52 protein-coding genes, 3 tRNA genes and 1 riboswitch (1 of these 56 running past the window's edge) are annotated in these 57,149 nt (G+C 63.9%); of the genes, 28 read left to right on the top strand and 27 right to left on the bottom strand.

The genetic code is table 11. The features are described 5' to 3' along the window. Positions 1-191 (bottom strand): hypothetical protein (locus RN01_RS34690; RefSeq protein ID WP_231582288.1); only part of this gene is annotated, 191 nt, incomplete at its 3' end. A 30-nt stretch (positions 192-221) separates the two neighbouring features. Between RN01_RS34690 and RN01_RS20260 the strand changes: the two genes are divergently transcribed. The 5 genes from RN01_RS20260 to RN01_RS20280 all read left to right on the top strand — a co-directional run bounded on the left by RN01_RS20260 (position 222) and on the right by RN01_RS20280 (position 4,550). Continuing rightward, positions 222-767: an RDD family protein gene (locus RN01_RS20260; RefSeq protein WP_024569112.1), complete on the top strand. Its 546-nt coding sequence runs from the start codon at positions 222-224 to the stop codon at positions 765-767. Continuing rightward, a complete protein-coding gene (locus RN01_RS20265) occupies positions 764-1,798 on the top strand; it encodes a triacylglycerol lipase (RefSeq protein ID WP_024569111.1) in 1,035 nt (344 codons plus the stop codon). Before RN01_RS20260 ends, RN01_RS20265 begins: the two co-directional genes overlap by 4 nt. Before the next feature lie 72 nt (positions 1,799-1,870). After that, positions 1,871-2,908, top strand: a complete 1,038-nt coding sequence (locus RN01_RS20270) for a UDP-2,3-diacylglucosamine diphosphatase (RefSeq protein ID WP_035834676.1) — start codon at positions 1,871-1,873, stop codon at positions 2,906-2,908. Between the two features lie 99 nt (positions 2,909-3,007). Then, complete coding sequence (locus tag RN01_RS20275) at positions 3,008-4,126, top strand: glycosyltransferase family 1 protein (RefSeq protein ID WP_011515730.1); 1,119 nt, start codon at positions 3,008-3,010, stop codon at positions 4,124-4,126. Next, the gene (locus tag RN01_RS20280) at positions 4,053-4,550 is read left to right on the top strand and encodes a diacylglycerol kinase (RefSeq protein WP_080672710.1); all 498 of its coding nucleotides are present in this window, start codon (positions 4,053-4,055) and stop codon (positions 4,548-4,550) included. The genes RN01_RS20275 and RN01_RS20280 overlap by 74 nt, the downstream gene beginning before the upstream one ends. Positions 4,551-4,602: 52 nt before the next feature. Here RN01_RS20280 and RN01_RS20285 read toward each other — a convergent pair whose 3' ends face one another. The 7 genes from RN01_RS20285 to RN01_RS20315 form a co-directional block, all read right to left on the bottom strand. Next, entirely contained in the window at positions 4,603-5,187 is a 585-nt protein-coding gene (locus RN01_RS20285; RefSeq protein WP_024569109.1) for a TIGR00730 family Rossman fold protein, read from the bottom strand. After that, entirely contained in the window at positions 5,184-5,894 is a 711-nt protein-coding gene (locus RN01_RS20290) for a TetR/AcrR family transcriptional regulator (RefSeq protein ID WP_008649790.1), read from the bottom strand. The genes RN01_RS20285 and RN01_RS20290 overlap by 4 nt, the downstream gene beginning before the upstream one ends. 101 nt (positions 5,895-5,995) lie before the next feature. Further along, on the bottom strand, positions 5,996-6,598 hold the full coding sequence (locus tag RN01_RS20295; protein WP_111733280.1) for a DUF924 family protein: 603 nt from the start codon (positions 6,596-6,598) through the stop codon (positions 5,996-5,998). After that, entirely contained in the window at positions 6,585-7,028 is a 444-nt protein-coding gene (locus tag RN01_RS20300; RefSeq protein ID WP_017514476.1) for a group II truncated hemoglobin, read from the bottom strand. The genes RN01_RS20295 and RN01_RS20300 overlap by 14 nt, the downstream gene beginning before the upstream one ends. A gap of 15 nt (positions 7,029-7,043) precedes the next feature. Then, positions 7,044-9,599: an ABC transporter permease gene (locus RN01_RS20305; protein ID WP_024569107.1), complete on the bottom strand. Its 2,556-nt coding sequence runs from the start codon at positions 9,597-9,599 to the stop codon at positions 7,044-7,046. 57 nt (positions 9,600-9,656) lie between these two features. Further along, positions 9,657-10,253: a DUF4126 domain-containing protein gene (locus RN01_RS20310; RefSeq protein WP_011515723.1), complete on the bottom strand. Its 597-nt coding sequence runs from the start codon at positions 10,251-10,253 to the stop codon at positions 9,657-9,659. Positions 10,254-10,349: 96 nt separating this feature from the next. Continuing rightward, complete coding sequence (locus RN01_RS20315) at positions 10,350-11,447, bottom strand: substrate-binding domain-containing protein (protein WP_024569106.1); 1,098 nt, start codon at positions 11,445-11,447, stop codon at positions 10,350-10,352. Positions 11,448-11,589: 142 nt separating this feature from the next. On the opposite strand from RN01_RS20315, the gene RN01_RS20320 reads away from it, so the two are divergent. After that, positions 11,590-12,444: an extracellular solute-binding protein gene (locus tag RN01_RS20320; protein WP_024569105.1), complete on the top strand. Its 855-nt coding sequence runs from the start codon at positions 11,590-11,592 to the stop codon at positions 12,442-12,444. 64 nt (positions 12,445-12,508) lie between these two features. Here the strand turns inward: RN01_RS20320 and RN01_RS20325 are convergent, their stop codons facing one another. Then, positions 12,509-13,459, bottom strand: coding sequence for a LysR substrate-binding domain-containing protein (locus RN01_RS20325; RefSeq protein ID WP_008649783.1), 951 nt, complete (start codon positions 13,457-13,459; stop codon positions 12,509-12,511). A gap of 277 nt (positions 13,460-13,736) precedes the next feature. Here RN01_RS20325 and xdhA point away from each other — a divergent pair, with 277 nt between their 5' ends. The 7 genes from xdhA (at position 13,737) to RN01_RS20360 (ending at position 23,451) form a co-directional block, all read left to right on the top strand. Then, a complete protein-coding gene (xdhA, locus tag RN01_RS20330; RefSeq protein WP_024569104.1) occupies positions 13,737-15,233 on the top strand; it encodes a xanthine dehydrogenase small subunit in 1,497 nt (498 codons plus the stop codon). Between the two features lie 11 nt (positions 15,234-15,244). Continuing rightward, a complete protein-coding gene (gene xdhB, locus RN01_RS20335; protein ID WP_024569103.1) occupies positions 15,245-17,596 on the top strand; it encodes a xanthine dehydrogenase molybdopterin binding subunit in 2,352 nt (783 codons plus the stop codon). A gap of 19 nt (positions 17,597-17,615) precedes the next feature. After that, entirely contained in the window at positions 17,616-18,614 is a 999-nt protein-coding gene (gene xdhC, locus RN01_RS20340) for a xanthine dehydrogenase accessory protein XdhC (protein ID WP_024569102.1), read from the top strand. Between the two features lie 44 nt (positions 18,615-18,658). After that, positions 18,659-19,723, top strand: coding sequence for an adenosine deaminase (locus RN01_RS20345; protein ID WP_017512371.1), 1,065 nt, complete (start codon positions 18,659-18,661; stop codon positions 19,721-19,723). Positions 19,724-19,806: 83 nt separating this feature from the next. Further along, positions 19,807-21,141, top strand: coding sequence for a guanine deaminase (gene guaD / locus RN01_RS20350; RefSeq protein ID WP_024569101.1), 1,335 nt, complete (start codon positions 19,807-19,809; stop codon positions 21,139-21,141). 210 nt (positions 21,142-21,351) lie between these two features. Then, positions 21,352-22,533, top strand: coding sequence for a fatty acid desaturase (locus tag RN01_RS20355; protein ID WP_017512373.1), 1,182 nt, complete (start codon positions 21,352-21,354; stop codon positions 22,531-22,533). A gap of 91 nt (positions 22,534-22,624) precedes the next feature. Further along, positions 22,625-22,814: riboswitch (yybP-ykoY riboswitch) on the top strand. A gap of 61 nt (positions 22,815-22,875) precedes the next feature. Continuing rightward, positions 22,876-23,451 (top strand): TMEM165/GDT1 family protein, encoded by a 576-nt coding sequence (locus RN01_RS20360; protein WP_017512374.1) that lies wholly within the window; start codon positions 22,876-22,878, stop codon positions 23,449-23,451. Positions 23,452-23,617: 166 nt separating this feature from the next. Here the strand turns inward: RN01_RS20360 and RN01_RS20365 are convergent, their stop codons facing one another. Both RN01_RS20365 and uraH read right to left on the bottom strand, forming a co-directional pair. After that, positions 23,618-24,826 (bottom strand): urate hydroxylase PuuD, encoded by a 1,209-nt coding sequence (locus RN01_RS20365; RefSeq protein ID WP_011515712.1) that lies wholly within the window; start codon positions 24,824-24,826, stop codon positions 23,618-23,620. A 31-nt stretch (positions 24,827-24,857) separates the two neighbouring features. After that, positions 24,858-25,211, bottom strand: coding sequence for a hydroxyisourate hydrolase (gene uraH / locus RN01_RS20370; RefSeq protein ID WP_011515711.1), 354 nt, complete (start codon positions 25,209-25,211; stop codon positions 24,858-24,860). A gap of 343 nt (positions 25,212-25,554) precedes the next feature. Between uraH and RN01_RS20375 the strand changes: the two genes are divergently transcribed. The 6 genes from RN01_RS20375 to RN01_RS20400 all read left to right on the top strand — a co-directional run bounded on the left by RN01_RS20375 (position 25,555) and on the right by RN01_RS20400 (position 31,329). After that, the gene (locus RN01_RS20375) at positions 25,555-26,298 is read left to right on the top strand and encodes a GntR family transcriptional regulator (RefSeq protein WP_011515710.1); all 744 of its coding nucleotides are present in this window, start codon (positions 25,555-25,557) and stop codon (positions 26,296-26,298) included. Positions 26,299-26,509: 211 nt separating this feature from the next. Continuing rightward, the gene (locus RN01_RS20380) at positions 26,510-27,916 is read left to right on the top strand and encodes a nucleobase:cation symporter-2 family protein (RefSeq protein WP_024569100.1); all 1,407 of its coding nucleotides are present in this window, start codon (positions 26,510-26,512) and stop codon (positions 27,914-27,916) included. A gap of 181 nt (positions 27,917-28,097) precedes the next feature. Next, positions 28,098-29,042: an allantoinase PuuE gene (gene puuE / locus RN01_RS20385; protein ID WP_008649761.1), complete on the top strand. Its 945-nt coding sequence runs from the start codon at positions 28,098-28,100 to the stop codon at positions 29,040-29,042. After that, entirely contained in the window at positions 29,039-29,560 is a 522-nt protein-coding gene (gene uraD, locus RN01_RS20390; RefSeq protein ID WP_024569099.1) for a 2-oxo-4-hydroxy-4-carboxy-5-ureidoimidazoline decarboxylase, read from the top strand. The genes puuE and uraD overlap by 4 nt, the downstream gene beginning before the upstream one ends. A 196-nt stretch (positions 29,561-29,756) precedes the next feature. Then, on the top strand, positions 29,757-30,842 hold the full coding sequence (locus tag RN01_RS20395) for a porin (RefSeq protein WP_011515707.1): 1,086 nt from the start codon (positions 29,757-29,759) through the stop codon (positions 30,840-30,842). A gap of 241 nt (positions 30,843-31,083) precedes the next feature. After that, positions 31,084-31,329, top strand: coding sequence for a hypothetical protein (locus tag RN01_RS20400; protein WP_008649756.1), 246 nt, complete (start codon positions 31,084-31,086; stop codon positions 31,327-31,329). A gap of 152 nt (positions 31,330-31,481) precedes the next feature. Here the strand turns inward: RN01_RS20400 and RN01_RS20405 are convergent, their stop codons facing one another. Both RN01_RS20405 and RN01_RS20410 read right to left on the bottom strand, forming a co-directional pair. Then, entirely contained in the window at positions 31,482-33,803 is a 2,322-nt protein-coding gene (locus RN01_RS20405; RefSeq protein ID WP_017513029.1) for an NADP-dependent malic enzyme, read from the bottom strand. A gap of 187 nt (positions 33,804-33,990) precedes the next feature. Beyond that, a complete protein-coding gene (locus RN01_RS20410; RefSeq protein WP_008649752.1) occupies positions 33,991-34,602 on the bottom strand; it encodes a DUF4136 domain-containing protein in 612 nt (203 codons plus the stop codon). 246 nt (positions 34,603-34,848) lie between these two features. On the opposite strand from RN01_RS20410, the gene pepN reads away from it, so the two are divergent. The 3 genes from pepN (at position 34,849) to RN01_RS20425 (ending at position 39,051) form a co-directional block, all read left to right on the top strand. Next, a complete protein-coding gene (gene pepN / locus RN01_RS20415; RefSeq protein ID WP_017513028.1) occupies positions 34,849-37,542 on the top strand; it encodes an aminopeptidase N in 2,694 nt (897 codons plus the stop codon). Between the two features lie 66 nt (positions 37,543-37,608). Then, positions 37,609-38,625, top strand: a complete 1,017-nt coding sequence (locus tag RN01_RS20420; RefSeq protein WP_008649749.1) for a class 1 fructose-bisphosphatase — start codon at positions 37,609-37,611, stop codon at positions 38,623-38,625. Between the two features lie 350 nt (positions 38,626-38,975). Continuing rightward, positions 38,976-39,051: transfer RNA gene (locus RN01_RS20425), tRNA-Thr, on the top strand. A gap of 467 nt (positions 39,052-39,518) precedes the next feature. Here RN01_RS20425 and RN01_RS20430 read toward each other — a convergent pair. Both RN01_RS20430 and RN01_RS20435 read right to left on the bottom strand, forming a co-directional pair. After that, complete coding sequence (locus tag RN01_RS20430; RefSeq protein ID WP_017515806.1) at positions 39,519-39,932, bottom strand: response regulator transcription factor; 414 nt, start codon at positions 39,930-39,932, stop codon at positions 39,519-39,521. A 238-nt stretch (positions 39,933-40,170) separates the two neighbouring features. Further along, positions 40,171-41,796, bottom strand: coding sequence for a DUF342 domain-containing protein (locus RN01_RS20435; protein ID WP_024569098.1), 1,626 nt, complete (start codon positions 41,794-41,796; stop codon positions 40,171-40,173). 216 nt (positions 41,797-42,012) lie between these two features. Between RN01_RS20435 and RN01_RS20440 the strand changes: the two genes are divergently transcribed. Further along, complete coding sequence (locus tag RN01_RS20440) at positions 42,013-42,843, top strand: SAM-dependent methyltransferase (RefSeq protein ID WP_008649744.1); 831 nt, start codon at positions 42,013-42,015, stop codon at positions 42,841-42,843. A gap of 48 nt (positions 42,844-42,891) precedes the next feature. Here the strand turns inward: RN01_RS20440 and RN01_RS20445 are convergent, their stop codons facing one another. Genes RN01_RS20445 through RN01_RS20455 form a run of 3 tightly spaced genes read right to left on the bottom strand, consistent with a single transcriptional unit; the run spans position 42,892 to position 45,504 of the window. After that, a complete protein-coding gene (locus RN01_RS20445) occupies positions 42,892-43,485 on the bottom strand; it encodes a DUF1415 domain-containing protein (protein WP_017515321.1) in 594 nt (197 codons plus the stop codon). Continuing rightward, on the bottom strand, positions 43,482-45,101 hold the full coding sequence (locus RN01_RS20450; protein WP_024569096.1) for an NAD(P)/FAD-dependent oxidoreductase: 1,620 nt from the start codon (positions 45,099-45,101) through the stop codon (positions 43,482-43,484). The genes RN01_RS20445 and RN01_RS20450 overlap by 4 nt, the downstream gene beginning before the upstream one ends. Beyond that, positions 45,085-45,504 (bottom strand): hypothetical protein, encoded by a 420-nt coding sequence (locus RN01_RS20455; protein ID WP_017513104.1) that lies wholly within the window; start codon positions 45,502-45,504, stop codon positions 45,085-45,087. The genes RN01_RS20450 and RN01_RS20455 overlap by 17 nt, the downstream gene beginning before the upstream one ends. Before the next feature lie 178 nt (positions 45,505-45,682). Between RN01_RS20455 and RN01_RS20460 the strand changes: the two genes are divergently transcribed. Together RN01_RS20460 and RN01_RS20465 are read left to right on the top strand one after the other, a co-directional pair. Further along, positions 45,683-47,158, top strand: a complete 1,476-nt coding sequence (locus RN01_RS20460) for a PLP-dependent aminotransferase family protein (protein ID WP_024569095.1) — start codon at positions 45,683-45,685, stop codon at positions 47,156-47,158. A gap of 114 nt (positions 47,159-47,272) precedes the next feature. Continuing rightward, entirely contained in the window at positions 47,273-48,751 is a 1,479-nt protein-coding gene (locus tag RN01_RS20465; RefSeq protein WP_017513105.1) for a GGDEF domain-containing protein, read from the top strand. A gap of 59 nt (positions 48,752-48,810) precedes the next feature. Here RN01_RS20465 and lpxO read toward each other — a convergent pair whose 3' ends face one another. The 3 genes from lpxO to RN01_RS20480 form a co-directional block, all read right to left on the bottom strand. Then, a complete protein-coding gene (gene lpxO / locus RN01_RS20470; protein ID WP_011515693.1) occupies positions 48,811-49,713 on the bottom strand; it encodes a lipid A hydroxylase LpxO in 903 nt (300 codons plus the stop codon). Positions 49,714-49,833: 120 nt separating this feature from the next. Further along, complete coding sequence (locus RN01_RS20475) at positions 49,834-50,145, bottom strand: hypothetical protein (protein ID WP_008649737.1); 312 nt, start codon at positions 50,143-50,145, stop codon at positions 49,834-49,836. Between the two features lie 26 nt (positions 50,146-50,171). After that, on the bottom strand, positions 50,172-51,584 hold the full coding sequence (locus RN01_RS20480; RefSeq protein ID WP_017513106.1) for a DUF2252 domain-containing protein: 1,413 nt from the start codon (positions 51,582-51,584) through the stop codon (positions 50,172-50,174). A 244-nt stretch (positions 51,585-51,828) separates the two neighbouring features. Between RN01_RS20480 and RN01_RS20485 the strand changes: the two genes are divergently transcribed. Both RN01_RS20485 and RN01_RS20490 read left to right on the top strand, forming a co-directional pair. Then, complete coding sequence (locus tag RN01_RS20485; protein ID WP_017513107.1) at positions 51,829-52,119, top strand: hypothetical protein; 291 nt, start codon at positions 51,829-51,831, stop codon at positions 52,117-52,119. Positions 52,120-52,169: 50 nt separating this feature from the next. Further along, positions 52,170-52,430 carry a hypothetical protein gene (locus tag RN01_RS20490; RefSeq protein WP_017513108.1) on the top strand — a complete coding sequence of 87 codons (261 nt, stop codon included), beginning with the start codon at positions 52,170-52,172 and terminating at the stop codon, positions 52,428-52,430. 179 nt (positions 52,431-52,609) lie between these two features. Here RN01_RS20490 and RN01_RS20495 read toward each other — a convergent pair. From RN01_RS20495 to RN01_RS20510, 4 genes are all read right to left on the bottom strand, one after another. Beyond that, a tRNA-Met gene (locus RN01_RS20495) sits at positions 52,610-52,686 on the bottom strand. A gap of 107 nt (positions 52,687-52,793) precedes the next feature. Then, positions 52,794-53,033: a hypothetical protein gene (locus RN01_RS20500; RefSeq protein ID WP_017512806.1), complete on the bottom strand. Its 240-nt coding sequence runs from the start codon at positions 53,031-53,033 to the stop codon at positions 52,794-52,796. Between the two features lie 163 nt (positions 53,034-53,196). Continuing rightward, positions 53,197-53,463: a hypothetical protein gene (locus RN01_RS20505; RefSeq protein WP_017512805.1), complete on the bottom strand. Its 267-nt coding sequence runs from the start codon at positions 53,461-53,463 to the stop codon at positions 53,197-53,199. 197 nt (positions 53,464-53,660) lie between these two features. Then, positions 53,661-53,737 (bottom strand) — tRNA-Arg (locus tag RN01_RS20510). Between the two features lie 124 nt (positions 53,738-53,861). Between RN01_RS20510 and greB the strand changes: the two genes are divergently transcribed. Beyond that, positions 53,862-54,422, top strand: a complete 561-nt coding sequence (gene greB / locus RN01_RS20515) for a transcription elongation factor GreB (RefSeq protein WP_017512804.1) — start codon at positions 53,862-53,864, stop codon at positions 54,420-54,422. Here greB and RN01_RS20520 read toward each other — a convergent pair. Together RN01_RS20520 and rpoZ are read right to left on the bottom strand one after the other, a co-directional pair. Then, complete coding sequence (locus tag RN01_RS20520) at positions 54,419-56,839, bottom strand: bifunctional (p)ppGpp synthetase/guanosine-3',5'-bis(diphosphate) 3'-pyrophosphohydrolase (protein ID WP_017512803.1); 2,421 nt, start codon at positions 56,837-56,839, stop codon at positions 54,419-54,421. The genes greB and RN01_RS20520 overlap by 4 nt on opposite strands. Before the next feature lie 289 nt (positions 56,840-57,128). Further along, a protein-coding gene (gene rpoZ, locus RN01_RS20525) for a DNA-directed RNA polymerase subunit omega (protein WP_006578656.1) crosses the window boundary here: on the bottom strand, positions 57,129-57,149 show its 3' portion. Its footprint extends 183 nt past the window's final position; the window shows 21 of its 204 coding nt (coding positions 184-204); its start codon lies off the right edge, out of view; its stop codon occupies positions 57,129-57,131.

Consider the following 57,149-nt stretch of genomic DNA (forward strand, 5'->3'; position numbering starts at 1 on the left):
GCAGCTTCCGCTCCTACCGCACCCGCCGCCACGGCACCCGCGCCGGCGACCCCGCCCGCGCTTTCGCCTCCCGTGACCGGGGAAGCGGCCACCACCTTCGACACCACCGACACCCCGCGCCAGTAACGGCCAGCCGTCTCGCGCTGACCGCCAGACCGCGCCTGAGCCGTCGCGCTCGACGTGTTTGGCATAATGGCCGCTTATCGCTCACGCCTTGCGCCATGCCAGCTGCCACGCCTGCCGTTTCCCCCCAGCCTGCTTCCAATTCGATGCCGCGCACACCGCCGCTGCGCCGCCGCCTGCTTTGCATGCTCTACGAAGGCGTATTGCTGTTCGGCGTGCTGATGGCCGCCAGCGCGGTGTACATCCTTGCACGGCCGTTGCTGCAACAGGTCGGGCTCGACCGCCCCTACGTCGATCAGGCCTGGATGTTCCTCGTCCTGGCCTTCTATTTCTCCTGGTTCTGGCAACGGAACGGCCAGACCCTGGCCATGCAGACCTGGCGCATCCGGCTCGAAACAGCGGCCGGTACCCCGCCCCGGTGGCCGCAAAGCCTGTTTCGCTTCGCGCTGGCATGGCTGTGGCTGCCTCCGGCCGCTACGGTCGGCCATGCGCTCGGGCTGACCAAGGGCCCGTTCATTGGCGTACTGGCGATTGGCCTGCTGATCTGGATCTCGCTGGCCTGGCTCGACCCGCGCCGGCAGTTTCTTCATGACCGTCTGGCCGGCACCCGGCTAGTCGACCTGCGGCCTGCATCGAAACCATGAGCCTGACGGCCGCCGCGCTGCGCCGCATCGCTGTCGTCGTGCAGGCGGCGGCAGTCGGCGGACTCGCAGCGGCACTTGCCGCCGGGGCGGATTGGTCCTGGCCTGCAGCGCTTCTGGCCAGCATTTCGGGCGCATTAGTCGCCTTCGGCATCGGCGTCGCGGTCGCCTTTCTAGTGACCCGGGCAGGGCTCGCCATTCCCGATTCGGCCCGGCCGCAGCGGCCTGACGGCATTCCTGCCCCAAAGCCGCTGAGCTGGCGCCACGCGATGTCGTGCTACCTGGCCGAGTGCCGCGCGATCCTGCGGATGTTCGACTGGTTGCAGCCATTCCGTTCGCGGCTGACATTCGCGCAGCCAACCGATCCGCTACCTGATACCCCCACTGTGTTACTGGTCCACGGCTATGGCTGCAATCACGCGGTCTGGCTCGACCTGGCTCCCGCGTTGGCCGACGCCGGCTACCGTTGCGAAGGCATCGACCTGACGCCGGTGCTCGGCGATATCGACGACTACGCCGCCGCCCTGCTCGTACGAATGCGCGACCTCCGCGCGCGTACCGGCCAGCCCCCGCTGCTGGTCTGCCACAGCATGGGCGGGCTGGCAGCCCGCGCGGCACAGGTAATGGCCGATGCAGCAGGAGAATCCGTGCCATGCGCCGGCATCGTGACGCTTGGCAGCCCGCATCGCGGCTGCCCGCTAGCCACCTTCGGCGCGGGAACGAACGCCCGTCAGATGCGTTGGGCCAGCCCATGGCTGACGACCCTGGCCGAGGCGGAGAGCCCCGCGATGCGCGGTCGCATGATCTCGGTCTTCAGCTGGCACGACTCGATCGCAGGCCCCGCCGACACGGCCTGGCTCGAGGGCGCGCGCCATATCCCATTGAGCGGGATCGGACACGTCTCGCTGCTACGCGATCCACGCGCGGTGCAGGCCACGCTGGATGGCCTCGCGACACTGCGAAAACAAGCCGCCTCGACATCGGACTCAGCCCTACCGTTGCCCCACGGAAACGCCTCGGCAAGGTTCATGTGACATTCATGTTTCCGTCACGGCTCCGTCATGGCGCACTGGCTCAATGCAGCCATCGCCGATACCGGGGCCGCCATGATTCCATCAATCCGATTCGCCCGCGGACGTCTGACGAATGTCGCGCTGCGACTGCGCGGCAAGCCTGACGCCACGCTACCGCTCTCAGCCGCGTTCGCGGCATTCATGCCGACACCGGCCGACCTGACCGCCGCCTCTTCCCGCAACACTAGCAACACCGGCGACATCAGCGATCCGTCCCGCGACACCCAGCGCGCCCCCGACGAACCCAGTTCCACACCCACGCCGCCTGTGGAACACCCCACGCACCGCTACCGCGCGATCTGGCTGTCCGACATCCATTTGGGCACGCCGGGTTGCCAGGCCACATACCTGCTCGACTTCCTCAAACACAACGAATCTGACGTGCTCTATCTCGTCGGCGACATCATCGACGGCTGGCAGCTTCGTCGTGGCTGGTACTGGCCGCGGAGCCACAACGACGTCGTGCAGAAGCTGCTGCGCAAGGCACGCAAGGGCACCGACGTCATCTACGTGCCGGGTAATCACGACGAAGTGGCGCGTCAGTTCGACGGCATGGCATTCGGTGACATCACGGTGCGAGAGGACGCGGTCCACGTGACCGCCACCGGCAAACGCCTGTGGGTCGTGCATGGCGACCTGTTCGACGGCGTGGTGCAACACGCGAAGTGGCTGGCCTACCTGGGCGATTCGGCGTACACGATGATCCTCGCGCTGAACCGCCACTTCAACCGCGTGCGTGCGCGGCTCGGGTTCGATTACTGGTCGATCTCGCAATACCTGAAGCATCAGGTCAAGAACGCGGTGAGCTACATCAACTCGTTCGAGCACGCGATGGTCGACGAAGCCCGCCGGCGCGGTTGCGACGGCGTGGTCTGCGGCCACATCCACAAGGCCGAGATCCGCGATGTCGATGGCCAGCTCTACTGCAACGACGGTGATTGGGTGGAAAGCCTGTCCGCCCTCGTGGAAACCATGGAAGGCGAACTGAAAATCGTCTACTGGACCACGTTGCTCGATCCGCCGATGCCCGCAGGCCGCCGCCGCCGTCGCACGGCCGAATTGACTGCCTGATCCTTGCCGTACCACCCGCCCCCGGCAGTCGCGCCATTGCATGAATGGCGCGCGATGCCCGCTCGTCACAACAACAACGCACCTGAGCAAGGAGATTCGATGAGAGTCCTGATTGTCACCGACGCCTGGGAACCACAGGTCAACGGCGTGGTGCGCACGCTGAAATCCACCCGGCGCGAGCTCGAAGCCATGGGTCACACCGTGGACCTGATCACGCCGCTCGAATTCCAGACGATCCCCTGCCCGACCTATCCCGAGATCCGGCTGTCGCTGCTGCCCTCGGGCAAGGTGCGCCGGCGCATCGACACGTTCCGTCCCGACGCGCTCCATATCGCCACCGAAGGGCCCCTTGGCCTGGCCGCGCGCCGCTACGCGATGCAGCACGATCTGCCGTTCACCACGGCCTATCACACGCGCTTTCCGGAGTACGTGCAGGCGCGCTTCGGCATTCCGCTGGCGTGGACCTACCGCTTTCTGCGCTGGTTCCATGGCTCCGCGCGCGCGGTGATGGCGCCGACGCCCGTGGTGCTCAAGGATCTGCAGGATTACGGCATCACGAACGGCGTGCTGTGGACGCGCGGCGTCGATCTCGACGTCTTCACCGCGCAACGGGCGAACGTCCTGAACACCGCGCATCCGATCTTCCTCTACGTGGGCCGCGTGGCGGTGGAAAAGAACGTCGAGGCATTCCTGCAGCTCGACCTGCCGGGTTCGAAGTGGGTGGTGGGCGATGGCCCCGCGCTGGCCGGCCTTAAGGCGCGCTATCCGTCGGCGAACTACCTCGGCGTGCTCAAGCAGCCCGAGTTGGCAAAGGTGTATGCTTCAGCAGATGTCTTCGTGTTTCCGAGCCGCACCGACACGTTCGGACTGGTCCTGCTCGAAGCATTGGCAAGCGGGCTGCCGGTGGCGGCCTACCCTGTCACCGGGCCGATCGACGTGCTCGGCAACAGCCCGGCCGGCGTGATGCACGAAGACTTGAGAGAGGCCTGCCTGGAAGCCCTGCGCATCGACCGCGCAACGGCACGCGCCCACGCGGAGAAGTTCTCGTGGCGCGCCGCATCCGAACAGTTCCTCACCCATTTGCGTCCGCTGCCAACAGGCACGGGCGGAACCGACAATTCAGCGCCCCCAGTCGCCCCAGATCATGGCCAAGCCTCATCACACGCTACCGCCCGATCCGTCGCTGCACCGGCCGACGGCCGCTCACATGGCGGCTGAAGTCGAGTCCGAGTATTCGATCGCCAGCAATCCACACAAAGGAAATCGGGGGCTGACGCGCGCCTGGCACGCAGCGATCAACTCGGCGTCGGGGTTGCGCTACGCGATTCTGGAAGAAAGCGCGTTCCGTCAGGAACTGACGCTGGTGGTGATCCTCACGCCGTGCGCGTTCATCATTCCGGCAACGGTCGTCGAGCGCGTGATGCTGCTGGGCACGCTGCTGCTGGTGCTGATCGTGGAACTGCTCAACTCGAGCGTGGAAGCCGCGATCGACCGGATCTCGCTGGAACGGCATAGCCTGTCCAAACGCGCCAAGGACTTCGGCAGCGCGGCGGTGATGCTGGCGTTGATCCTGTGTGGCGGCACGTGGGCCGCCATCGCGGGACCGCACGTGGTGCGGTGGGTGGGGATGCTGTTCAACTGATCAGCCAAATCAGCCTGATCGGCCAGTCGGCCAGCATCCCGGGAGCGGAGGGTCAGGCCTTCTCGCGGCCTTCCTGCCACTTGTCGACGTGCACGCGCGGCGCCGCCGCCAGGCGGGCGAGCATATCCTCCGGCTCGGTGGACACGTGCAGCATGTCCGCATGAACCTGCTTCAGGAAGCCCTCGCTTACGGCGTGATTCAGGAACCCGAGCATACCGTTGTAGAACCCCGCCACGTTGAGCAGGCCAACAGGCTTGTCGTGGTAGCCGAGCTGCGCCCACGTGAACGTTTCAAACAGCTCTTCGAACGTGCCCACGCCGCCGGGCATGGCGATGAACGCATCGGCGCGGTCCGCCATCATCTGCTTGCGCTCGTGCATGTTGCGCACGATGTGAAGCTCGGTCAGGCCTCGATGGCCAACCTCCTTCTGCATCAGCGCCTCTGGAATGATGCCGATGGCGGCACCGCCGTGCGCCATGACGCTATCGGCCACGATGCCCATCAGGCCCACATTGCCCCCGCCATAGACCAGGGCCAGACCCCGCTCCGCCATGGCTTGCCCAAGCGCTCGCGCTGCTTCCGCGTACTCGGGTCGAAAACCTGGGCTCGACCCGCAATAAACACAAACCGACTTCACTTTCTGTCCTTTTCAAGCTTTGCGGCATCCGCTGCGGCCTTCTGCGCCGCGTACTCGCGCGCAAGCTGGTCGAATGCCTCGCGCGCCTTGCCACGCAGGTACGGCGCGAGAATCGAGAAGATGTGATAGCTCGACCCATGCAGATAGCCGCGAATCTGTTCGGGGTCGTTGTACTGGCGCGGGTGCTGCACGAACTGGAACGACAGCCAGTACGTGGCGATCACGACGATGTTGGTGCAGATCGCGTCCACCTGTTCCGGCGTGGCGTCCATGTCGCCATCCTCCTGAAACTGGCGGCAGATCTCGAGCGCGAAGCGCTTCTTCTGATCGACGATGCGCTTGAAGTTGGTCTCCAGCATCCGGTTGCGCGCCAGCAGGTCGTTGATGTCGCGATACAGGAAACGATAGTTCCACAGAAACTCGGACATGTACTGCAGATAGCCCCAGCTCTCCCCCAACGTGGCCTTGTGGTCTTCCGGCATTTTCAGGCGACGCTCCATCTCCTGCTCGAAGCGCACGAAGATGGAATTGATGATGTCGTCCTTGTTGCGGAAGTGGTAATAGAGATTGCCAGGACTGATTTCCATGGCTTCCGCAATCGTCGTCGTGGTGACGTTGGGCTCGCCGAGTTCATTGAACAGGCGCAGCGAGACGTCGAGAATGCGATCCCGGGTACGACGGGGACCGGCTTGCGGTTTGGCTTCCATGGGCGTTGGAACGACTTTGTATCGGCAGAGTTGCGATTATAAGCATAGCGTCCGAGGCCTCCCCCGGGCGTGCGGCGAGAACCGCACCTACGCGTCGATGCTCAGAATGACGAGCCCGGCTGTTTCAGATACGCGGCTTCCGCATCCGAATTCACCCGGCCCAGCACGGCGTTGCGGTGGGGGTAGCGGCCGAAGCGCGCGATGACGTCGCGATGCTTCTCGGCCCACTCCACCACATCGGCTTTCCCGCCGCCGTCGTCGCGCAGGGCCATCATTTCCCGCACCGCGATGTCCTGCGCATCCAGCGATTCCGCATGCTCGAACGGCAAGTAGCAGAACATGCGGTGCCACGACGTGGGCAACTGGCGGTCCCAACCAAGATCCAGCATCCGGCGCGCCGCCGCGAGTGCCTTGCCATCGGTGGCGAAGCTGCGTGGATCGCCGCGAAACATGTTGCGCGGGAACTGGTCGAGTAGCACGATCCGGGCGCAAGCGCCCTCCGGCGTCACGGACCAGTCGTCCTCGGCGCCGTCATGCGCGGCCTGCCAGCACGACAGGAAGCGCGCCCGGACCGTGGTATCGAAGTTCACGCATTTGGTGAACCATTCGCGCCGCGAAATGTTCCATTCCGGCGCACCCGGCAAGCCGAACCAGAAATCGAGCACGGCCTGCGCGGCCGCCGGCATCCGGTTATCGCTGGACATTGCGCATCCAGTCCGCAGTCTGGAACAACGCCTGCATCAGGCGCATCTGCAGATCTTCCGACAGCCCCACGTCCTGCATCGCCAGTGCCATGCAACGCATCCACTGGTCACGCTCGCTGGTGCCGATCTCGAACGGCAGGTGGCGCGCACGCAGGCGGGGATGGCCGAAGCGCTCGATAAAGTAGTTCGGCCCGCCCAGCCAACCGCACAGGAACCAGAACAGCTTGTCGCGCGAACCCTCCAGCGAGTGCGGATGCAGCGCGCGCAGGCCGGCGAACTCCGTCTCCAGGTCCATCAGGTCGTAGAAACGATCGACCAGTTCGCGCACGCGCGCCTCGCCGCCGATCAGTTCGTACGCGGTAATCTGTTCCCGCTGCTCCTCGGGCTGGTTGGACTGCCCGTCGGGCGGGTTGGTGGATTCGGTGCTCATGGCGATACAGGGAAATCAGACGTCGCGCAGCGTCGCCAGCGCCGGTTGCCGCAGTACCTCGCGCAAACCGAGCCAGCCGCCCGCAAAAGCGCAGATCATGCCAGAAACCACGCCGACCGGTACGATCCAGACGTTGAATCGGTACGGGAAATCGAACACGTACTGCGACAAGCCCCAACCCACCCCGATCGCGCCGACGCTGGCCAGCAGCCCCGCCAGTCCGCCGACCACGAGGAATTCCGCGTACTGGGTCTGGCGTACCAGCGCCGCCGACGCACCCAGCGCCTTGAGTAGCCCGGCATCGCGCTTGCGCTCGTCACGCGCGCCGGATAGCGCCGCATAGAGCACGGTCACGCCGGCCAGCAGCGTGAAGACGAACAGAAACTCCACGGCGGCGATTACCTGGTCCAGGACCTGCTGGATCTGCCGCAGGATCAAGTCGGTATTCACGACTGTGATGTTCGGAAACGCGGCGGCAAGCTGATTGCCAAGCGCGGCCTTGGCGGGCGGCAGATGGAACGCGGTGATGTAGGTCTCGGGCAAGCCCTGCATCTTGGCCGTCGGCAGAATCACGAAGAAATTCACGCGCATCGAGCCCCAGTCGAGCTTACGCAGCGACGTAACGGGTGCCTCGACGGTCTGCCCGGCCACGTCGAACCTCAGCGTATCGCCAAGCTGGATATGTAGCGTCTTGGCGATGCCCTCTTCCACCGACGCGCCACCTTCGTCCCAGCGGCCCGAGGTGACTTGATTGCCTTCGGGAAGCTGGTCCATGTACGACAGGTTGAACTCGCGCTCCACCAGATTGCGCGCGCGTCCCTCCGGGTAGCTCTCGGCCTGGATCGGCCGGCTGCCGATCTGCGTCAGGCGGCCGCGCACCATCGGATAAAGCAGATCTTCCACGCCATCCTTTGCCAGCATCGCCTGCAACGGATCGCGCTGATCTGGCTGGATATTGATGATGAAGCGATTCGGCGCATTGGCCGGCGTGGCGTTGCGCCAGGAATCGATCAGGTCGTTGCGCGTCATCCCCAGCAACAACAGCGCCATCAGCCCGACGGCAAGCGCAACGGTCTGCAGCACGGTGACGCCACGGCGGCGTTCGAGCACGGCCAGCGCAAAGCGCCAGCCGACATTGCCACGTGCGCGGCCACGCATCACACGCGATAGCAGGAGCAGCAGACCCAGCGCCAGCACCGCAAACGCGATACCCGCGCCCACAAACCCACCAGCCGTGGTCACCCCGAGCTTCAGGTCACGCGCCGCCACCAGCAGCAGTGCCACGAAAGCACCGAGCCCGAGCGCATAGGCCACCCAGACGGACACGGGTGGCACGCCGATATCGCGTCGCAGAACACGCAGCGGCGCCACACGCGTCAGCGCCAGCAGCGGCGGCAATGCAAAGCCCACCAGCAATACCAGCCCCGCGGCCACGCCGATCAGCGCGGGCACCGCCGACGGATGCGGCAACGACACCTGCAGCAGCCCACCGAGCGACATCAGCAATCCATAGTGCGCCAGGTAGCCCAGCACTACGCCCACCACCGCGCCACCGAGGCCGAGCAGCGCGAATTCGATCGCGAAAGCGGTCAGGATCTGCCGGCGTGACAGGCCCAGGCACTTGTAGACCGCGCAGGCATCGGTGTGGCGCTGCATGTAGCGGCGGGCGGACATCGCGATGGCCACTGCCGCGATCATCGCCGACAGCACCGCCACCAGCGACAGGAAGCGCTCGGCGCGATCGAGCGTGGCACGCATCTGCGGCTGTCCCGATTCCAGAGACTCCACGCGCGTATTGCGCAGATGCCGGCGCTGGATTTCGTCGGTTGCCCACTTCCGATACTCCTCGCCTGCCACATCGGAGCCCGCAACGAGCAAGCGGTATGTCACACGGCTGCCCCAGCCGATCAGCTTCGTCGCATCAAGGTCGGACAGCGGCAACAACACACGCGGCGCGAAGTTCATGAAGCCCGCGCCACGATCGAGTTCCTGCGTGAGAATCCGGTCGATATAAAACGTCTTGCTGCCGAGTTGCAGGCTGTCACCAACATGCAGGCCGAGCGCGATCAGCAGCGCTTCGTCGACCCACACCTTGCCCGGGGCGGGAATGCCCTCCGCCACCGCCTCGGCGCCGCCCGGGGCACTGGCCACCTTGAGCCGGCCGCGCAGCGGATAGTCGTCGGTCACCGCCTTCAGCGCCGCCAGTTGGCTCGGTGCTTCGGCATGTTCGGGCGCGCCTTTCACGCGCGCCGTGGCCATGCTCGGGAACGTGACAGTCTGCGCCACCCGGAGTCCGTCATGCTGCGCGCGCTCGGCGAAAGCCGCGTCGAATGGCTGGTCGGAGATCAACAGCACATCGGCCGCGATCATCTGCCGCGCGTCGCGCTCCAGGCCCAAACGCATCCGGTCCGCCAGAAAGCCCACGCTGGTCAGCGCCGCCACGGCCAGCACGAGCGCGAACAACAGCAGCGTCAGTTCCCCGGCCAGCCAGTCCCGGCGGGCCATGCGCAAGGCTTGCCGCCAGGCGGAAAAACGCGGCTGAGAAGCTATGACGGTCGTTTCGGCAGACATCGGCGATCGGTTCAGGTTATCTATCGGTGTATCGGCGCGCTAGGGACGCTAGGGGCGCTAGGGACGCTGGTTGTCCGCGTTGCCGCGCAGCCCGGCGTGCAGACGCCGCACGCCACGCCACAGCTTCGGCAGCAGCCATGCGGCAGTGATCAGGAACAGGACCAACAGGATCAGGAATACCACAGGCAGGAAGAACGCCAGCAGCAGCCCGCCGGCCGTGGTGATGTCTTCGGTGAATGAGGCCACCCAGTTCGAAAATGGTTCGGGCGACACATTGATCAGTGCCCGCGTGCCCGCCTTCGTCGCGTGGGCGGTGCCGGCAAGCGTGCCGCCGATCAGGCCGGCCGCCACCATCCACTGGGGATCGAGTTGGCCGAACGCGGCGGCGGCCAGGATCGCCCCGGCGGGAATGCGGATGAAGGTCTGGATGCCATCCCAGACCGTGTCGAAGCCCGGCACCTTGTCCGCGACGAACTCGGCCGCGGCCATCGCGCCGGCAATGCCGATCACCCACCAGGACTCGAGCACGTGCAGACCTGGCGGCAGGTCGAGCCAGCCAAGGCGGGCCAGCACACCTGCCGTCAGCACGGCCAGATAGAGACGAATGCCGCTGGCCCAGGACATGCCTGCGGCCAGCGCGGCGGTTTCCAGCATTGCACTCCTCGCGTTTGTCGCGGTTTATCGCTATTTGTCGCTGCGGACTTGCGAAGAGTGTAATACGCCTGCGCCCAGGCGCCCCTCAGGCCCGGCTCAAGCCCCTTCCTTGCCGTCGGGACCGTACCAGGGCAACGCCTGCTGCGGCGTCAGGATGCCAGCCGGTTCCGCCGCCGTGTATCCCGGAAGTTGCTCGATGCGTCGCGCGAAGGCCGGGTCGGCAATCAGCGACAGCAGCGCGGTCACCCACGGCGCGGTCTGGTCGTTCTTGCGCAGCGCCAGATAGTAGGCTTCGCGGGTTAGCGGGACGAATGCCAGGCCGTGCGCTTCAGCGTTCATGCGCAGGCCAAAGGCGACCTGCGCGCGGCCCGAATGCACCGCTTCGGCCACCTTCTCATTGCTGAACTCGGGATCGTCGTACCCGGTAATCTGGTCTGGATACAACCCCTGCGTGGCCAGCAATTGATCGAACAGCATCCGCGTGCCCGAACTCCGCTGGCGGTTGATGAAGCGCGCGCCGGTGCGAGCCAGATCGCGCAGGTCGCGGATCTCGCGCGCCATGTCCGGCGCCACGATCAAGCCCTGCTCGCGCCACGCCAGCCGCACCAGCCGCACCGTGGCCGGCCGCAGCCACTTGCGCAGTGTCACATGCGCCACCGAACCAGCGATCTGGATCGGCGAGACATAAAAGCCTGCCAGTTCCGACTGCCGCTCCTGCAGGCAGACCAGCCCCTCCACGCTGCCGCAGAACACGGTATCGAGTTGCAGCGGCGCCGGCGTTTCCCTGAGCGCGGCGGCCAGCGTTTCCACGGCCGGGTCGTGGCTGCCGGAGAAATGCAGCACGGTCTGAGGCCGCGCGGCCTCATCGAGATCGGTCAGGAAATCCGCCATGGCCTTCTGCACGGCCGGATCGATCGTCTCGCGCAGCCGCAGTTCGGCCCGTAGCAGCCGTTCGCCAAAGCGCGTCAGCGATGCGCCACGCCCGCGCTCCATGTCGAGCATCGAGCGGCCGAGCATCTCCTCCCAAGTGCGCATCACACCCCAGGCATGACGATAGGAAAGTCCGATTTCCTGTGCCGCCCGATGGAGCGACCCCGTTTCACGCACGGCCTTGAGTAGCTGGAACACCTTGCCGTTGGCGCGGGGGTTGTCATCGGCGGCAATGACCGGGAACAGGTCAAAGCGGAAGGTCATATGTTTCGCCTTGCATATTTACGAGGTCTACAGGCTCATCGACAATCGTGTGCCTCGGTTTCCACGACGATTCGCGCATTCTCCATGAAGCATCGTCGCTATGGCAATTGTGTTTCCGAAAACATAAGAGAAGGAATTGCACATGTCTGATCGCCGTCTTCCCGACCCATTCCGCCGGCTTCGCACCTCACCCGCCACGACGGCCGCGCTGGCATTCGTTGTGCTCTCCACAGCATATGGCACAGCGAATGCCGCCGACCTGAAAATGGCCACGACCACGAGCACCGAGAATTCCGGGCTGCTCAAGTACCTGCTGCCGAAGTTCGAGCAGAAAACCGGCATCAACATGAAGGTGATCGCCGTCGGCTCGGGCAAGGCCATGAAGATGGGCGAGATGGGCGACGTGGACGTGCTGCTGGTGCATGCACGCAAGATGGAAGACGAATTCGTCGCGGCCGGCTACGGCGTCAACCGTCGGGACGTGATGTACAACGACTTCATCGTCGTCGGCCCCGCGAACGATCCGGCCAATCTGAAGGGCGGGAAGGACGTCATCGCCGGATTCAAGAAGCTGGCTGGCAGCGGCAGCAAGTTCATCTCGCGCGGTGACAATTCCGGTACCGACGTCATGGAAAAGGACTACTGGAAGAAGGCGGGCATCGAGCCCAAGGGCCAGCCGTGGTACGTCAGCGCCGGGCTAGGCATGGGCGAAGTGCTGACGATGGCCGCCCAGCTCCCGGGCTACACGCTATCCGACCGGGCTACCTACGGCGCGTATCGCGCGAAGACGGGCCTGGCCATCGTGCTACAGGGCGACCCACAGATGTTCAATCCGTACGGCGTGATCGCCGTGAATCCGGCCAAGCACCCCGGCATCAACTACGCCGACGCGATGAAGTTCGTCGAATGGGTCACGTCGAAGGAAGGCCAGGACGCGATTGCCAGCTACAAGGTCGAGGGCGAACAACTCTTCTTCCCCGACTACCAGGCAAAGTAACCAGGCGACGCAACCGAAGCCGGGACGGCGCGGAAGTCCCGGCAAAACCACGGGGGCGCCGGGCTCACCCCGCCCCGGTGGCCTCCAGCCGTGGAAGCTGTGGCAGATCCGTCGCGACCTCGGCAATCATCCGCCGCATCCACATCACGTCCGGCGCCGCATGACAGCGCTCGTGCCAGAGCTGGTAGAAGCGCATGCGTGGGAACTGCACCGGTGACGGCACCATGCGGATCGGCAGGTACTGCGCGTAATGCGCGGCAAACTGCCGGCCCGTGGTGAACACCATGTCCGTCTTCATCAGCACGTAGGGCACCAGCCCGAAGTACGGCAGCGTGACCTGAATATTCCGCTTGTAGCCCTGCTCCGCCAGCGCCTGGTCGATCATGCTGCGCTGCATCGACGCATACGGCGCCGGCGCCAGATGCGGCATTTCCAGGTAGTGGCGCAGCGTCAGCCCGTGACGCGCCAGCGGGTGCTGCGCGCCCAGCATGCAGACAACCTCGTCATCGAACAGCGGCGAGATATGCAGATGCTCGGGCGGCGACAGCCAGTTGCCGACCACGAGATCGAGGTGGCCCTGCTCCAGCGCATCCAGAAAGTCGGTCGACTGCGTCATCGGGTGGACGAACAGCTTCGCGCCCGGCGCAAGCCGCCGCACGCGCTCGACGATATTCGGCAGGAAGAACGCGTCAAGATAGTCGGGCGCCCCAAGGTGGAACGTCCGCGTGGTGGTGGCCGGATCGAACTGCTGCGGGGGGCGGGCGATGCGATCCATCGCGGCCAGACTCTGCTCGGCCAGCAGCAGCAGTTCGCGGCCGCGCTCGGTGGGCACCATGCCGCTCTTGCCGCGCACCAGAATGGCGTCCCCGGTGATTTCGCGCAGCCGCTTGAGCGTGTTGCTGATGGCGGGCTGCGACTGGCCGAGGCGCACGGCGGTGCGCGTCACGCTCTGCTCGGTCAGCAGTGTGTGAAGCACCCGCAGTAAATATGTATCGAGATGGTCGCGTCCGTGCATGGCAGGTGCCAGCCCGCCATATGGCTTGGCGTGGGTGGCGTGGGGGATGGGAACGGCGCATAGTGTAAGACAGCCACCCCCGAAACGGTCAAATCCGGCACACCGTCCGGACGATCTACGGGAAGACCCGTAGATCGCCGCCAGACGGCCCGTGGACTGGCGCGGCTCCGGCCGGGCCGCCGCCGGATGCGCGCGTTGATGGGGCATATCACATGGGCCGAATATTGCGTCAAAGGGCCAGTGCTATGTTTCCGCCATCCCCGAAAGAGAGAAGATCATGGAGACGCAAACCATCCGCTTCTACCACCGCGGCCAGGTCCAGGAAGTATCCGACGCCCCCGTGACGCGCACCCTGCTGCAGTACCTGCGCGAAGATGTCCGCTGCACCGGCACCAAGGAAGGCTGCGCCGAAGGCGACTGCGGCGCCTGCACCGTCGTGATCGGCGAGTTGCAGGACAGCGGCGACGTCGAGTTCAAGGCCGTCAACGCCTGCATCCAGTTCCTGCCCACGCTCGACGGCAAGGCCCTGATCACGGTCGAAGACCTGCGTCAGGCAGATGGTGCGCTGCACCCCGTGCAGGAAGCCATGGTCGAGTGCCACGGTTCGCAATGCGGTTTCTGCACCCCCGGCTTCGTGATGTCGCTGTGGGCGCTGTACCAGCAGCACACCCCGGGTGGCGAGCCGCCCCCGCGCCAGACCATCTGTGACGCCCTGACCGGCAACCTTTGCCGCTGCACCGGCTATCGCCCGATCGTTGACGCCGGCCAGCGCATGATGGCCCTGCCCGCGCCGCAGGCCGACCGCATCGACCCCCGCCAGATCGCCGACACGCTGCGCAGCCTGAAGCGCGGCGAGACGTTCCACTACAACGCGCGCGGCCAGCATTTCTACGCCCCGCGCACGGCCGCCGAATTCGGCGCGATCAAGGCCGCCGAGCCGAACATCCGCATCCTGGCCGGCAGCACGGACGTCGGCCTGTGGGTAACCAAGCAGTTCCGCGAACTGGGCAACCTGCTCTACGTCGGTCAGGTGGAAGATCTGAACCAGATCGCCGAGCGCGACGGCTTCATCGAAATCGGCGCCGCCGTGACGCTGGAAAAAGCCTATGCCGCGCTGAACACCGCCCATCCGGAGCTCGAGGAACTGTGGAAGCGCTTTGCTTCCCTGCCGATCCGCAATGCCGGCACGCTGGGCGGCAACATTGCCAACGGCTCGCCGATCGGTGACTCGATGCCGGCGCTGATTGCCCTGGGCACGGAAGTCGTGCTGCAACGTGGCGACGTCCGGCGCGTGATGCCGCTCGAGGACCTGTACCTGGCCTACCAGAAGACGGCCATGGTCGAAGGCGAATTCGTCGCCGGACTGCGCGTGCCGGTGCAAGGGCCGCAGCATTTCCGCACGTACAAGCTGTCCAAGCGCTTTGACGAGGATATCTCCGCCGTGTGCGCCGCGTTTGGCATCACGGTCGAGAACGGCATCGTCACGGCAGCATGCATCGCCTTCGGCGGCATGGCCGCCACCCCAAAGCGGGCCGCGCTGGCAGAGGATGCGCTGACCGGCAAGCCCTGGAACGAGGCCACCGCGCGCGCCGGCATGGCGGCGCTGGGCCAGGACTACACGCCACTGACCGATATGCGCGCCACTGCCGACTATCGCAGCCGGGGCGCCGCCAACCTGCTCTATCGCTTCTGGCTGGAGACACGCGACAGCGCGTTGCCCGCCGCCATGGTCAATGTCCGCGCCATCGGCGCCGGTGAAACCGTGAGCGCCTGAGGAGAGCCTGCATGAACAAGCAAACCGAACCTTTCCTGCTCGACGCCAGCGTCGCCGCCGAATCGGCGCCGCAAGTGGGCATCTCGCGCCCGCATGAATCGGCCCACCTGCACGTGGCAGGCACCGCCACCTATACCGACGACATTCCCGAGCTGGCCGGCACGCTGCACGCCGCGCTCGGCATGAGCGCGCGCGCCCATGCGCGCCTGAAGTCGATCGGTCTCGAACGCGTGCGCAAGGCGCCCGGCGTAGTGTCGGTGCTGACCGTCGACGACATTCCTGGCGCCAACGAATGCGGCCCGATCATCCATGACGACCCGATCCTGGTGAAGGATATCGTCCAGTTCATCGGTCAGCCGATCTTCATCGTGGTAGCGACGTCGCATGACGCGGCACGCCGCGCCGCCCGTCTGGCCGACATTGAGTACGAAGACCTGCCCCCCGTGCTGTCGCCCGAGGCCGCGCACGCCGCAGGCAGCTATGTGCTGCCGCCGATGCATCTGAAGCGCGGCGAACCTGCCCGCCACATCGACGCGGCCATCCACCGCGACGCTGGCAAGATCCACCTGGGCGGTCAGGAGCAGTTCTATCTGGAAGGCCAGATCGCCTACGCCGTGCCGCGCGAGAACGACGGCATGCACGTCTGGTGTTCGACGCAACACCCGACCGAAATGCAGCATCACGTGGCCCACATGCTCGGCTGGCACGCGCATCAGGTGCTGGTGGAGTGCCGCCGCATGGGCGGTGGCTTCGGCGGCAAGGAATCGCAGTCGGCCATGTTCGCCTGCTGCGCGTCGCTGGCCGCGTGGAAGCTGCTGTGCCCGGTCAAGCTGCGTCCGGACCGCGACGACGACATGATGATCACCGGCAAGCGTCACGATTTCGTGTTCGACTTCGATGTCGGCCACGATGACGCCGGCCGCATCGAAGGGGTGCGCGTGGAGATGGTGTCTCGCGCGGGCTTCTCGGCCGACCTGTCGGGTCCGGTCATGACGCGCGCGATCTGTCACTTCGACAATGCCTACTGGCTGCCGAACGTGCAGATCGACGGCTACTGCGGCAAGACCAACACGCAGAGCAACACCGCGTTTCGCGGCTTCGGCGGCCCGCAAGGCGCGTTCGCCGTGGAGTACATCCTCGACAACATCGCGCGCAACGTGGGCAAGGATTCGCTCGACGTGCGCCGCGCCAACTTCTACGGCAAGACGGACAACAACGTCACGCCGTATGGCCAGACCGTCGAAGACAACGTCATCCACGAGCTGATCGACGAACTCGTGGCGTCGAGCGAATACAAGGCCCGCCGCGCCGCCACGCGCGCGTTCAATGAGACCAGCCCGATCCTCAAGAAAGGGATCGCCATCACGCCGGTCAAGTTCGGCATCTCGTTCAACGTGGCCCACTACAACCAGGCCGGCGCGCTCGTGCACGTCTACAACGACGGCTCGGTGCTCGTGAACCACGGTGGCACGGAAATGGGCCAGGGCCTGAACACCAAGGTGGCGATGGTCGTGGCGCACGAACTCGGCATCCGCATGGAACGTGTGCGCGTGACCGCTACGGACACCAGCAAGGTAGCCAACACGTCCGCAACCGCCGCATCGACCGGCGCCGACCTGAACGGCAAGGCCGCGCAGGACGCCGCCCGCCAGATCCGCGAGCGGCTGGCCGCGTTCGCCGCCCGCAAGGCCGGCGTGCCCGTCGAAGACGTGCGCTTCGGCGACGACCTCGTGGTGGCTGGCGAACTGCGCCAGTCGTTCGGTGATCTGGCCCGCGAAGCCTACGTGGCCCGCGTGCAACTGTGGTCCGATGGCTTCTACACCACGCCCAAGCTGCACTGGGACCAGAAGGCGCTGCAGGGTCGCCCGTTCTATTACTACGCCTACGGCGCAGCGTGCTCGGAAGTGCTGGTCGATACGCTCACCGGCGAATGGAAGCTGCTGCGTGCCGACGCATTGCACGACGCTGGCAAGTCGCTGAACCCGGCCATCGATATCGGCCAGGTGGAAGGCGCGTTTATCCAGGGCATGGGCTGGCTGACCACAGAGGAACTGTGGTGGAACCAGAACGGCAAGCTGATGACGCACGCGCCCTCGACCTACAAGATTCCGACGATCAACGACTGCCCTGAAGAGTTCAACGTGCGGCTGTTCCAGAACCGAAACGTCGAGGACAGCATCCATCGTTCGAAGGCCGTTGGCGAGCCACCGCTACTGCTGCCGTTCTCGGTGTTCTTCGCGATCCGGGATGCGATTGCTGCGGTGGGCGACTACAAGGTCAACCCGCCGCTGCGCGCGCCCGCCACCAGCGAAGCGATCCTCGACGCCGTGGAGGCCGTGCAGGCCGCCGTGGTTTCCGCCTGACGCAATACCAGGACCGATCATGCAGGACGCCCCCCTCAAACCGTTCCGCTTCGCCGACGCCACCCGCTGGGTGCGCGCCGGCGTGCCCGTGGCGATGGTCACCATCGTCGAAGTCAAGGGTTCCGCGCCGCGCGAGGCGGGCATCCGCATGCTGGTGACAGCCGACGACCTGGTTGGCACGATCGGCGGCGGCCACCTGGAGTGGCGCGGCATGGACATCGCCCGAGAGATGATCGCAAAGGGCGAAAACGGGGAGCAGCGCCGCATCGAGCGTATTGCGCTTGGGCCCGCATTGGGTCAATGCTGCGGCGGCGTCGTGCGCCTGGCGTTTGAAGTGCTGACCCATGACGATCTGGCCTGGCTCGACGCGGTGGAGTCTGCCTTCGCGGCCGGCAAAGCGCTGGCGCGGCATGTACCGGTGACCGGAGCGGTTCGCACGGAAGCCAGCCGCGACCTGTTGCCGTCGGTGCAGCTTGCCGACGACGACAGCTGGACCGACACGCTCGTGCCGGACGACATGCACGTCGTGCTGTTTGGCGCAGGGCATGTCGGCCACGCGCTGGTCAAAGTGCTGGCCACGCTGCCCTGTCGCGTGCACTGGGTCGACGAACGCGACACGCTCTTCCCAGCCGGCCTGCCCGAGAACGTCGAGGCCGAAGCGACCGATACGGCAGAAGCCGTGGTCGACCAGGCCCCGGCAGGCAGCTATTTCCTGGTCATGACGCACAGCCATGCGCTGGACCAGACCCTCTGCGAGCGGATCTTCCGCCGCACCGATTTCGCTTACTTCGGCCTGATCGGCTCGAAGACCAAGCGCGCGAAGTTCGAACACCGGATGGCCGAGCACGGCATCGACGCCGCGCGCTTTCCGGAAATGACATGTCCCATGGGGGTCTCCGGCATCACGGACAAGGCACCGGCTATGATTGCGGTAGCCATCGTCGCCCAACTGCTCCAGGTCCGCGACCAGCGCGCAGCCGCGCTGGCCGCCAGCCGGCGGGAGGCGGTGCATCCGTAACCGGGCAGCCGTGATCCGGCTGCCGCCATAAGACAAGAGGCCCCATGACCATCGATGCCGCGCTGGCGGACAAGATCCGCCGCACTCCCAAGGCCGAACTGCACGTGCATATCGAAGGCACGCTCGAACCCGAGCGCATCTTCAGGCTGGCCCAGCGCAACAACGTCAAGCTGGCCTATCCGGACGTGGAAGCGCTACGCGCCGCGTACGCCTTCACGGACCTGCAATCGTTTCTGGACATCTACTACGCCGGCGCCAGCGTGCTGCTGACCGAAGAAGATTTCTTCGACATGACGATGGACTACGTCAAGCGCGCCGCCGCCGACAACGTCCGCCATGCCGAGATCTTCTTCGACCCGCAGACCCATACCGCGCGTGGCGTGCCGATGGGCACGGTGATCGACGGCATCGCCGACGCACTGGCTCAGGCACGCACCGAGTACGATTTTTCGAGCAGCATGATCCTCTGCTTCCTGCGCCACCTGTCCGAGGAGGATGCGCTGGCCACGCTGGAGGCGGCGCTGCCCTACCGCGACCGCTTTGTCGGCGTGGGGCTGGATTCCTCGGAACGCGGCAACCCACCCGAGAAGTTCGCGCGTGTGTTTGCCCGCGCGAAGGAACTCGGCCTGCATCTGGTGGCGCACGCCGGCGAGGAAGGCCCGCCGCAGTACGTGACCGATGCACTGGACATCCTCAAGGTCGAGCGGATCGACCACGGCGTGCGCGCGATCGAGGACGAGGCGCTGGTGCAGCGCCTGGCACGTGAACGCGTGGCGCTGACCGTTTGCCCGCTGTCGAACCAGAAGCTGATGGTCCACCCCGACCTGCGCGATCACCCGATGAAGCGTCTGCTCGACGCCGGTGTGGCCGTGACGCTCCATTCGGACGACCCCGCCTATTTTGGCGGCTATATGAACGCGAACTGGGAGGCATCGTTCGACGCACTTCCGCTCGATGCGGCCGATGCCCACAAGCTCGCCCGCAACAGTTTTGAAGCGGCCTTCCTGCCGGACGTGCAGAAGGCCGAATTCCTGGCTGAAGTCGACCACTTCTGGTCGGCCACGCCCGCATCCCCGCCCGCGACGGCCAACGTGACAGCCACGACCTGACCGGGCGCATTCCAAGAACGCTGGATGCTTCGCCCGTTGCAATACCGAACGGGCGAGGCACCGGCCGCCCCGAAGACATGAAGATGACGACGACTTCCCCTGCATCTGGCGCCGACAACGCCGTGACCCGCGCAATCCGCGGCCGCATTCTGCACTTCCTGCGTGACCCGCAGTTTCATGACGACGCCTATCAGTATTGGGAAGACGGCGTCATGATCGTGAAGGCCGGCCGCATCGCCGCAGTCGGCAATTACGCGGACCTGTCACGCGATATCCCGCAAGGCGCCGAAGTCGTCGACCATCGCGGCAAGTTGATCGTGCCCGGGTTCATCGACACGCACATCCACTACCCGCAGACCGACATCATCGCGTCGCCGTCGCCGGGCCTGCTGCACTGGCTGGACACGTACACGTTCCCCGAGGAGCGCCGCTTCAGCGACCCCGCCTACGCGCGGGCCGTCGCCGATTTCTTCACCGACGAACTGCTGCGCAACGGCACGACCACCGCAATGGTCTGGAGCACCGTGCACGCGGCATCGGCCGACGCACTGTTCGCCGCCAGCCAGCAACGCCACATGCGCATGATCACGGGCAAGGTGCTGATGGATCGCAACTGCCCGGACTTCCTGCGCGACACGGCCGAGAGCGGCGCGCGTGAATCGGCCGACCTGATCTCGAAATGGCACAACGTCGATCGCCTGGCCTACGCGATCACGCCGCGCTTCGCACCGACTTCCACCGAGGCTCAGCTGGAAGCCTGCGGCGAGTTGGCGAAGGCCCACAGCGACGTCTTCATCCAGACCCACGTGGCGGAGAACCGCGACGAGGTGAAATGGGTGGCCGAGCTGTTCCCCGATGCGCGCAGCTACCTGGACGTGTACGACCGCTACAACCTTCTGCGCCCGGGCGCGTTCTACGGCCACGCGATCTACCTCGACCAGGATGACCGCCGCCGTCTGGCCGACAGCGGCGCGGCCGTGGCGCACTGCCCCACGTCGAACCTGTTCCTGGGCAGCGGCTTCTACGACTTCCACCAGTCGGATGCGAATCGCCTGAACGTCACGCTGGCGACTGACGTTGGCGGCGGCACGTCGTTCTCGATGTTCCGCACCATGAACGCGGCGCACAAGGTGGCGCGGATGGGCGGTTACCACCTGACCGCACTACGCATGTTCTACCTGGCCACGCGCGCTGCCGCCGAGGCGCTGGGCTGGCAGGACCGGATCGGCAGCTTCGAGGTGGGCTGCGAGGCCGACTTCGTCGTGCTGGACCCGGACGCCACGCCGCTGATTTCCCGCCGCAGCAGCCGCTCGGAAACGCTTGAAGAGCAGTTGTTCGCGTTCGCGATGCTTGGCGACGACCGGGTCATCGAGAACGTCTACATCATGGGCGAGGCCACCAGCCCGGTCGCCGCCTGATCGGACGTAGGCGGGGCATATTTGTGTGGATCGGCCGATTCCACCCAAACATGGTCCGCCGATGTGCTTTTTTGGTCTCAATGCGAATCCGCCCTCGCGGAGCATTGACCATAATCAACACAACGGTCATCAAAGCCTTCTAGCCTGTCACGCATATAAAGTCCGCCCATCCGGGCAGACGCACATGCATACCGACTCGCCAGACCTTTGATGACTGCCCCATCTGACACCCTCTCGCCGGCCGACGCCGACGCGATCTCGCAAGCGCCGAACCACGGCACGAACCGCCCCAAACGCCCGGCCAAGAACATCCCCCTGCCGGAGCCAATCGCCTTCGAGGCCCCGTTTCCGAACCGCAAGACGATCCGCAGCTGGCTGATTCCCCTCGGCGGCCGCAGCACCGCGCGCGCGCTGCTTCTGTTCGCGTTCGATTACGCGCTGTTCGCTGCCGTACTGGCCGGCGTGGTCCTGGCATCACCCTGGTGGGCCAAGGTTGGGCTCGGCGTGCTGGCCGGACTGATCATCGCGCGCCTGTTCATCATCGGCCACGACGCCTGCCACCAGAGCCTGACCGACCGTCGTGGCCTGAACAAGTGGCTGGGTCGTCTCACGTTCCTGCCTTCGCTCACGCCTTACAGCCTCTGGGAAGTCGGCCATAACGTCGTCCATCATGGATACACAAACCTGAAGGGCTTCGACTTCGTCTGGGCGCCCTACTCGCTCGAGGAATTCCGCGCGCTGCCGCGCAGCCGCCGGATTCTGGAGCGCATCTACCGCAACGGCCTTGGCGCCGGCCTTTACTACCTGATCGAGATCTGGTGGTTCAAGCTGTTCTTCCCCAGCAAGCGCCAGATGGCGACCCGTCGCCCGATCTTCATGTGGGACTGCGCGCTCGTGGCAGCTTTCGGCGCACTCTGGATCGGCGCGCTGGTATGGCTGGCCGTGGCCACCGGGCAATCCCCGCTGTTGCTGGTCGGCACCGGCTTCGTGCTGCCCTTCCTGATCTGGAACGCCACCGTTGGCTTCGTGCTGTACGTCCACCATACGCATACCAGCGTGGCGTGGTACGACACCAAGGCCATGTGGGCGAAGGCCCAGCCTTTCGTGTCGACGACCGTGCATCTGCGCTTCAACTTCGGCATCGGCGCGGCCCTGCATCACATCATGGAGCACACGGCCCACCACGTGGACATGAGCATCCCGCTGTACCAGCTCAAGCGCGCCCAGGCTCTGCTCGAGCACGCACTGCCGGGTCGCATCATCATCGAGAAGTTCTCGTGGCGCTGGTATTTCCATACAGCCCGCCGCTGCAAGCTCTACGACTTCAAGGCGCTGTGCTGGACGGATTTCCGCGGTCGCCAAACCAGCGAAAACGCTCCGACTCCGGTCTGAGCACATCGGGAATCGCAGAATTAGCGAGACTCCCTTGCATTGACAGAAACAGCGAGACGGGTGGACTTCGGTCGCCAGTCTCGCTAAAATGCGATCTTCCATTGGGGAGTAGCCGCCCTGATCTCACCGCGCCGCGCAATGCGGCACCCGGAAGACAGGGGCGTACGTCAACAGACTTGACCAAATGCCGACATGGCAGGCGGTTATGGCGTGCGCAGCCCAGGACCTTGTGTCCAGTGCCTGGCGAGACCGATGACCTCACCTTTCTGGCCGGGCCGGGAAAGGTGTGCGTCATTGGCATCTCGCGATGCATTTGCGGCCCGGTTATTCAAACGACAAAAAATGGAATCGTTCCTCGTCTCCACAGGCATCGTCGCGCTCGCTGAAATGGGCGACAAGACGCAGTTGCTGTCGCTCGTCCTGGCCGCGCGCTACCGCAAGCCAATTCCCATCATTCTGGGCATTTTGATCGCGACGCTAGTCAACCATGGCTTTGCCGGCGCGCTCGGCGGCTGGATCACGGGCATGGTCGGCGTAGACCTGCTGCGCTGGATTCTCGGCCTCGGATTTATTGCGATGGCCGGCTGGATGTTGATTCCGGACAAGCTCGACGACGCCGAGGAAGCCAAACCCGTCAAGGGTGCGCTCGGCATCCTGGGCACCACGATCATCGCGTTCTTCTTCGCCGAGATGGGCGACAAGACGCAGATCGCCACCGTGGCGCTGGCCGCACGCTTCCATGGCGAAGTGATTGCAGTGGTGGCCGGCACGACGTTCGGCATGATGCTCGCCAATGCCCCGGCCGTCCTGCTGGGCGACCGTTTCGCCAACAAGATGCCGATCGCCCTGGTGCACAAGATCGCTGCTGCGATCTTCCTGGTGCTGGGTCTGCTGGCGCTGTTCAACGTCGGCGGCTGAGAACCCTGGCTCCCCTCTCCCGCTCAGCGGGCGTGGGGAGAAGCAACTCAGATCCAGAAATAAAAAAACGGGGCCTAAGCCCCGCTCAAACCCTCGCCGGTCCGGAACAGCCAGCTGCAGACTGCACAGCCTCCGGACCGTCGATCACCGATGCTCGGTCAAAAAATCAGTTGGTGGTTTTCGCGCCGCCTTCGAACCATTGGCCAAGCAGCGCGCGCTCATCGTCCGTGATCTGCGTGACGTTGCCCAGCGGCATCGCCTTCTGCTGCACGGCCTGTTGATAGATCAGCTGAGCGTGCGCCTTGATGCCATCGGCGGAGTCCAGCTTGATCCCCTTGGCAGCGGTCGGCATCATCTTCGGCTGCTCGGCGTGGCACTGCACGCAACGCGTGTTGATGATTTCCTGAACCTTCACGAAGCTCACGGCATTGGCGGCGTCACCGGCAGCATTGCTGGCAACTTGCGGACGCGGCTGCGGCGCGATCATGAATGCCACTACGCCCAGGCAGGCCACGCCGGCGGTCGGCCATGCGAAGTTGATCTTGCCCTTGTGCTTCAGGATGAAGAACTGGCGAATCAGCACGCCGGCCAGCATCACCATGATCAGCACGAGCCAGTTGTTCTTGGCCGCGTACGTCATGCTGTAGTGGTTCGACAGCATTGCGAACAGCACCGGCAACGTGAAGTACGTGTTGTGCACGCTACGCTGCTTGCCGCGCTTGCCGTGGATCGGATCCACCGGCTGGCCGGCCTTCAGCGACGCCACCACCTTGCGCTGGCCCGGGATGATCCAGAACAGCACGTTGGCACTCATGATCGTCGCGATCATCGCACCGGTCAGCAGGAATGCCGCGCGGCCCGAGAAGATATGGCACGCCACAAACGCCGCGACCGCCACATAGACCGCCACCAGAATGCCTACGGTACGGTCGCTCTTGCCGAAGATGCGGCAGATCGAGTCGTAGACCACCCAGCCAAGCACGAGGTATGACACGGCAAAGCCAACGGCGGCGCCGGGCGACATGTCGTACACATTCTTGTCGATCAGGAACGTGCTCGCGTTGAACAGATACAGCACCACCAGCAGCGCAAAACCGCTCATCCACGTCGAATACGACTCCCAGTAGAACCAGTGCAGGTTCTCCGGCAGGCTCTTCGGCGCGGTCAAGTACTTCTGCGGGTTGTAGAAGCCACCGCCGTGCACGGCCCAAAGTTCACCGTCGACACCCTTGTCCTTGAGGTCGCTGGCCGTGGGGCGCGTCAGGCTGTTGTCCAGCCAGACGAAGTAGAACGACGAACCGATCCAGGCAATCGCCGTGATCACGTGGAGCCAACGCAAGAGCAAATTGGCCCAGTCGAGAATATAGCCTTCCATGACTTGTCTCCTTTATTCCCGTCCGCCTTGATCAGCTGCCGCGGTAGGTCGAGTACGACCACGGCGACACCAGCAGCGGCACGTGGTAGTGCGCGGCGGTATCGGCAATGCCGAAGCGCAGCGTCACCACGTCCAGGAATGCCGGTTCGGGCAGTTTGACGCCCTGGGCACGGAAATAGTCGCCGGCGCCGAACTCGAGTTCGTAGACGCCCGCCACGAGGTCGGCGCCTTCCAGCAGCGGCTGGTCGCAACGGCCATCGTGATTCGTCGTGACCTTCTTCAGGGTCTCACGACGATTGTCGACAATTTTATGGAGAGTGATCGACATTGCGGCGCCAGGCGTCCCGGCTGCCGTGTCGAGAACGTGAGTGGTCAAGCGTCCCATCCTGTTCTTCCTTTGGGGTGTGGGTTGTGAGGGGCGCCGCTGCCTTCACTAGCACCATTTTGAGGAATGGTGCCCGCTCGGTACGTGTTTCAACGCATCCCGGCGCTGGATTGGTGCGAGGCGACAATGCGCCCGCGCCATCCTGATGACAACTCGGTATATACCCGTAGTTGTCGAAAACCTGAGGCGGTTTTGTTGACAATGGTGCTTGCATATCCAAATAATTGTCAACAATTTTTAGATCTGCACGGCCGCATGATCGGTATCAAGGCGCGTGATGTCGGTTTGATAACCACTCGCTACGATCGCCAACCATCGCCACCTTGCATTGCGAGTGACCAGGATGTCCAAGAATCTCAAGCTTATTGCCGCGGCCGACGCCCTGCCGGCGCTCACCGACAACAAACCGGCCCGCAAGGGCTCCGTCGAGGAGCGCATGTATCACGAGATCTATGACGCGATCATGGAGCACCGGCTGCCTCCCCGGACCAAGCTGACCGAGCATTCGCTTTGCGAGATCTATGCCACGGCCCGTCATACGGTACGCAAGGTGCTGTCGCGCCTGGCCGCCGACGGCATGGTCGATCTGGAGCCGAATCGCGGCGCGTTCATCGCCAGCCCGTCCACGGACGAGGCGCACGACATGTTCGAACTGCGCCAGATGCTGGAGCGCGCCGTGCTCGATAAGCTCGCCTCCCTGCCCAACGTGCGCACCGTGATCGCCCCGCTGCGCAAGATGGTCAATGACGAGCGCCAGGCCTTCCTGACGCACGAGCGCCCACGCTGGATCCGCCTCTCGGCCGAGTTCCACACCGCGCTGGCCGAACTGTCCGGCAACCAGTTGCTCGTGACGATGATGCGCCGACTGGTGTCGCGCACCACGCTGATGATTGCCAGCGTGGAGTCGCCGGGCCACAACGCCTGCTCGTTCGACGAGCACGACGAAATCCTCGATGCACTGGAACAGGGCGACGCCGCCCTGGCCCAGACGCGCATGGCGCACCACCTTGGCGCCTGCGCGGAACGCGTTCAGCCGGATGAGCCCGGCAACTTCGATCTTCGCAGTGTGCTGGGCCGCTCCACCTAGCGCAATGTTCCCGCCGCCGGGCAACAGCCACCCCCTGTTGCCGATCTAGAACCAGCGGTCTCATCTGCCGAAAGACGCCCAACTAGAGGCCAGGCACGAGACCGGACAAGAGTCATCGACGGAAGTCCACCAAAAAGAGACACCGGCGAATGGCCAGGACAAAAACCCGGCGCGCGTTCCCATCCAAATCCAAAGGAGAGGAGACACACCCATGAATTCCGCAAGCACCACGGTCCCCACGGATCTCACAAACGAGCGGTTGCCCTCCGGGCGATTGCTTGCCCTGGGCCTGCAGCACGTGCTGGTGATGTATGCCGGCACGGTTGCGGTTCCGCTGATCGTCGGCGGTGCGCTCAAGCTTCCCAAGGATCAACTCGCGTTCCTGATCAACGCCGACCTGTTCGCGGCCGGCCTGGCCACGCTGATCCAGGCCTTCGGCTTCTGGAAATTCGGCATCCGCATGCCGGTGATGATGGGTGTCACGTTCGCGTCGGTGGCGCCGATGATCGCCATCGGCAACGATCCCAACGTCGGGCTGCTCGGCATCTACGGCGCGGTAATCGCGTCCGGTATCTTCGGCATATTGATCGCGCCGATGATGGGCCGGATGCTGGGACTGTTCCCGCCCGTGGTAACCGGCACGGTGATCACGCTGATTGGCGTGTCGCTGATGCGGGTGGGTATCAACTGGGCCGGTGGCGGGCAACCGACCACGCGCGCCGTGATCGACGGCGTGGTAAAGGAAGTGCCCAACCTCGCTTACGGTGACCTCAGCAACCTGGCCATCGCGGGCCTGGTGCTAGCCATCATCCTGCTGCTGAGCAAGTACGGTCGTGGCCTGGTGGCCAACTGCGCGGTGCTGCTTGGCATCATCATCGGCACGTTGGTGGCGATGGCACTGGGCAAGGTCTCGTTCGAAGGCCTCAACGAAGCCAGCTACGTCGCCGTGATCACCCCGCTGCATTTCGGCATCCCGAAGTTCGAACTCACCGCCATCCTCTCGATGTGCATCGTGATGCTGATCACGCTGGTAGAGTCGACTGGCATGTTCCTGGCCCTGTCCGACATCACCGGCCGCAAGCTTAGCCGTGACGACCTGACCGCCGGCCTGCGCGCAGACGGCCTGGGCACCGTGATCGGCGGTATCTTCAACACCTTCCCGTACACGTCGTTCTCGCAGAACGTTGGCCTGGTCACGGTGACCGGCGTGCGCTCGCGCTACGTCGCCGCGGCTGGTGGCTTGATCCTGATCGCGTTCGGCCTGTTCCCGAAGATGGCCCACGTGGTGGCCTCGGTGCCGCAGTTCGTGCTGGGTGGCGCAGGTATCGTGATGTTCGGCATGGTGGCCGCCACCGGCATCCGCATCCTCGGTTCGTGTGATTTCAATCGCAACCGCCACAACCTCTTCATCGTTGCGATCTCGATCGGCTTCGGCATGATCCCGACGCTGTCGCCGACGCTGTTCCAGTACCTGCCCAAGTGGACCGACCCGTTCACCCACAGCGGCATCGTGCTGGGCACCATCGTCGCCGTGGCGCTGAACCTGTTCTTCAACGGTATCCAGTCGGCCGAGGAAGCCATGCGCAATGCCGCCGCGAACTCGCACGGCACGGAGTGATTCCGAACAATTCAACTACAACAATCAATAGCGACAATCTGGCGCCGACAATCGATAACGGTCGACGTCAGATTGTCAAGCCCTACGGGAGCGTTTCTGGCATACGCCTTGCGTAAGTCCGGTCGCTTCGATGCATGGCTCCCGCGGGGCGAGCAGTTTCTCCTGAAGCAGAAATAAAGAGATGACACACGATAACTATCCACGCGATCTCATTGGCTACGGCGCGCAGCCACCGCACGCCCGCTGGCCGGGCGGCGCGCGCATCGCGCTGCAGTTCGTGCTCAATTACGAGGAAGGCGGTGAGAACTGCGTGCTGCACGGCGACGCGGCATCCGAGCAGTTCCTGTCCGAGATCGTTGGTGCCGCCGCCTATCCGGCGCGACACATGAGCATGGAGGGCATCTACGAATACGGCTCGCGCGCCGGCGTCTGGCGCCTGCTGCGCGAGTTCGAGCAACGCAAGCTGCCGCTGACGGTCTTCGGCGTGTCGATGGCGCTGCAGCGCCATCCGGAACTGACCCGCGCGTTCGTCGAACTCGGTCACGAGATCGCCTGCCACGGCTACCGCTGGATTCACTACCAGGGCATCGACGAAGCCATCGAGCGCGAGCACATGCGCATCGGCATGGAGATCATCAAGGAACTGACCGGCGAGATGCCGCTGGGCTGGTACACCGGCCGCGACAGCCCCAACACGCGCCGGCTGGTGGTCGAGCACGGCGGGCTGCTCTATGACGCCGACTACTACGGCGACGACCTGCCCTTCTGGACCGATGTGGAAATCACCGGCGGCCAGAAGAAGCCCCATCTGGTGGTGCCGTACACACTCGACACCAACGACATGCGCTTCGCCACGCCCCAGGGCTTCAACACGGGCGAGCAGTTCTTCCAGTATCTGAAGGATGCCTTCGACGTGCTCTACGCCGAAGGCGATCCGCAGGGCCAGGACCGCCCGAAGATGCTGTCGATCGGCATGCATTGCCGCTTGCTGGGCCGCCCGGGACGTTTCCGCGCGCTGCAGCGATTCCTGGATTACGTGCAGTCTCACGACAAGGTGTGGATCTGCAGGCGTGTCGATATCGCCCGCCACTGGATTGAAACCCACCCCTATCGGAGCCACGCATGAGCCAGACCACGTACACGATCGCCCAACTCAACACGATGCCCGAGGCCGAATTCATCGCGGTCCTCGGCGGCATCTACGAACACTCCCCCTGGTTCGCCGAAACGGCGGCGCGCAAGCGCCCGTTCGCCAATGCTGCGGAACTGGCGTCGGCCCTGCGCGGCGCCGTGGATGCCGCGGGCCAGGAAGCGCAACTCAAGCTCGTGCGCGCTCACCCGGAACTGGCAGGCAAGGCCGCGGTGCGCGGCGAACTGACGGCGGAATCCACGCGCGAGCAGGCTGGCGCCGGACTCGATCAGTGCACGCCCGAGGAATTCCAGCGCCTGCAGGGACTGAACGAAGCCTACAACCGGAAGTTCGGCTTCCCGTTCATCCTCGCGGTCCGCGGCTATGACCGGCACGGCATCATCGACGCTTTTGCAAGGCGCCTGGAAAACGCCCCGGAGGTCGAGTTGCAAACTTGCATCAACCAGATTCATCGGATTGCGCAGTTCCGTCTGAACGACTTAGTATCCGCCTGACCAAAAAAAGCACATCGAAAAAAGAGAGAGAAATCAGGAGCGTTCAGCAACAGATCGAGCATCACTGTGAGACAAGAACGTGCCAGGCGGCGCCAATTCCCGCGCGCCGCCCAGGCACGGAACTAGAGAGAACCCAGCAGGTTCCAGCACACAGGCAAGCGTTCTGAGCAGCATTACAACCACGGAGGTCTTAAACATGAAGAAGCAGTACAAGCCGGCTCTCAAGCTGGCGGCGATCGCAGCCACCCTTTTCTCCGGCGCGGCCATGGCCCAGTCCAGCGTGACGCTGTACGGCATGGCCGATGCTTTCATCGGAGGCGTCAAGAATCCGGGCTCGGGCGACCGCGCCTACGTAGTCAACTCGGGTGGCATGCAAACCTCGTACTGGGGCATCAAGGGTACCGAGGACCTGGGCATGGGCACGAAGGCCATCTTCGACCTGAACGGCTTCTTCCGCCCCGACACCGGTAGCATGGGCCGCTTCACCGGCGACTCGATGTTCAGCCGCAATGCCTTCGTCGGCCTGACGAACGAAACCTACGGCACGCTGAAGATCGGCCGCAACACGACGCCGTACTTCGTGTCGACGATCCTGTTCAACCCGTTGGTCGACTCGTACACGTTCAGCCCGATGATCTTCCACACGTACTTCCCGACGCCTCAAAACGTTGGCGGCGTGTCCGATCCGGGCATCCTGGGCGATTCGGGCTGGAACAACTCGCTGCTGTACTCGACGCCGAACTTCGGTGGCCTGACCGCGAACTTCATCTACGGCTTTGGCGAATCGCCCGGTAACAACGGCAAGAACAAGTGGGGCGGCAACCTGACCTACTTCTCCGGCAACTTCGCGGCGACGCTGGCATTCCAGCAGGTCAAGTTCGACGTTGCTCCGTTTGACCCGCAGAATGCCAATCTCGCGGGCCTCGACAAGCAGTCCGCCGTCCAGGCTGGCGTGACGTACGACTTCAAGATCGTCAAGGCCTTCCTGCAAGGCCAGTACATCAAGACCAACTTCAACACGAGCACCAATGGCGGCGACATCAAGCACATCGACGGCCAGGCCGGCGTCGCGGTGCCGGTTGGCGCAGGCAATATCCTGGCGTCGTACACCTACGGCCGCGTGCTGAACGAAGTTGCTGGCATCAAGCGCAATACGTTCGCCGTCGCTTACGACTACAACCTGTCGAAGCGCACCGACGTCTACGGTGCCTACTACTACGACAAGGTGTCGGGCGTCGAGCACGGCGACACCTTCGGTGTCGGCGTTCGCCACCGCTTCTGATCCCGGAAAATTCCGCCGGATCAATGGTTGTAAAGCCCGCCTCCGGCGGGCTTTTTTGTTGCGTGCCCCCATGACACAGGCGTCACAATGCTGCGCCGCATTGCAACAAGGCGCAATCAAAGCAGGATGGGAAGCCACTGCTCCATAGGCGGATTCAATTGGCAAGCCCTTCGTCCGCTGCCTAGATTAGTTTCCCGGCCTCTGTGCTGGGCCACGTAAACAGGAACGAATGAGGTGACGCATGCGGCGCTATGTGAAATCCCGGTCGGAACTGATGGCCATCCTGAGCCAGTGCCTGGACAACAATCCGGAGTGCGGCGAGGTTGAGTTGCACGCAATGCGCGTGCATCAGCCGGACCATACGGGTTGCAACTGGAGCGCCGAGGTGGATTTTCGCCAGGAGACTTTCCCCGATCTGGCACAGCAGATGGCCGCGGCCCGTTCGATCATCGTGGTGATGCGGGAGCAGTACAACGTGCTGCAGTAGAGAGTAGTAGGCAAGACAGGGCACGACCCGTGCGTACTGACCCGCCGACGCGCTGACACTCCGGCAGACGTGCCAGCGCACCGACAATGAAACAGGGCCGCTTTCGCGGCCCTGTTTCTTTTGGCTTCCGGCAGATATTCAGATCGTGAACATCAGCGGGTGGCGTTGCACTCCGCCACGGCCACGGCCGTCATGTTGACGATACGGCGCGTGGTCGCCTGCGGATTCAGGATGTGCACCGGCTTGGCTGCGCCCAGCAGGATCGGACCCACCGTCACGCCCTGGCCGCCCGTGATCTTCAGCAGATTGAACGCGATGTTGGCGGCGTCCAGCGTCGGCATCACCAGCAGATTGGCGCTGCCGGCCAGCTTGGTGCCCGGCAGGAAATGACGGCGCACGTCTTCGACCAGTGCCGCATCGCCCTGCATCTCGCCTTCCACTTCGAGCTGCGGTGCCACGCGGGCCAAAATCTCGGCCGCATCGCGCATCTTGCGCGCCGACGGGCGGTTCGACGAACCGAACATCGAGTGCGACATCATCGCCACCTTCGGGTGCAGGCCGAAGCGTGCGATTTCCTCGGCTGCAAGCTGCGTGATGGCAGCCAGTTCCTCGGCGCTCGGATCATCGTTGACGAACGTATCCGTGATGAACAGTGTGTACTTTTCGAGCATCAGCGCGTTCATGGCCGCGAACACCTTGGCGCCCGGTGCCAGGCCGATCACGTCGCGCACGTGCTCCAGATGCGCCTCGAACCGGCCCACCGTGCCGCACAACAGTGCATCGGCATCACCCATGTGCATCAGCATCGTGCCGATCAGCGTATTCGAGCGGCGCAGCGCCACCTTGGCCATGTCCGGCGTCACGCCATCGCGGCCGCGCAGCGCGTGGTACTCCTCGTGATAGGCGCGATAACGCGGATCGTCCTCGGGGTTGATCAGTTCGAAATCGACGCCCGGACGCAGACGCAGGCCCGCCTTGTCGATACGCATCTGGATTACGTGCGGGCGACCGATCAGGATCGGGCGGGCCAGACCTTCGTCCACCACACCCTGCACCGCACGCAGCACGCGCTCTTCTTCGCCCTCGGCGTAGGCGACGCGTTTCGGCGCGGCCTTGGCGGCCGTGAACACCGGCTTCATGATCATGCCGGTGTGGTACACGTAGCTGGTCAGTTGCTGGCGGTAGGCTTCAAGGTCCTTGATCGGGCGCGTGGCCACGCCGGATTCCTCGGCGGCCTTGGCAACGGCCGGCGCGATCTTCTCGATCAGGCGCTGGTCGAACGGCGTCGGGATGATGTAGTCCGGGCCGAACTTCAGTTCACGACCACCGTAGGCTGCGGCCACGGCATCGTTCAGTTCGGCTTCGGCCAGCTCGGCGATCGCCTTCACGCAGGCCAGCTTCATCGCTTCGGTGATCTTCGTGGCGCCGCAATCGAGCGCGCCGCGGAAGATGTACGGGAAGCAGAGCACGTTGTTGACCTGGTTCGGATAGTCCGAACGGCCCGTGGCGATGATGCAGTCCGGACGCGCGGCCTTGGCCACTTCCGGGCGAATTTCCGGCTCCGGGTTGGCCAGCGCCAGGATGATCGGACGGTCGGCCATGGTCTTGACCATGTCGGCGGTCAGCACGCCCGCGGTCGAGCAGCCCAGGAACACGTCCGCATCCTTGACGATGTCGGCCAGCGTGCGGGCCGACGTGTCCTGCGCGTAGCGAGCCTTGTTGGCCTCCATGTTCGCGTCGCGGCCCTGGAAGATCACGCCCTTCGAGTCGACCACGTAGATGTTCTCGCGGTTCACGCCCAGGCTGACCATCGTATCCAGGCACGCGATTGCGGCGGCGCCCGCGCCCGAGACGGCCAGCTTGACCTTCGCGATGTCCTTGCCCACCACCTTCAGGCCGTTCAGCAGCGCCGCGGTCGAGATGATCGCCGTGCCGTGCTGATCGTCGTGGAAGACGGGGATGTTCATGCGCTCGCGCAGCTTCTGCTCGATGTAGAAGCACTCGGGAGCCTTGATGTCCTCGAGGTTCACGCCGCCGAGCGTCGGCTCCAGCGCTGCCACGATCTCGACGATCTTGTCCGGGTCGCGTGCATCGAGTTCGATGTCGAACACGTCGATGCCGGCGAATTTCTTGAACAGGCAGCCCTTGCCTTCCATCACGGGCTTGCCGGCCAGCGGACCGATGTCGCCCAGGCCCAGCACGGCGGTACCGTTGGTCACCACGGCCACGAGGTTGGCGCGCGAGGTGTACTCGGCGGCCATCGCGGGGTCCTTGTGGATTTCTTCGCAGGCGTAGGCCACGCCCGGGGAGTAGGCCAGCGACAGGTCACGCTGATTGGACAGGGCCTTGGTGGCCGTTACCTGGATCTTGCCCTTGGTCGGGCTGCGGTGGTATTCCAGCGCAGCCAGGCGCAGTTGCGCTTCGGGACTATTGGGGGCATGTTGCGGTGCATCACCGGTGGTCTTGCTGCTCATTCTCTGCTCGTCCGGGTAAAGGCGGGAAAAAATCGAGGAGCCATTCTAGCCCAGCCGCCACGCGGCGACAGGGCTTTGGCACGCCCGATTGGAAGATTTTGCCGCCACCGGACGCAAAACTCCTTTTACCGTACGGTAGCCAATACCTTTCGCCCCCGCCGGCGAAAGGATATTGCGCGGCGCCCTGCTACTTCTTGTCCTTGTCGACCTCCAGCGTCACGCGACGCGGCCGCCCGCTCTCGGCCGGGAAGTCCGCGAACGCGCTGCGGATCATGTAGGGCATCACCGCCGCCGGATTGCCACTCTCGGTCGTATTGGTGGCAGTGACCTGGTAGACACGCTTGCCGCTGGCTGCATCCTTGAAATAGACGCGCACGCTCGAATAGGTCACGGGCACGTCGCGTATCACGGTCTGGGGCGGCCAGTAGCCGGGGCCCCATCCCCAGGGGCCATAGGGTCGATACCCGCCATAAGGGCCCCAGTACGGCCCCCAAGGTCCGTACCAGGGGTCGGGATAGACGGTCTCCGCCACCTGGGCAATCCCGGGCGCGGCGTCGTAGTCCATTGTCACCAGATAGCGTGCCTGGCCCGCCGGGCGCTGCTCGAAGCCAAGTCCGGACAAGGTGTCCGCCAGCCACTGCTCGAAGGTCTGGCGCTCGAGTTGCTCTTCCTGCTGCGACGTGTGTTCGAACGCGTAGGTCCGCGGCGCGTCGTTCTGCCATCCGGCCTGCCGGAACGCGGTGACCTCGGTGGTCACTGTGGTGGCGCATCCCGCCAGCCAGAGCGAGCCCAGCGCCATCAGCGCCCAGAAGGCGCCCCGTCTTCCCCACTTCGTCACTGCTTTCCCTGATGCACGCATTCCCTGATACCTCGTTCTTCCTGATTTGGTTGCATTTCCTCAGACAGGAACAGCCCGATTGAATTCCCACGCCGCATCTGGCATCCCGCATTGCCCGAACCCCTTGGCTACAATGAGGGCTTCGAGGGCCGTCGCAATCTTCAGCACGCCGCCCGCCCCCCGGTCACTCCGAAGACAGGATTCCCCATGCTGCGCACCGATACGCCCGTCACCGTCTATCGCAAGGACTATACTCCGCCCGCTTTCGCCATCGACCACGTGGATCTCGTGCTCGACCTCGATCCGCAGCGTACCGTCGTCACCAGCACGCTGAAGATCCAGCGCACCGGCGCGGCCGACGCGCCGCTGGTTCTGGCCGGCGAGGAACTGGAACTGGTTGGCGTGCGCCTCGATGGCCAGCCGTTCTCCGGCGTCAGGCAGGACGGCGACTCGCTGACCCTGACTGGCCTGCCGGGAGCTGGCACGCTGGAAATCACCACGGCCTGCAATCCCGCCGCCAACACCACGCTGTCCGGCCTGTACGTCTCCAACGGCAACTTCTTCACCCAGTGCGAAGCCGAGGGCTTTCGCCGCATCACGTATTTCCTGGATCGCCCGGATGTGATGACGACCTACCGCGTTACGCTGCGCGCCGATCGCGCCGCAAGCCCGGTACTGCTTTCGAACGGCAACCTGCTCTCGCAACGCGATCTGCCGGATGGCAAACACGAAGCCGTCTGGGAAGACCCGTTCCGCAAGCCGTCATACCTGTTCGCGCTCGTGGCCGGCAAGCTCGAGCGCATCGAGCAAACCATCGTTTCGGCATCGGGCAAGCAAAAGCTGCTGCAAGTCTGGGTCGAGCCGCAGGACCTGGACAAGACGCGTCACGCGATGGACTCGCTGGTTCACGCGATCCGCTGGGACGAGCAGCGCTTCGGCCTGGAACTTGACCTCGACCGTTTCATGATCGTCGCCGTGGGCGACTTCAACATGGGGGCGATGGAAAACAAGGGCCTGAACATCTTCAACACCAAGTATGTGCTGGCCAACGCCCAGACCGCGACGGATGTCGACTTCGCCAATATCGAATCGGTGGTGGCGCACGAGTACTTCCATAACTGGACCGGCAACCGCGTGACCTGCCGCGACTGGTTCCAGTTGTCGCTCAAGGAAGGCCTGACCGTGTTCCGCGACCAGGAATTCTCGGCCGACATGATGGGCTCGGAATCGGGCCGCGCGGTCAAGCGCATCGAGGATGTGCGCGTGCTGCGCCAGGTGCAGTTCCCCGAGGATGCGGGTCCGATGGCCCACCCGGTACGCCCGGACAGCTACGAGGAAATCAACAACTTCTACACGGTCACGGTCTACGAGAAAGGCGCCGAAGTCGTGCGGATGTACCAGACCCTGCTTGGCCGCGACGGCTTCCGCAAGGGCATGGACCTGTATTTCCAGCGTCATGACGGCCAGGCGGTGACATGTGACGACTTCCGCGCGGCGATGGCTGACGCGAACGGCCGCGACCTGAAGCAGTTCGGCCTCTGGTACAGCCAGGCTGGCACGCCCGTGGTCACGGTCAAGACCGCATGGGACGGTGCCTCCGGCACGCTGACGCTGACGTTGTCGCAGCGCTGCCCGAAGGTTGGCATCGAAACGCGCGCTGGCATGCCGGACAAGCAACCGTTCCACATCCCGTTCGCTCTCGGCCTGATCGACGCGGAAGGCAACGACCTGCCGCTGCAACGCGAAGGGGAACCCAAGGCAGGCGCGAGCACGCGCGTGCTCGATTTCACGCAGGCCGAGCAGACCTTCCGCTTCATCAACCTGCCCCGCGGTGGCAAGGCGCCATTGCCCTCGCTGCTGCGTAATTTCTCGGCACCAGTCGTTGTCGATTACGAATACAGCGATGCGGAACTGACCTTCCTGCTCTCGCACGACACCGACGCATTCAACCGCTGGGAAGCCGGCCAACGCCTGGCCACGCGCGCGCTGCTGCATCTGGTGGCCGACGTCCAGGCCAATCGTGAACTGAAGCTCGACCCGGCGCTGGTGTCGGCGTTCCGCAGCGTGCTGACCGATGGCTCGCTGAATCCCGCCTTCCGCGAACAGGCACTGATGCTCCCCGCGGAGGCCTATCTGGCCGAACGCATGGGCGTGGCCGACCCGACGGCGATTCACCGCGCACGTCTGTTCCTGCGCGAAGGCCTGGCGCGCACGCTCAAGGCCGAATGGCTGGCCGCATACGAGGCCAACGCGACACCGGGCGAGTACAGCCCCGATGCCGACTCGATGGCCCGACGCGCGCTGCGCAATCTGGCGCTCGGCTATCTGGCCGACAGCGGAGACGCCGACATGCAGGCACTTGCGGACCGCCACTACCAGCAGAGCGACAACATGACAGACCGCTTCGCCGCGCTGTCTGCGCTGGTCAACAGCTTCGCGCCGGGCCGCGAACACGCGCTGACCGATTTCTACGAGCGCTTCGAAGACGACGCGCTGGTCATCGACAAGTGGTTCTCGCTGCAGGGAATGCAGCGCGGCGAAGTTGGCCCGCACGCGGGCAAGCGCACCATTGATACCGTGCGCGCGCTGATGCAGCATCCGGCCTTCAATCTGCGCAACCCGAACCGCGCCCGTTCGCTGATCTTCAGCTTCTGCTCGGGCAACCCGGCGCAGTTCCACGCCGAGGACGGCTCGGGCTACGCATTCTGGGCCGACCAGGTACTGGCGCTAGATGCGATCAACCCGCAGGTGGCCGCGCGCCTGGCACGCGTCATGGACCGCTGGCAGAAGTACGAGATGCCCCTGCGCGAACGGATGCGCGCGGCGCTGGAACGCGTGGCGGCCTCGTCGACGCTGTCGCGCGATGTACGCGAGATCGTCAGCAAGGCCCTGTCGGCCTGACCCGGAAAGTGGCATGTCCGCAGCGGCACACATGTAGAATTGCGGCCATCCAAGGAGAACCCCACCATGACACGCATCAGCCTCACCCGCTATCTGGTCGAGGAGCAGCGCAAGCACAACACGATCGAGCCGGAACTCCGGCTGCTGATCGAAGTGGTCGCGCGCGCCTGCAAGGCCATTTCCAACGCCGTCAGCAAGGGCGCCCTCGCGGGTGTGCTCGGCTCGGCCGGCACCGGCAACGTTCAGGGCGAAACGCAGCAGAAGCTCGATGTGATCGCCAATGAGGTGCTGCTCGACGCCAATGAATGGGGTGGCCATCTGGCTGCCATGGCGTCCGAGGAAATGGATTCGTTCTACGAGATCCCGAACCGCTACCCGAAGGGCGAATACCTGCTGCTGTTCGATCCGCTCGACGGATCGTCGAACATCGACGTGAACGTGTCGATCGGCACGATCTTCTCGGTTCTGCACATGCACAAGCCCGGTCAGACCGTGACCGAGCATGACTTCATGCAGCCGGGCACCCAGCAGGTGGCAGCCGGCTATGCCGTGTACGGCCCGCAGACCACGCTGGTGCTGACCGTCGGCAATGGCGTGCACATGTTCACGCTGGACCGCGAAGCAGGCAGCTTCGTGCTGACCCAGTCGGACGTAATGATCCCGGAAGACACCAAGGAATTCGCGATCAACATGTCCAACATGCGCCACTGGGCTCCGCCCGTGCGCCGCTACATCGATGAGTGCCTGGCCGGCGACGAAGGTCCGCGCGGCAAGAACTTCAACATGCGCTGGATCGCCTCGATGGTGGCCGACGTGCACCGCATCCTGACGCGCGGTGGCGTCTTCATGTACCCGTGGGACAAGCGCGAGCCCGAGAAACCGGGCAAGCTGCGCCTGATGTACGAAGCCAATCCGATGGCGTTCCTGGTCGAGCAGGCAGGCGGCGCGGCCACCAATGGCCAGCAGCGCATTCTGGACGTGGAGCCGACCAAGCTCCACCAGCGCGTATCGGTCATCCTCGGTTCGAAGAATGAAGTCGAACGCGTCACCCGATATCACCAGGAAGACGCCGCCAAGGCGTAACGGGTAGGTCCGGTTTCGACAAGCACAGGGCGCCTCGGCGCCCTGTCTGCTTTCCTGAAGCCAACAGCCGCACGGCGATCCGTAAAAAAGCGGCAGGCTTTGCCCGTTTTTTCGCCCGCGACGAGAGCGCCACTCGTGCGATGATTGCCATCTGTCGCCCACGGCCGCGGCTGGCAATTCCCACCGAACAGGGACTGCCACAGCGGAACGTTGAAAAAAGTCGCACCGGGGGCTTCACAAAATAAAAAGTCGCTGATATTATTGCGGGCTCTATCCGATTCGATCGATTCGCAAGCAACAGCGCAAATCGAGACCAAGCGGTAGAACAGGTTTCGCAAGTTTAAGGTTTCGCCGGTGTAGCTCAGTTGGTAGAGCAGCGCATTCGTAATGCGAAGGTCGTAGGTTCGACTCCTATCTCCGGCACCACTTGAAAGTAGAAAGGGCAACCCTCACGGGTTGCCCTTTTTGCTTTGCAGCCGACAGATAACTTGGGCACGACGACGCCCAAATATTCCCCAGCTGCCACATCCCCCGCTTGTCCCGCCTCGATCTGCTCTGAACTTCCCCTGCCTGACTGGAACGACGTGCGCGCAACAGGAGTCGCGTCACCCCCAGATGATCGATGAGCGATAGGCCGCCTCCCCCATCGCCGCTCAACGACACGACAGGCGCCATTGCCAACATCGGACCAAACTCCACCTCGCATCGCGTGGTCCGATCGTCCAGAGTCATTGCCATCTTCACCCCCTCCCTGCCAGTGACCATCCAACATTGGATGATGGAAATTCTGGGCGCGGGGAACGGTGAAAAACCGGGGGGACCTGCAGAATGCGATTCATCTCATCCCAACGGCCGCGCACTGGCTGCCCGAAGACAGTCCGCTAGCGTGCCGACTATCGATGCGATCCGAACATGGAGTCATCCATCAGTGCATCGACCGCGACATCGGGGTCTCCGAGCATACGCATGAGCACCGCTTCCATCCGTTCGATCGACGCCGACTTCGGCAGATGCTCCTGCACACCACACGCGCGCAGCGACGACGGCACATGCATCCACATGTTGTCCGACAGCAGCAGGACGCGCGCATTGGGTAGCGCCTGGTGCAGGCGCCGCAGCAGATACCAGTTGTCGAAGGCATCCACTGTCATGCCGTAGATGACCAGTGCGTCCTCCAGACTATGCGCGAACAGCAGGATCCCCTCGGGATCGATACTCTCCACCGGGCCGATGCCTGGCATACGTTCAAGCAGGCGTTGCATACCCAGCCTGGTCAGTGGATGGCTCTCAATCACGATCGCGCCCATGGTGTGCTCCTGTGCTCCGCTGTTTGTCTGCGGAGACACATGGCGCAAACGCCGTGCCAGCGGCGGTGAGCACCGGACGACGGCACGGCGTGGCGGCGATGCGTTACCGGAGGCGGGATGGAGGGCGATCAGGCCAGCGTGGCCTGGGGAGGCGACGTTACGACTCGCGTAACGTGTCACGTTCCCCGTAACGCGCTGCGTCCGTTTGAAAACAAGACCCGGAGGTGCGCCACCCGCGTCAGTTCACGGCGATGCGGTCGTCCACTACGCGTATCTGGCCGCCCGGCTTGTCTTCCATGACTTTGAGTACCTTGTGGCCGACCTGCAGCGTCACGCCGCCGTGGATATGTCGGCCCACCGCGATCTCCGCCTGCTCGGACGGCTTCATCTGCTCGGCCAGGCGGGCGATCTCCGCGTCGAGTTCGAACAGGTCGCGATTGATCCTGTACATCGTGGCACGCGCCTTCTCGCGAATGTCCCCCGTGGCGCGCTCGGGGTGCTTGGCAAAGAACGCTACGAGTTGCTGGAGTTTGCACTGTTCCTCGACGATCTTGCCGCGCCGGACTTCCAGTTCCGCCTTCTGCTCGTCGGCAAGCGGGTTGAGTCCGACCTGCACCGTCGTGGCCGTACCCGCCGGCGCGCCCAGGGTCCCAGTGCTGACACTCTGCATCGCCCGTGTACGCCCGCCGCTGATGCTGCCTGGCGCGGTCGGCGCGCCAACCACCACCCGTTCGCCCGCGGAGACGTCGCTCTGCCGGATCCCGCTCTCCACGATTACCTCGGCCACCGCCTCGACGATCGCATTCTGGATGAAGCGCGCATGAACGGAGCCCTTGCTGCGCACGCTGGCAATCTCACTCGGGGCGCCACCGCTCGCGGTTTCTGCCTTGCCGATGATGCCGCCCTTGACGATCACATCGCCGCCGGCCTGCACGCTGGCGGCTTCGATCGTCCCCTGCACAACCACATCACCGGTGACACGTACCGACATGCCGGTGCGGATATCGCCCGACACGCGGAGCGAGCCATCGAAATTGACGTTGCCGGAATGCAGGTCGACAGCATCGACGTCGACCACCGGACTGACGATCACACCATGTGGCAACACCCGGGGCGAGCCTGCGATCACGGCGATCAACAGCAGTGGATCATTCGGATCGGTTGCCACGCCGGTCAGATCGGACGCGTAGGGCGTATCCACCACAGCGTCGGCCGGAATCGGCTTGCCAAGTACATCCATGCCGTCCTTGCCCGATCTGGCCGGCGTGCGGCGCATCAGCGCGGTACCCGGGTTGACGAGCAGGAGACTACCGAGATCGCGCAGGTCGACACGCTCGTCCTCGTTCTCCGCCAGGACAGGCCTGCGGGGCTGGACGAGGCTCTCGAAGCGTGCTGTCTCACCCTGCAGGGGCGCCACGCCGCGCGCAATCTCGCGACCCTCGCAGCTACCGGCCTCCAGCGCAACGCCGATCGCCGCGCTGTCGAGCAAGGCCACCACCCCCATCGAAGCCGCGGCGGCGGCGATCTCTTCGGCCGTGATTGGCCGGCCGCCTTCCGGGCTCACCAGCGTCAGCAACAGCCGCAGCTTGTCGGCCGTGATTTCGAGTTCGAATTCGCCATCCAGGACGCTGCCGATCACTGCGTCGATCTCGCGATCGGTCAATTGGCATTGCGTCAGGAATCCCCTCACGGCAGCGGCGTCCAGCCGCGCGCCCTGCCAGCCGTGCTCGGCCAGGCAAGCTTCCAGGGAAGCGTCCAGACTGGCGCGATCGGGCGGCAAGTGGCCCGCGTCCGGTGTAAAGCAAGCCCTGACCTGGCTCCCAGGCTGGCTGAATTCCAGGCGCAACCCCGCGTCGGCTGTCATGTGTCCCCGCCTCTATGCTGCATGTCGCAACAGCCGGCCTGGGCCCATCGCCCGGGGACTTTCCGCAAAGACCCACCGAATCCGTCGCCAACTGTGCTTGTCGTCGATCCATGTTCAACGGCGCCGGCGGTGTGAACTTGAGCCCACAAAAGTAGGGGGGGCGCAATTTCGGTAAACTAGCGCCCTCCGATGTCCCCGCCCCAAGGCACCACCCCGATGTCCAGCACCTACGAAGTCCGTCCCGGCCAGTCAATCGAACTGCTCAAGGAACTCCACATCCTGACGCGTGACGGCAAGATGAATCAGGACAGCCGCCGCAAGCTCAAGCAGGTCTATCACCTGTACCAGTTCATCGAGCCACTGCTGCGCGAGGTAAAGGACGAAAAAGGCACGGTCTCGCTGGTGGACCACGGCGCGGGCAAGTCGTATCTCGGGTTCATCCTCTTCGATCTCTTCTTCAAGGACCTGAAGGACAGCTCACACATCTACGGCATCGAGACCCGCGAGGAACTGGTGACCAGCTCGCAGGCGCTGGCCAGCCGCCTGGGCTTCGGTGGGATGTCGTTCCTGAACCTCTCCGTGGCCGATTCGATCACGTCGCCCGCATTGCCGCAGACCATCGACGTCGTGACGGCCCTCCACGCGTGCAATACGGCCACTGACGATGCGATCCACTTCGCGCTGGCCAAGCAGGCGCGGCACATCGTGCTGGTGCCCTGCTGCCAGGCCGAGGTCGCGAGCGTGCTGCGCAAGCACAAAGGCAAGTTGCTGGCCGGCAATCCGCTGACGGAAATCTGGCGCCACCCACTGCACACGCGAGAATTCGGCAGCCAGGTCACCAACGTGCTGCGCTGCCTGCAGCTTGAAGCGCACGGCTACCAGGTCAGCGTGACGGAGCTAGTGGGCTGGGAACACTCGATGAAGAACGAACTGATCATCGCCCAGTACAAGGATTTGCCGCGCCGCCGTCCGGCCGAGCGCTTGCACAATGTGCTGGAATCGCTCGGCCTGGAAGAACTGAACGAGCGATTCTTCACCGCGCCCTGATCCGGGCCGCGTCCGGAGGACGCATCGGAGACCGCGCCGGAGACCGCCTCAGAGATCGCTCTTGCCAGCCATCCATTCGAGCCAGCCTGCGTGGCCGAGCCGGCGCATCGTTTCCATATTGCGCTCGTAGATGTCCTCCGCCTCCGGGAACGCTTCGGCGGCACGCGCGATGCTGTCTTCACGCAGCAGATGCAGGATCGGATATGGCGCGCGATTCGTGAAGTTCTCGATGTCGTCGGGCTCGGTACCCTCGAACTGGTAGTGCGGATGGAAACTCGCAATCTGCAACGTACCCTCGAGCTTCAGGCTACGCAGCAGGCGATCGGCGAAATACAGGAAGTCGTTGTAGGCCAGGAAGTCGCCCAGCGCGTGCGGCATGATCAGCAGAATCGTGTCGATCTGCTCCGGATCGGACGTTTCCAGCAGGCGCAGCTCGCGCTCGAGATCGTCCAGCACGTCCTCGTCGCGCGTTGCGTCGCTGATCACGTAGCGGACCTGATCCTTGACGTACACGCTCTTGGCAAACGGGCACAGGTTCAGGCCGATCACCGCGCGCGCCAACCAGTGGCGCACGTTCTCGATGATGCCATCGTTGTCGGCAGGATTGGCCAGCCCGGCCTGATCGGTCGTGTTCACGCTCATGCGTTCGCGATGCTCAAGGCCACGGCCTCGGCGACTTCGATGCCGTCGATCGCCGCCGAGTAGATTCCCCCGGCATAACCGGCACCTTCTCCGGCGGGATAGAGCCCTTTCACGTTGATGCTCTGATAGTTCTCGCGATCACGGCGAATCCGCAGCGGAGAAGACGTGCGCGTCTCCACGCCGGTCAGCACCGCATCGTGCATCGCAAACCCTGCGATCTTCTTGTCGATCTCGGGCAGCGCCTCGCGGATCGCGTCGATGACATAGTCTGGCAGTGCCGTGCTCAGGTCGGTCGGGGTCACACCCGGCTTGTACGACGGCTCCACCGAGCCGAGCGCCGTCGAGGCACGCCCGGCGATGAAGTCGCCGACCAGTTGCCCCGGCGCGCGATAGTCGCTGCCGCCCAGCGCGAACGCGCGCTCTTCCCACTTGCGCTGGAATGCGATCCCGGCCAGCGGGCCACCCGGGAAGTCCTCGTCGGGCGTGATCCCTACGACGATACCGGCATTGGCATTGCGCTCGGCGCGGTAGTACTGGCTCATCCCGTTGGTCACGAGCCGGCCCGGCTCGGACGCGGCGGCCACCACGGTGCCGCCCGGGCACATGCAGAAGCTGTACACCGCGCGGCCATTGCTGGCGTGGTGAACCACCTTGTAGTCGGCAGCGCCCAGCAGCTTGTTGCCGGCGAACTTGCCGAAGCGGCTGCGGTTGATCAAGCCTTGCGGATGCTCGATGCGGAAGCCCAGCGAAAACGGCTTGGCCTCCATGAAGACGCCTCGGTCGTGCAGCATCTCGAACGTGTCGCGCGCGCTGTGGCCCACAGCCAGGATGACGTGGTCACAAGGCAGATAGTCGCCAGTGGACAGCTTCAGCCCGCGCACCTGGCCGTTCTCAATATCGACATCGTCCACGCGCGTCTCGAAGCGGATCTCGGCGCCCAGCGACAGCATCTCCGCGCGCATCTTCTCGACCATGCTCACCAGCCGGAACGTGCCGATGTGCGGCCGCGCCTTGTACAGGATGTCCTCCGGCGCGCCGGCACGCACGAACTCGTTGAGCACCTTGCGGCCGTAGTGCTTCGGATCCTTGATCTGGCTGTAGAGCTTGCCGTCGGAGAACGTGCCCGCTCCGCCTTCGCCGAACTGCACGTTCGACTCGGGGTTCAGCACGCTCTTGCGCCAGAGTCCGAACGTGTCCTTGGTTCGCTCGCGTACTTCCTTGCCTCGCTCGAGAATGATCGGGCGGAAGCCCATCTGCGCCAGGATCAGGCCGGCAAGCAGGCCGCATGGGCCCAGGCCAATCACCACCGGTCGCGACTTCGGCCCGCCCTCGGGTGCGCGGGCAACGAAGTGGTAGGCCATGTCCGGCGTCACGCTCCAGTTCGGTTTGCGAGCCATCCGCTTCAGGGCGGCGGCCTCGTCCTTTACCTCGATATCGATGATGTAGGTCAGCTTGATATCGTCGCGCTTACGCGCGTCATGCGCGCGGCGAAAGACGGTAAAACCGATGAGCCCGTCGCCCTTGACGCCGATCTGCGCGAGATGGCTGCGCACGGCGGCATCCAGGTCGCTTTCGGTATGGTCGAGCGGGAGTTTGACTTCACTGAGACGTAGCATGGGGTACCGATGGTTCTGTGGCCTTGGTGTCTGGTGGCCGGGAGTTACCCAGCAGGAAGCCAGAACGGCCGAAGCGGGATTTTATCAGCCGCCACCATCCTGGGCGCGGCGCCGGTACCATGATTCGACAGTGCGCGGGCCCCTTCGCGGCCAGGCAGGTCCAACCTGTGACCTGGATCACTTGCACGCCCCCGGAATGCAGCGTGTAGGCGGCCTGGCTGATATCGCTGGCCAGCCAGCGCGGCGCGGTGGTCACGACAATGCACCCGCCCTCGACGTGCACGATCGTGCCGGCTGAAAGGTGTTCAAAAAAGCACTGGCCGGCAGCCAGCCGGATGGTGCGGGAAACGGGTCCGGGAAATTCGGTTGGTTCGGTCGGTTCGGCGGGCTTGATGAATGACATGGCGTGGCTCCTGGGTCGCAAAATCATGCAAACAAGGCTACCGAGCCGCCCGCCTTGCCAACAGGCACAAGCCATCGCAAGCGCAACCAGAACAGTTGTCAAACTTGCGCCCTGTTACGATACAGAGACACCGCATCTGTATCTGTTCCACTTCGCCCCATCGCGCGAAGATGCCCCCATGAACGCCAACCTCGCCGCCAGCCCTGCCCCCGCCGCATCGCCTCAATCCTCCGCCCCGCTCTACCAGCAGGTGGCTGGCCATTATCGGCAGGCGATTTCGGTGGGCACGCTGGCGCCGGGTGACCGGATGCCGTCCGTGCGTTCGCTGATGGGGCTGCACGACGTGAGCCTGTCCACGGCGCTCCAGGCCTGCCGCGAGCTTGAGGCGGCCGGCCTGCTCGAAGCGCGGCCGCGCTCGGGCTATTTCGTGCGTGCTCCTGCGCGGCCCTCGCTGGCCCCGATCGAAGAACCGGCCACCGGATTGCCGGATCCCGCGCAGTACGTCGGCATCCACCAGCGCATCTCCGCAATCCTGGCGCGCGGCCAGCATTACCGGATCAACTTCGGCGGTGCCTGCGGGGCGCCGGAGCTGTATCCGGCGGCCGCGTTGCGCAATGCCACCACGCGGGCACTGCGGCGATACCCGATGCTCTTTGGCAGTTCGGTCGACTTCGACGGCCACCCCGCGTTTCGCGCGGCATTGGCCAGGCACGCGTTGCGCGCGCGGATCAACGTCGCGCCCGAGGACATCGTGGTCACACACGGCTGCACCGAAGCCCTGACGCTGGCCCTGCGGGCCGTGGCGAACCCGGGCGATGTCATCGCCGTGGAATCACCGACGTACTACGGCCTGCTGCAGATTCTCGAAAGCCTGGGAATGCGCGCGCTCGAGATTCCTTGCAGCCCGCAGACCGGCATGTCGCTCGAAGCGCTGGATCTGGCCGCCCAGACCTACGACAACATCAAGGCCGTCTGCGTGGTGCCGAACCTGCAGAATCCGCTCGGCTGCGTCATGCCAGACACACACAAACAGCGCCTGGTGAACTGGTGCGCCACACGCGGTCTCACGCTGATCGAAGACGACTGCTGCTCGGCCACCTTCGACGACGAAGTGCCGCTGACGGCCGCCAAGGCATGGGACACCACGGGCTCCGTGATCTACTGCGGGTCGCTCCACAAGATCCTGGCGCCCGGAATGCGGCTCGGCTGGATCACGGCGGGCAAGTGGCAGGCGCGCGTGGAGATGCTCAAGTTCGGCCTGTCGCGCCCGAACGAGATGCTGACGCAGATCGCCGTGGCCGAGTTCATGGGCACGGGGGCGTTCGAGCGTCACCTGCGTCGCCTGCGCACCCAGTTGCGAACCCAGCGTGAATGGATGGCCCAGAGAATCGCAACCACCTTCCCGTCAGGCACCCGCCTGACGCTGCCGCGCGGTGGGCTGCATCTCTGGGTGGAAATGCCCCAGTCGATCTCGTCGGAAGCGGTCTTCGAACAGGCGCTGGCCGAGGGCATCCGGGTGATGCCGGGCGCCATGTTCTCGAACTCGAATCGCTTCAATCACTACCTGCGGCTGAACTGCGGCATTCCTCGATCTCCGGAAATCGAGCGCGCGCTCGATACCGTGGCGGGCGTGGTTCGGCGCATGGCCGCCTGAACGTGGCGCCGATGCCGACGCCGGCATCGTTCTTGCGAGATTTCTTCCCCGATTCGGGCACGCTCGCCTATCCTATTGCGCGATACGCCGAACACAAAAAATGGGGAGAGAAAATTGGCGCAAGGACCCGCCGCTTCGCGGCTCGACGATGACTATCGAACGCTGTTCCAGCTAGCGCCCGTTTCGCTGTGGCTGGAGGATTTCAGCGCGGTGCGGCAGGCCTTCACGCAGTTGCGGGCCGATGGCGTCACCAATCTGCGCCGCCACCTGCGCGACAACCCCTCGGAAGTGGCACGGTGTTCTTCTCTGATTCGCGTGCTCGACGTCAACCGCCGGACGCTGGACCTCTTCCGCGCCGCCGATCTGGATACGCTGGTTGCCAACCTCCACACCGTGTTTCGGGACGACATGTTCGATCAACACGTCGAGGAACTCGGACAACTGTGGGACGGCGACAATCGTTTCTCGAGCCAGACCGTCAACTACACGCTCGACGGCGAGCGACTCGACATCCGTCTGGAGGCCCGCGTCATGCCTGGGCACGAGGACGACTGGTCGCGTGTGCTGCTGTCGATCGAGGACATCACGGCCCGCGTGCGCAATGAACGTGACCTGCGCCGGGCCCAGCAGTACGCCGTGGGCCTGTTCGAGCATTCACCGGTATCGCTCTGGGTGGAAGACTTCAGCGTGGTCAAGATGCTGCTCGACGAAGTCCGCGCGGCAGGGATCACGGATTTCCGCACGTTCCTGAACGTGCACCCCGATTTCGTCTCGCGCTGCATGCAGGAAATCCGCGTGCTCGACGTCAACCAGCAGACGCTGGCGATGTTCGGCGCACCCAGCAAGGAAATCCTGCTGTCGCGACTCGGCGACGTGTTTCGCGACGACATGCGCATCCACTTTGCCGAGCAACTGGTCGACCTCTGGCATGAAAAGCTCTGGCAGCAGCGCGAAGTCATCAACTACGCGCTGGACGGCCGCCCGGTGGACGTGTTCATGCAGTGGTCGGTGTTTCCGGGGCGAGAGGCTGACTGGGACCAGGTGCTGGTATCGCTGACCGACATCACGGCACGCAAGAAGGCCGAAGCCTACGTCGAGTTCCTCGGCAAGCACGACGTGCTGACCAAACTCTACAACCGCGCGTACTACGAGGATGAACTGGCGCGGCTGGGCCGCAAGGGGCCGTGGCCGGTCAGCGTGATCGCGGTGGACCTGAATGGACTGAAGGCCGTGAACGATCAGTTCGGCCACGGGGACGGCGATGGCCTGCTACGCCGCACTGGCGAAGTGCTTAAGAAAGCCGTGGGCGAACAGGCATGCATTGCGCGCACCGGTGGCGACGAGTTCATGGTGCTGCTTCCCGGACGCGACGAACGGGGTGCTGCGACGGTGGTGGAGCAGATCGAAGAGGTGGTCGTCCTCAACAACCAGTTCTATCCCGGGGCGCGGCTGTCATTCTCGATCGGGTCGGCCACCTGCATGCAGGGAGACCGCCTGACCGATGCCGTGAAAACTGCGGACAGACGGATGTACGACGCCAAGCGCGCCTACTACGAGGCGCTGGGCAACGAACGTGCGACGCAGAACGACTGAGTACGAAAAAAGCCGGCTAAGCCGGCTTTTTCATTTTCGTTTGCAGCGACGCACGTCACTCAGATAAACACGATCAACGCGACGCCACCGATGATCAGGCCAAACTTGGTCACGTAGTACAGGTTCTTGTTCCAGGCCTTGAAGCGGCGACGGTACTGACCGCCGAGCCAGACAAAGCGGAACAGCTTGTTGATCATGCCGGTCTGGTCGTTTTCGTCGTTCGGCGAACTCGCGGCGGTCATCACCTTGCGACCCAACCAATGGTTGACCGCAGCAGCCCAGCGGTAGCGCATCGGCCGCTCGATATCGCAGAACAGGATCAGGCGATCGGTCTCGCTCTTGTTCTCGGCCCAGTGCAGGTACGTTTCGTCGAACACCACACCCTGCCCGTCACGCCAGCTATGCCGCTCGCCATCTACCTCGATAAAGCAGCGATCGTCATTCGGCGTGGCCAGGCCCAGGTGATAACGCAGCGATCCAGCGAACGGATCACGGTGCGGATTGAGCTTGCCGCCGGGCGGCAGTTCGGCAAACATCGCGGCCTTGACCGATGGCATATCGCGCAGCAGTGCGACCGTGTTGGGGCAAAGCACTTCCGCCGACGGGTGCTGCGCTTCGTACCACTTCAGATAGAAGCGCTTCCAGCCGTACTTGAAGAACGAATTAAATCCGGCGTCATCGTTCTTGTCGGCGGCCTTGATCTTTCGCATCGCGATCAGCGCCAGGCCTTCGTCACGAATCTGCGGCCAGGCCGAACGGATCTTCTCCAGATCGGGAAACCGCTCGACCGGAATGTACGGCGTGCGCGGCACTCCGGAGAAGATGTACATGAAGCAGTTAAAAGGCGCGACCAGCGCTGAATGATCCAGCAACTGGCGCATAAAAGGCAGACGTACCTTGCCGCGGAAGTGCACATACAGGATGGCACCCAGATAGGCCGCGACGATAATCCACTTGATCACCCGAAATCCTCCAGGACAGACACCGCCCGAGTGCCGGGCGGGAAACGCGCTATTTTAGCGAATCGGCGATCCCGGTGCACTCGTGTGATTCAGGCGACTCTTTTATCTGCCCACGGGCATTCAGGACTTGCCTCGCGACTGGCGGGAGATCCTGTCGATCAGCACTCGCGCGTCATCCGACTTGCCCTGCAGGGTAAGCAACCTGGCATTAAGCACGATGTTCTCGAGCACGAGCTTGGCGGTGGACGCCCAAAGCGTGGCCAGCAGCGCCTCATGCGACATGCCGGAAGTCTCGAGTTCGGTGGAACGCTCGGCGATCAGTTTGCAGGCCATCGCCCGCAGGGCTTCATCGTCGAACGGCAGGTTTGCATAGTCGATGGGATCGGCCTTCTCCACCTCCACCATCAGTTGCAGCAGCATCTGTTCGGTCATCGGCAACCTCCTCTGACAAACGATCGTCACACGCGGAAATCTGCAGCCATATCAACATCTGTACGTGCTTCAAGGCGCCCGGAGCGACAGGCCTTCACGAACAGATCGTAATCCCGTTCCACCTGATCGGCGTATGCGTTCGAATAGGCGATCAGGGACTCGGCCATGCGGTCGCTGGCGCCGAGATACCCGCTGATCTCCGCGGCGTGGCCGCTGGCCTTGGCATGGGCGCGCGCCAGCACCCAGCCGCACACCTGGCCGTAGGTCGCCAGCAGATCGGCGTCCATGAGTTCGATATCGACCGAGAACTTCATGTCACGCAACTGGCGGATGTAGAAATGGCGCCCGAACGGCCCCTTCGACCAACCGAGAAACAGGTCACTGGCCGCCTGCATCAGACGCTGCCCGTCCACGACGCGGCGGCCTTCGTGCGACACCGCCGCCGACTTGAAGTAGCGCGCGACCACCGACTTGGTAGCCTCCTTGACCTGCAGGAACAACGGCTTGCCGTGGCCATCGATCAGCAACAGGATCAGGCAGCGCGTGCCGACGCTGCCAACGCCGACCACTTTGAAAGCCATGTCCTGCAGCTTGAAATGGTCGAGCAGCCGGCGCCGGTCGGCCGCAAGCGTCGACTTGTAGTCGCTGAAGGATTGGTCGATCAGCTTGGACGGATCGTCGATACTGAGCCAGTCATCGTCGGTCTCGAACAGCGTTTGCGCGCCATGGACATGGAACACCGCAGGCGGCGCATCGAGAATGCGCCAGCGGTCCCCATCGTGTTCGGTAAGCTTTGGCAACAGCGATTCATGGGTTCGCGCCGCGGCCCTCTCCATCGCGCGCCGGATGCGCTTCTGCACTTCCGGGTTGACTGCGGATTCGAGCAGGCGCTCGAAGGTAATGCGGTCGTACCAGGTATCGAGAATGGCCATCTCCGCATACTCGGCCATACGGTCACGGTAGCTGTTGGCGACCTGATAGACCATGTTGTCGGCGGCAGTGGCGCCGTGGCGAAGATGGCGTGCGGCAACGACAAAACTTGCGGCCAGGCGCTTCAGGTCCCACTCCCATGGTCCCGGGCTGGTTTCGTCAAAGTCATTGACGTCGAACAGTAGCGCGCGCTCGGGTGTGGCGAAGCCGCCAAAATTCATCAGGTGGCAGTCGCCGCAGATCTGCATCGTGAGCGATGAGTTCGGCGTTCCGGCCAGATCGTGTGCCTGGATGATTGCGCTACCGCGATAGAACGTGAATGGCGAAGCGATCATTCGCCCGTAACGCAGCGGGACGAGGCGAGAGACACGACCGGCGCTGCTCTCTTCCAGCAGGGAAATCGGATCGCGGTCGACGTTGCCAATCACTGCGTGATCACGTCGCTGCACTTTCTGCCGCAGGGCCTTGCCGCGCGCGCGGCGTTCTTCGACTTCTGCCACGTTTTCCACACATCCTCCATGTCTGGGCGTTACGACATTTCTGATTTGTGCAGCATATGCAACCACGCTAAGCGAACGCCGACGGCTTGTCAATTTGGCGCCCCACACTGGGTACAGCCTCCATGAAAGTGCCTTGGAGTCACATTCCCTTGATCGCCCGCAGAAAATCAGACGGGCCCCTACAAATCTGTCACAACTATCCGTGTAAGCTGTGGTCTGAGTTTCGCATTGCCAACGAGAACATCAGAATTTCATGACCAAAAGTTTTCTTGCTGCCATGCGTCAATACGTGTGGTTCAAAGGGGTCAAGCATCATGTGGTCCAAGGCGTCGAAGCGCTGTCGGACCTGCTTAAGTCCCCCTCCGCTGCGGCCCGCGCGGTCGCTGCGATCGTTGCCGAAACCGAACAAGGAGTGCAGGTATGGGTCTCCTACTTCGGCAAGCCCATGGACCCGCACACCAACTATGTACTGTGGCCGAACCGTGCGCTGAGACCCGTGCGCCGACGCGCCACGATATCGGAGCATCTGCTGCGCGACCGGTAACACGTTGACCGGCGCCCAGACGTTTCTCAATCGCTCGACAAGGAGTGGCCATGCCTGAACCGAAGCATGACGAAGCGCTGGTCAACAACTACCTCGAGCGCATCTCGGCGCTATCCGTCAGTGCGTTCGATGGAGCGGATGTTGGCCAGGAACTCACGCAGCTCATGCGCGACGCAAAGCGACATTGCTCCGGCGGCAACCTTGACGTGCTGACGTCGCGATTGAGAGATCGCATCGACGCCGCTGATCGCGAGGATCAACCTCAAGTACGCGATACCTTCGCCATGGCTGTTTCGCTGATTCAGGGCTAGGCCACTAGCTCTCTTCCGACACACAGGCACGACACAAGCTTCTATGCAGCACATGCGTACACGGCGCATGAAAAAGTGCCGCGCTTACGCGCACTCAACTTCAATTCGTATATCTGGGAAAACGTTGGCCGGACGGCCGATGAACAACTTGAGGACTTAGACCCAATACATAAAGGTCTTGGTTGCGGGGGCAGGATTTGAACCTGCGACCTTCGGGTTATGAGCCCGACGAGCTGCCAAACTGCTCCACCCCGCGTCTGAAGAAGGAGATTATGACGCAATTGCACGAGCATCGCAAGCCTTTCTTGCACCATTGTTAAGAATGGCCGCGCGACCGGCACCAGCATCACCTCCCAGATGCACCTATGCGGCGCGGCTCGCACGCGATGCGGCCTCGAATTCATCGATCGTGGCATCGACATAGCGATTCACGTTATCCAGCGCTTCCAGCCTGGTATCGAACGGCTGGCGCGGGAACGGGTTGTGCAATGCCATCAACACTTCGCCATCCTCACGGCGAATGATCTCGATCATGATGGCCCACTTGCCCTTCGGCAAGGCAACGACCTCGTAGATGATCTTGAACCCATCGTACTCGGGCATGGTGAACTCCCTTCTCTGCTGCTGACGCGCACGTACTGGCGCGCCTCACATTCAGGCTAGGAGTCATCCCCGGAAGCAAAAATGATCGCGATCAAACGATGCCGGATTCGGCTTGATATGCGCCATTGCGTGTATCGCAATGGCTGACCTGCTGCTGCCGGACTCAGCGCACCGGCCCAATCAACTTGTCGATCAGGGCATATGCCGCGCTGAATGCAGCAACCTCCGCCGCATGGCGCGTGACGAAGGATGGAGCACATGACAGGAGTTCGGTATCGCCGGCATCTGAAGGATCCATCCCTTCCTGACCTACGCGGACCTCATAGCCCCAGCAGCGCTTTCCCGCAGCACCGGCGCCTTCCGTCACCAGCACATACGCATCCATGCCGCGATAACCCTCCACTCGCCACTCTTCTGCTTGCTGCTGCATAAGCTGTCTCCCTCGAGGGTCCTGACGATATGAAACTGGAGCCGGTCCGCCGCGATGCGTTCCGATTCGAAGATCCACCACTGGAGAAAGGATAGGCGCGAGAGCCTGGGAAGTACGGGAGGAGAAGATAAAGATTGCGCCGAATGCGCAAATGAAAAAAGGGCTTCCATTTCTGGAAGCCCTTTTCTCGTATAGGTTGGCGCGGCTGGCAGGATTCGAACCCACGACCCCTTGGTTCGTAGCCAAGTACTCTATCCAACTGAGCTACAGCCGCAACCGAGAAAAGAGATTATATAGAAGTTTTCAGTTTTGTGAACCCCCTTCGTGCATTTTTTTCATGTGAAGGGTTCGGCAGTCGCAACTTCCTATAATGAGAGCCCGATGAAGTGATCCGGACCATGAACAAGGCTTTTGTCAAAGAGTCGTCGAACGATGACGACGAAGATCTTCCCGAAGGCGCCACGCCACTGCCCGCCGGCACCAAGAACTACATCACCGCCGCGGGCTACAAACGCCTGCGCGACGAATTGATGCACCTGATCGACGTGGAGCGTCCGGACATCGTGCAGATCGTGTCGTGGGCTGCATCGAACGGCGACCGCTCCGAGAATGGCGACTATCTTTACGGCAAGAAGCGCCTGCGCGAAATCGACCGCCGCATTCGCTTCCTCACCCGTCGCCTGGACAAGGCCGAAGTCGTCGATCCTTCGATGCAGGGCGACAACGATCAGATCTTCTTCGGCGCCACGGTCACCTATGCCAATCAGTCAGGCGAGGAAACGACGATCACGATCGTAGGCATGGACGAGGTCGACCTCGACAGCAATCACGTAAGCTGGATTTCGCCGATCGCCAAGGCACTGATCAAGGCGCGCGAGGGCGACACGGTGCCGCTTCGCACACCGGCCGGCATGGAACAGATCGATATTCTGGAAGTCCGCTACCCGCAGAAGTCTTAGCCGTCGTTGCGGTCGCGGAAGATTCGGATCACATCAGGGTTGCGTCGCAGCGCCCGCATGACGTTGGCCAGGTGCAGGCGGTTCTGCACCTGGATCACGAACTGCATGTAGGTAGCCTCCTGATGGCCGCCCTGCTGCGGTTCCATCGCCACGTGCGCGACGTTGGCATCCGCGGAGGTCAGGTCCGCAGCCACTCGGGCCACGATACCCTTGACGTTGCGGACCATGATCTTGATCGACACGTCGAAGGCGCGCGTCGTCTTCTTGGCCCACATCACCTCGATCCAGTGCTCCGGGTCCTTGCTGTGCAGCCGCTTGGCCACCTTGCAATCCTGCACGTGGATCTGCAGCCCTTCGCCCTTGCCGAGGTAGCCGACGATCGAATCGCCGGGGATCGGACGGCAGCAAGCCGAGAAGATCATCGACATGCCTTCGTCGCCGGTAATCGGCACGGCCGGCGCATCTTCCCCCGCGAACGTCTGGACGGCTGCCAGCAACGCGCTGTCGACATCTCCCGACAGTTCCTGCAGCAGGATTTCCATCCGGCGCGCGACCACTGCGGGCACACGGCGTCCCAGCGCGAGGTCGGCGAAGATGTCTTCCTTGAGCTTGTTGCCTGTCCACTGGATCATGCGATCCCAGACCGACTGCGGCACCGCCTTGAGCTCGATGCCGAGCTGGCGCGTCGATTGTTCCAGCAGGCGCTCGCCGAGCTGGATCGCCTCGTCGAGCTTGGTGGTCTTCAGGTAGTGGCGAATCGCCGCGCGCGCCTTGCCCGTGCGCACGAACGCCAGCCATGACGGATTCGGCTTCGAGTACGGCGCCGTCACGACCTCGACGATGTCGCCACTCTTGAGCTCCGTGCGCAACGGCAGAAGCTCGTTGTTGATCTTGACCGCCACACACTGGTTACCCAGGTCGCTGTGGACCGCGTAGGCAAAGTCGAGTGCCGTCGCGCCGCGGGGCAGCGCGCGAATGTGCCCCTTCGGCGTGAACACGTACACGGCGTCCGGGAACAGATCGATCTTGACGTGTTCGAGGAATTCCTGCGAATCGCCGGTCTGGCTCTGGATATCGAGCAGCGACTGCAGCCACTGGTGCGCCTGCTGCTGGATATCGTTGGCATGATCCGCCTGGTGCTTGTACATCCAGTGCGCAGCCACGCCGGCCTCGGCGATCTGATGCATCCCACGGGTGCGGATCTGGAACTCCACCGGCGTGCCGAACGGGCCAACCAGCGTCGTGTGCAGCGACTGGTAGCCGTTGATCTTCGGAATGGCGATGTAATCCTTGAACTTGCCCGGCATCGGCTTGTAAAGGCCGTGCAGCGCGCCCATCGCCATGTAGCAGTGCATCTGTGTTTCCACGACCACGCGGAAACCATAGACATCGAGCACCTGCGAGAACGACAACTGCTTGTCGTGCATCTTGCGGTAGATGCTGTAGAGCGTCTTCTCGCGGCCCGACAATTCCGCCACGATGCCGGCCCCGGCCAGCGCGGACTGGGCGGCTTCCAGAATCCGCTTGACCACTTCGCGCCGGTTGCCGCGCGCGGCCTTCACGGCTTTCTCGAGCGTGGCGTAGCGGAATGGCGAGCCGACCTTGAACGACAGTTCCTGCAGCTCGCGATAAATCGTATTGAGACCCAGCCGATGCGCGATCGGCGCGTAGATCTCCATGGTCTCCAGCGCAATCCGTCGCCGCTTCTCGGGCGGCACGAAATCGAGCGTACGCATGTTGTGCGTGCGATCGGCCAGCTTGACCAGAATCACCCGCACGTCGCGCGCCATCGCCAGCAGCATCTTGCGGAAGCTCTCCGCCTGCGCCTGCTCCCGGCTCTGGAATTCGAGCTTGTCCAGCTTGGTCAGACCATCTACGAGTTCGGAGACCTTCGGACCGAATTTCTCGGCCAGTTCGCTCTTCGTGATGCCCTGGTCCTCCATCACGTCGTGCAGCAGCGCCGCCATGATGGATTGCACATCGAGCTTCCAGTCGGCGCAAAGCTCGGCCACCGCCACCGGGTGCGTGATGTACGGTTCCCCGCTTTGCCGGTACTGGCCCAGGTGGGCCTCGTCGGAAAACTGGAATGCCTCGCGCACCAGGGCCTGATCGGCAGGCTTCAGGTACACGAGCTTCTCCATCAGCCGCGTGATCGAGATGACCTGTTGGCGCGGCGGCACCGCCGGCTGCGAGGTCGGCCCGAAAAAGTGCCGATAAGACTGCGCCAGCACGGCGTCGATGAACAGATCGCCACCGGGAGCCGCGGGCACCGTGCCAGCCACGGGCTCGGCATTGAGCTCGTTGGTCAACGCGGTGCGTGACTTGCCTTGCTGGATCGGCGGTACGACGGCACGCTCGCCGACGACGTTGTCGCCGAGCGGATCGGGAAGATTGGGAGCACCGGTACGGGCAGTCACAGTGGATTGTCCTGGACGCTTACGTCCGGTCGGTCCGGCTTGCGATGGTGTGGACGCCAGTGCGGAGGAAGCCGGCAGCGGCGCTCCGGAACCCACTGTCGTGGCGGAGGCGGACTGCCCGCTGGTCGCCGGCCGGCCATGCGGAGCCCGCGACGCCGGTTCGGCGGGCGGAGCAACGGCAGGATCGGGCGGCGGGAAAGTCATGGGGACGGCCCCTGTCATTCAGCGGAACGCGCGGCTGAAAGCGCATATATGCGAAGCGACGATGAACCACAGGCCGTCCCGGCAATCAGGTCGGTACCTTCTTCAG

Source organism: Cupriavidus sp. SHE (genome assembly GCF_000812445.1).
In the GTDB taxonomy this organism is placed as follows: Bacteria; Pseudomonadota; Gammaproteobacteria; order Burkholderiales; family Burkholderiaceae; genus Cupriavidus; species Cupriavidus metallidurans.

Coding starts and splice junctions, on each gene's coding strand:
- RN01_RS20260 (WP_024569112.1), top strand. CDS start 222: ATGCCAGCTGCCACGCCTGCCGTTTCCCCCCAGCCTGCTTCCAATTCG.
- RN01_RS20265 (WP_024569111.1), top strand. CDS start 764: ATGAGCCTGACGGCCGCCGCGCTGCGCCGCATCGCTGTCGTCGTGCAG.
- RN01_RS20270 (WP_035834676.1), top strand. CDS start 1,871: ATGATTCCATCAATCCGATTCGCCCGCGGACGTCTGACGAATGTCGCG.
- RN01_RS20275 (WP_011515730.1), top strand. CDS start 3,008: ATGAGAGTCCTGATTGTCACCGACGCCTGGGAACCACAGGTCAACGGC.
- RN01_RS20280 (WP_080672710.1), top strand. CDS start 4,053: ATGGCCAAGCCTCATCACACGCTACCGCCCGATCCGTCGCTGCACCGG.
- RN01_RS20290 (WP_008649790.1), bottom strand. CDS start 5,894: ATGGAAGCCAAACCGCAAGCCGGTCCCCGTCGTACCCGGGATCGCATT.
- RN01_RS20295 (WP_111733280.1), bottom strand. CDS start 6,598: ATGTCCAGCGATAACCGGATGCCGGCGGCCGCGCAGGCCGTGCTCGAT.
- RN01_RS20300 (WP_017514476.1), bottom strand. CDS start 7,028: ATGAGCACCGAATCCACCAACCCGCCCGACGGGCAGTCCAACCAGCCC.
- RN01_RS20305 (WP_024569107.1), bottom strand. CDS start 9,599: ATGTCTGCCGAAACGACCGTCATAGCTTCTCAGCCGCGTTTTTCCGCC.
- RN01_RS20310 (WP_011515723.1), bottom strand. CDS start 10,253: ATGCTGGAAACCGCCGCGCTGGCCGCAGGCATGTCCTGGGCCAGCGGC.
- RN01_RS20315 (WP_024569106.1), bottom strand. CDS start 11,447: ATGACCTTCCGCTTTGACCTGTTCCCGGTCATTGCCGCCGATGACAAC.
- RN01_RS20320 (WP_024569105.1), top strand. CDS start 11,590: ATGTCTGATCGCCGTCTTCCCGACCCATTCCGCCGGCTTCGCACCTCA.
- RN01_RS20325 (WP_008649783.1), bottom strand. CDS start 13,459: ATGCACGGACGCGACCATCTCGATACATATTTACTGCGGGTGCTTCAC.
- xdhA (WP_024569104.1), top strand. CDS start 13,737: ATGGAGACGCAAACCATCCGCTTCTACCACCGCGGCCAGGTCCAGGAA.
- xdhB (WP_024569103.1), top strand. CDS start 15,245: ATGAACAAGCAAACCGAACCTTTCCTGCTCGACGCCAGCGTCGCCGCC.
- xdhC (WP_024569102.1), top strand. CDS start 17,616: ATGCAGGACGCCCCCCTCAAACCGTTCCGCTTCGCCGACGCCACCCGC.
- RN01_RS20345 (WP_017512371.1), top strand. CDS start 18,659: ATGACCATCGATGCCGCGCTGGCGGACAAGATCCGCCGCACTCCCAAG.
- guaD (WP_024569101.1), top strand. CDS start 19,807: ATGACGACGACTTCCCCTGCATCTGGCGCCGACAACGCCGTGACCCGC.
- RN01_RS20355 (WP_017512373.1), top strand. CDS start 21,352: ATGACTGCCCCATCTGACACCCTCTCGCCGGCCGACGCCGACGCGATC.
- RN01_RS20360 (WP_017512374.1), top strand. CDS start 22,876: ATGGAATCGTTCCTCGTCTCCACAGGCATCGTCGCGCTCGCTGAAATG.
- RN01_RS20365 (WP_011515712.1), bottom strand. CDS start 24,826: ATGGAAGGCTATATTCTCGACTGGGCCAATTTGCTCTTGCGTTGGCTC.
- uraH (WP_011515711.1), bottom strand. CDS start 25,211: ATGGGACGCTTGACCACTCACGTTCTCGACACGGCAGCCGGGACGCCT.
- RN01_RS20375 (WP_011515710.1), top strand. CDS start 25,555: ATGTCCAAGAATCTCAAGCTTATTGCCGCGGCCGACGCCCTGCCGGCG.
- RN01_RS20380 (WP_024569100.1), top strand. CDS start 26,510: ATGAATTCCGCAAGCACCACGGTCCCCACGGATCTCACAAACGAGCGG.
- puuE (WP_008649761.1), top strand. CDS start 28,098: ATGACACACGATAACTATCCACGCGATCTCATTGGCTACGGCGCGCAG.
- uraD (WP_024569099.1), top strand. CDS start 29,039: ATGAGCCAGACCACGTACACGATCGCCCAACTCAACACGATGCCCGAG.
- RN01_RS20395 (WP_011515707.1), top strand. CDS start 29,757: ATGAAGAAGCAGTACAAGCCGGCTCTCAAGCTGGCGGCGATCGCAGCC.
- RN01_RS20400 (WP_008649756.1), top strand. CDS start 31,084: ATGCGGCGCTATGTGAAATCCCGGTCGGAACTGATGGCCATCCTGAGC.
- RN01_RS20405 (WP_017513029.1), bottom strand. CDS start 33,803: ATGAGCAGCAAGACCACCGGTGATGCACCGCAACATGCCCCCAATAGT.
- RN01_RS20410 (WP_008649752.1), bottom strand. CDS start 34,602: ATGGCGCTGGGCTCGCTCTGGCTGGCGGGATGCGCCACCACAGTGACC.
- pepN (WP_017513028.1), top strand. CDS start 34,849: ATGCTGCGCACCGATACGCCCGTCACCGTCTATCGCAAGGACTATACT.
- RN01_RS20420 (WP_008649749.1), top strand. CDS start 37,609: ATGACACGCATCAGCCTCACCCGCTATCTGGTCGAGGAGCAGCGCAAG.
- RN01_RS20430 (WP_017515806.1), bottom strand. CDS start 39,932: ATGGGCGCGATCGTGATTGAGAGCCATCCACTGACCAGGCTGGGTATG.
- RN01_RS20435 (WP_024569098.1), bottom strand. CDS start 41,796: ATGACAGCCGACGCGGGGTTGCGCCTGGAATTCAGCCAGCCTGGGAGC.
- RN01_RS20440 (WP_008649744.1), top strand. CDS start 42,013: ATGTCCAGCACCTACGAAGTCCGTCCCGGCCAGTCAATCGAACTGCTC.
- RN01_RS20445 (WP_017515321.1), bottom strand. CDS start 43,485: ATGAGCGTGAACACGACCGATCAGGCCGGGCTGGCCAATCCTGCCGAC.
- RN01_RS20450 (WP_024569096.1), bottom strand. CDS start 45,101: ATGCTACGTCTCAGTGAAGTCAAACTCCCGCTCGACCATACCGAAAGC.
- RN01_RS20455 (WP_017513104.1), bottom strand. CDS start 45,504: ATGTCATTCATCAAGCCCGCCGAACCGACCGAACCAACCGAATTTCCC.
- RN01_RS20460 (WP_024569095.1), top strand. CDS start 45,683: ATGAACGCCAACCTCGCCGCCAGCCCTGCCCCCGCCGCATCGCCTCAA.
- RN01_RS20475 (WP_008649737.1), bottom strand. CDS start 50,145: ATGACCGAACAGATGCTGCTGCAACTGATGGTGGAGGTGGAGAAGGCC.
- RN01_RS20485 (WP_017513107.1), top strand. CDS start 51,829: ATGACCAAAAGTTTTCTTGCTGCCATGCGTCAATACGTGTGGTTCAAA.
- RN01_RS20490 (WP_017513108.1), top strand. CDS start 52,170: ATGCCTGAACCGAAGCATGACGAAGCGCTGGTCAACAACTACCTCGAG.
- RN01_RS20500 (WP_017512806.1), bottom strand. CDS start 53,033: ATGCCCGAGTACGATGGGTTCAAGATCATCTACGAGGTCGTTGCCTTG.
- RN01_RS20505 (WP_017512805.1), bottom strand. CDS start 53,463: ATGCAGCAGCAAGCAGAAGAGTGGCGAGTGGAGGGTTATCGCGGCATG.
- greB (WP_017512804.1), top strand. CDS start 53,862: ATGAACAAGGCTTTTGTCAAAGAGTCGTCGAACGATGACGACGAAGAT.